This is a genomic window from Streptococcus sp. HMSC065C01, from assembly GCF_001813525.1.
GTDB lineage: Bacteria > Bacillota > Bacilli > Lactobacillales > Streptococcaceae > Streptococcus > Streptococcus parasanguinis_V.
This window is the reverse complement of sequence record NZ_KV812850.1, coordinates 4,943-47,379: the sequence shown is the minus strand read 5'-3', so window position 1 is coordinate 47,379 and position 42,437 is coordinate 4,943. Positions and strand designations below refer to the sequence as shown.

Annotated in this window: 42 protein-coding genes and 3 pseudogenes; 38 read left to right on the top strand and 7 right to left on the bottom strand. The window is 42.5% G+C overall.

Features of this window, described 5'->3' with window-relative positions; all coding sequences use genetic code 11:
- Nucleotides 1-392: 392 nt before the first annotated feature.
- The 3 genes from HMPREF2918_RS04295 to HMPREF2918_RS04285 all read right to left on the bottom strand — a co-directional run bounded on the left by HMPREF2918_RS04295 (nucleotide 393) and on the right by HMPREF2918_RS04285 (nucleotide 3,549).
- A complete protein-coding gene (locus HMPREF2918_RS04295; protein ID WP_070594678.1) occupies nucleotides 393-1,700 on the bottom strand; it encodes a hypothetical protein in 1,308 nt (435 codons plus the stop codon).
- Nucleotides 1,701-2,091: 391 nt separating this feature from the next.
- Complete coding sequence (locus tag HMPREF2918_RS04290; protein WP_070594677.1) at nucleotides 2,092-2,811, bottom strand: hypothetical protein; 720 nt, start codon at nucleotides 2,809-2,811, stop codon at nucleotides 2,092-2,094.
- A 15-nt stretch (nucleotides 2,812-2,826) separates the two neighbouring features.
- Entirely contained in the window at nucleotides 2,827-3,549 is a 723-nt protein-coding gene (locus tag HMPREF2918_RS04285) for a hypothetical protein (RefSeq protein ID WP_239665652.1), read from the bottom strand.
- Nucleotides 3,550-3,779: 230 nt separating this feature from the next.
- On the opposite strand from HMPREF2918_RS04285, the gene ruvB reads away from it, so the two are divergent.
- From ruvB to HMPREF2918_RS04190, 19 genes and pseudogenes are all read left to right on the top strand, one after another.
- On the top strand, nucleotides 3,780-4,778 hold the full coding sequence (gene ruvB, locus HMPREF2918_RS04280; RefSeq protein ID WP_070594676.1) for a Holliday junction branch migration DNA helicase RuvB: 999 nt from the start codon (nucleotides 3,780-3,782) through the stop codon (nucleotides 4,776-4,778).
- A gap of 6 nt (nucleotides 4,779-4,784) precedes the next feature.
- Nucleotides 4,785-5,351: a nucleotidyltransferase family protein gene (locus HMPREF2918_RS04275; protein ID WP_070594675.1), complete on the top strand. Its 567-nt coding sequence runs from the start codon at nucleotides 4,785-4,787 to the stop codon at nucleotides 5,349-5,351.
- 118 nt (nucleotides 5,352-5,469) lie between these two features.
- Nucleotides 5,470-5,895 carry a low molecular weight protein-tyrosine-phosphatase gene (locus HMPREF2918_RS04270; protein WP_070594674.1) on the top strand — a complete coding sequence of 142 codons (426 nt, stop codon included), beginning with the start codon at nucleotides 5,470-5,472 and terminating at the stop codon, nucleotides 5,893-5,895.
- Between the two features lie 28 nt (nucleotides 5,896-5,923).
- Nucleotides 5,924-6,328, top strand: coding sequence for an MORN repeat-containing protein (locus HMPREF2918_RS04265; protein ID WP_070586627.1), 405 nt, complete (start codon nucleotides 5,924-5,926; stop codon nucleotides 6,326-6,328).
- Nucleotides 6,318-8,120, top strand: coding sequence for an acyltransferase family protein (locus HMPREF2918_RS04260; RefSeq protein WP_070594673.1), 1,803 nt, complete (start codon nucleotides 6,318-6,320; stop codon nucleotides 8,118-8,120). Before HMPREF2918_RS04265 ends, HMPREF2918_RS04260 begins: the two co-directional genes overlap by 11 nt.
- 401 nt (nucleotides 8,121-8,521) lie before the next feature.
- Nucleotides 8,522-11,173, top strand: a complete 2,652-nt coding sequence (gene adhE / locus HMPREF2918_RS04255) for a bifunctional acetaldehyde-CoA/alcohol dehydrogenase (protein ID WP_070594672.1) — start codon at nucleotides 8,522-8,524, stop codon at nucleotides 11,171-11,173.
- Nucleotides 11,174-11,424: 251 nt separating this feature from the next.
- A complete protein-coding gene (locus HMPREF2918_RS04250; protein WP_070594671.1) occupies nucleotides 11,425-11,982 on the top strand; it encodes a hypothetical protein in 558 nt (185 codons plus the stop codon).
- Nucleotides 11,983-11,995: 13 nt separating this feature from the next.
- Nucleotides 11,996-12,301 (top strand): hypothetical protein, encoded by a 306-nt coding sequence (locus tag HMPREF2918_RS04245; RefSeq protein WP_049472664.1) that lies wholly within the window; start codon nucleotides 11,996-11,998, stop codon nucleotides 12,299-12,301.
- Nucleotides 12,301-12,624 (top strand): hypothetical protein, encoded by a 324-nt coding sequence (locus tag HMPREF2918_RS04240; RefSeq protein ID WP_003009394.1) that lies wholly within the window; start codon nucleotides 12,301-12,303, stop codon nucleotides 12,622-12,624. Before HMPREF2918_RS04245 ends, HMPREF2918_RS04240 begins: the two co-directional genes overlap by 1 nt.
- Nucleotides 12,625-12,834: 210 nt before the next feature.
- Nucleotides 12,835-12,951 (top strand): annotated as a pseudogene (locus HMPREF2918_RS04235) (alcohol dehydrogenase); the annotation flags it as partial.
- Between the two features lie 158 nt (nucleotides 12,952-13,109).
- Nucleotides 13,110-13,496 carry an ABC transporter permease gene (locus HMPREF2918_RS04230; protein ID WP_070594669.1) on the top strand — a complete coding sequence of 129 codons (387 nt, stop codon included), beginning with the start codon at nucleotides 13,110-13,112 and terminating at the stop codon, nucleotides 13,494-13,496.
- A gap of 170 nt (nucleotides 13,497-13,666) precedes the next feature.
- On the top strand, nucleotides 13,667-14,365 hold the full coding sequence (locus HMPREF2918_RS04225; RefSeq protein ID WP_070594668.1) for an N-acetylmannosamine-6-phosphate 2-epimerase: 699 nt from the start codon (nucleotides 13,667-13,669) through the stop codon (nucleotides 14,363-14,365).
- 138 nt (nucleotides 14,366-14,503) lie between these two features.
- Complete coding sequence (locus HMPREF2918_RS04220) at nucleotides 14,504-15,820, top strand: extracellular solute-binding protein (RefSeq protein WP_024056402.1); 1,317 nt, start codon at nucleotides 14,504-14,506, stop codon at nucleotides 15,818-15,820.
- 182 nt (nucleotides 15,821-16,002) lie between these two features.
- Nucleotides 16,003-16,890, top strand: a complete 888-nt coding sequence (locus tag HMPREF2918_RS04215) for a carbohydrate ABC transporter permease (RefSeq protein WP_003009412.1) — start codon at nucleotides 16,003-16,005, stop codon at nucleotides 16,888-16,890.
- A gap of 15 nt (nucleotides 16,891-16,905) precedes the next feature.
- Nucleotides 16,906-17,745 (top strand): carbohydrate ABC transporter permease, encoded by an 840-nt coding sequence (locus HMPREF2918_RS04210; RefSeq protein WP_070594667.1) that lies wholly within the window; start codon nucleotides 16,906-16,908, stop codon nucleotides 17,743-17,745.
- 74 nt (nucleotides 17,746-17,819) lie between these two features.
- The gene (locus tag HMPREF2918_RS04205) at nucleotides 17,820-18,272 is read left to right on the top strand and encodes a NanQ anomerase/TabA/YiaL family protein (protein ID WP_003015325.1); all 453 of its coding nucleotides are present in this window, start codon (nucleotides 17,820-17,822) and stop codon (nucleotides 18,270-18,272) included.
- Nucleotides 18,273-18,293: 21 nt separating this feature from the next.
- Nucleotides 18,294-18,941 (top strand): DUF624 domain-containing protein, encoded by a 648-nt coding sequence (locus tag HMPREF2918_RS04200; protein WP_070594666.1) that lies wholly within the window; start codon nucleotides 18,294-18,296, stop codon nucleotides 18,939-18,941.
- Between the two features lie 31 nt (nucleotides 18,942-18,972).
- Nucleotides 18,973-19,890: a dihydrodipicolinate synthase family protein gene (locus tag HMPREF2918_RS04195; RefSeq protein ID WP_070594665.1), complete on the top strand. Its 918-nt coding sequence runs from the start codon at nucleotides 18,973-18,975 to the stop codon at nucleotides 19,888-19,890.
- A 15-nt stretch (nucleotides 19,891-19,905) separates the two neighbouring features.
- Nucleotides 19,906-20,793, top strand: coding sequence for an ROK family protein (locus HMPREF2918_RS04190; RefSeq protein WP_070594664.1), 888 nt, complete (start codon nucleotides 19,906-19,908; stop codon nucleotides 20,791-20,793).
- Nucleotides 20,794-20,890: 97 nt separating this feature from the next.
- On the opposite strand, the gene HMPREF2918_RS04185 is transcribed toward HMPREF2918_RS04190, so the two are convergent.
- Entirely contained in the window at nucleotides 20,891-21,730 is an 840-nt protein-coding gene (locus tag HMPREF2918_RS04185; RefSeq protein WP_070586617.1) for a MurR/RpiR family transcriptional regulator, read from the bottom strand.
- A 293-nt stretch (nucleotides 21,731-22,023) separates the two neighbouring features.
- Between HMPREF2918_RS04185 and HMPREF2918_RS04180 the strand changes: the two genes are divergently transcribed.
- From HMPREF2918_RS04180 to HMPREF2918_RS04130, 11 genes are all read left to right on the top strand, one after another.
- A complete protein-coding gene (locus tag HMPREF2918_RS04180; protein ID WP_003015405.1) occupies nucleotides 22,024-22,347 on the top strand; it encodes a hypothetical protein in 324 nt (107 codons plus the stop codon).
- Nucleotides 22,337-24,298: a V-type ATP synthase subunit I gene (locus HMPREF2918_RS04175; protein WP_070594663.1), complete on the top strand. Its 1,962-nt coding sequence runs from the start codon at nucleotides 22,337-22,339 to the stop codon at nucleotides 24,296-24,298. Before HMPREF2918_RS04180 ends, HMPREF2918_RS04175 begins: the two co-directional genes overlap by 11 nt.
- Before the next feature lie 30 nt (nucleotides 24,299-24,328).
- Nucleotides 24,329-24,808: a V-type ATP synthase subunit K gene (locus tag HMPREF2918_RS04170; protein ID WP_003009435.1), complete on the top strand. Its 480-nt coding sequence runs from the start codon at nucleotides 24,329-24,331 to the stop codon at nucleotides 24,806-24,808.
- Nucleotides 24,809-24,878: 70 nt separating this feature from the next.
- A complete protein-coding gene (locus tag HMPREF2918_RS04165; protein ID WP_070594662.1) occupies nucleotides 24,879-25,469 on the top strand; it encodes a V-type ATP synthase subunit E family protein in 591 nt (196 codons plus the stop codon).
- Nucleotides 25,470-25,478: 9 nt separating this feature from the next.
- Nucleotides 25,479-26,498: a V-type ATPase subunit gene (locus HMPREF2918_RS04160; RefSeq protein WP_070594661.1), complete on the top strand. Its 1,020-nt coding sequence runs from the start codon at nucleotides 25,479-25,481 to the stop codon at nucleotides 26,496-26,498.
- A complete protein-coding gene (locus HMPREF2918_RS04155; protein WP_031572747.1) occupies nucleotides 26,479-26,799 on the top strand; it encodes a V-type ATP synthase subunit F in 321 nt (106 codons plus the stop codon). Before HMPREF2918_RS04160 ends, HMPREF2918_RS04155 begins: the two co-directional genes overlap by 20 nt.
- Nucleotides 26,796-27,500: a GNAT family N-acetyltransferase gene (locus HMPREF2918_RS04150; protein ID WP_070594660.1), complete on the top strand. Its 705-nt coding sequence runs from the start codon at nucleotides 26,796-26,798 to the stop codon at nucleotides 27,498-27,500. The genes HMPREF2918_RS04155 and HMPREF2918_RS04150 overlap by 4 nt, the downstream gene beginning before the upstream one ends.
- Nucleotides 27,501-27,533: 33 nt before the next feature.
- Nucleotides 27,534-29,324 (top strand): V-type ATP synthase subunit A, encoded by a 1,791-nt coding sequence (locus HMPREF2918_RS04145; protein ID WP_070594659.1) that lies wholly within the window; start codon nucleotides 27,534-27,536, stop codon nucleotides 29,322-29,324.
- The gene (locus HMPREF2918_RS04140) at nucleotides 29,311-30,696 is read left to right on the top strand and encodes a V-type ATP synthase subunit B (RefSeq protein ID WP_003002370.1); all 1,386 of its coding nucleotides are present in this window, start codon (nucleotides 29,311-29,313) and stop codon (nucleotides 30,694-30,696) included. The genes HMPREF2918_RS04145 and HMPREF2918_RS04140 overlap by 14 nt, the downstream gene beginning before the upstream one ends.
- Nucleotides 30,697-30,699: 3 nt before the next feature.
- On the top strand, nucleotides 30,700-31,323 hold the full coding sequence (locus tag HMPREF2918_RS04135) for a V-type ATP synthase subunit D (protein WP_003002380.1): 624 nt from the start codon (nucleotides 30,700-30,702) through the stop codon (nucleotides 31,321-31,323).
- Nucleotides 31,324-31,785: 462 nt separating this feature from the next.
- The gene (locus HMPREF2918_RS04130; RefSeq protein WP_070594658.1) at nucleotides 31,786-32,901 is read left to right on the top strand and encodes a M23 family metallopeptidase; all 1,116 of its coding nucleotides are present in this window, start codon (nucleotides 31,786-31,788) and stop codon (nucleotides 32,899-32,901) included.
- Between the two features lie 86 nt (nucleotides 32,902-32,987).
- Here the strand turns inward: HMPREF2918_RS04130 and HMPREF2918_RS04125 are convergent, their stop codons facing one another.
- A complete protein-coding gene (locus HMPREF2918_RS04125) occupies nucleotides 32,988-34,157 on the bottom strand; it encodes a CynX/NimT family MFS transporter (protein WP_070594657.1) in 1,170 nt (389 codons plus the stop codon).
- 697 nt (nucleotides 34,158-34,854) lie between these two features.
- Between HMPREF2918_RS04125 and HMPREF2918_RS04120 the strand changes: the two genes are divergently transcribed.
- The 3 genes and pseudogenes from HMPREF2918_RS04120 to HMPREF2918_RS04110 form a co-directional block, all read left to right on the top strand.
- The gene (locus HMPREF2918_RS04120; protein WP_061564603.1) at nucleotides 34,855-35,136 is read left to right on the top strand and encodes an autorepressor SdpR family transcription factor; all 282 of its coding nucleotides are present in this window, start codon (nucleotides 34,855-34,857) and stop codon (nucleotides 35,134-35,136) included.
- Nucleotides 35,123-35,758, top strand: a complete 636-nt coding sequence (locus HMPREF2918_RS04115) for an SdpI family protein (protein ID WP_070594656.1) — start codon at nucleotides 35,123-35,125, stop codon at nucleotides 35,756-35,758. Before HMPREF2918_RS04120 ends, HMPREF2918_RS04115 begins: the two co-directional genes overlap by 14 nt.
- Before the next feature lie 162 nt (nucleotides 35,759-35,920).
- Nucleotides 35,921-36,085: pseudogene (locus HMPREF2918_RS04110) on the top strand (IS3 family transposase); the annotation flags it as partial.
- A 106-nt stretch (nucleotides 36,086-36,191) separates the two neighbouring features.
- Here the strand turns inward: HMPREF2918_RS04110 and HMPREF2918_RS04105 are convergent.
- The gene (locus HMPREF2918_RS04105) at nucleotides 36,192-36,422 is read right to left on the bottom strand and encodes a hypothetical protein (RefSeq protein ID WP_070594655.1); all 231 of its coding nucleotides are present in this window, start codon (nucleotides 36,420-36,422) and stop codon (nucleotides 36,192-36,194) included.
- Nucleotides 36,423-36,957: 535 nt separating this feature from the next.
- Between HMPREF2918_RS04105 and HMPREF2918_RS04100 the strand changes: the two genes are divergently transcribed.
- The 5 genes from HMPREF2918_RS04100 (at nucleotide 36,958) to HMPREF2918_RS04080 (ending at nucleotide 41,823) form a co-directional block, all read left to right on the top strand.
- A complete protein-coding gene (locus HMPREF2918_RS04100) occupies nucleotides 36,958-37,806 on the top strand; it encodes a helix-turn-helix domain-containing protein (RefSeq protein ID WP_070594654.1) in 849 nt (282 codons plus the stop codon).
- A gap of 572 nt (nucleotides 37,807-38,378) precedes the next feature.
- The gene (locus HMPREF2918_RS04095; RefSeq protein ID WP_023919417.1) at nucleotides 38,379-39,083 is read left to right on the top strand and encodes a C39 family peptidase; all 705 of its coding nucleotides are present in this window, start codon (nucleotides 38,379-38,381) and stop codon (nucleotides 39,081-39,083) included.
- A gap of 25 nt (nucleotides 39,084-39,108) precedes the next feature.
- Nucleotides 39,109-40,242: a hypothetical protein gene (locus tag HMPREF2918_RS04090; RefSeq protein ID WP_070594653.1), complete on the top strand. Its 1,134-nt coding sequence runs from the start codon at nucleotides 39,109-39,111 to the stop codon at nucleotides 40,240-40,242.
- Between the two features lie 14 nt (nucleotides 40,243-40,256).
- Nucleotides 40,257-41,147: a C39 family peptidase gene (locus HMPREF2918_RS04085; protein ID WP_070594652.1), complete on the top strand. Its 891-nt coding sequence runs from the start codon at nucleotides 40,257-40,259 to the stop codon at nucleotides 41,145-41,147.
- 232 nt (nucleotides 41,148-41,379) lie between these two features.
- Nucleotides 41,380-41,823, top strand: coding sequence for a hypothetical protein (locus tag HMPREF2918_RS04080; RefSeq protein ID WP_241672903.1), 444 nt, complete (start codon nucleotides 41,380-41,382; stop codon nucleotides 41,821-41,823).
- Nucleotides 41,824-41,927: 104 nt separating this feature from the next.
- Here HMPREF2918_RS04080 and HMPREF2918_RS04075 read toward each other — a convergent pair.
- A pseudogene (locus tag HMPREF2918_RS04075) lies at nucleotides 41,928-42,161 on the bottom strand (ATP-binding cassette domain-containing protein); the annotation flags it as partial.
- Nucleotides 42,162-42,437: the final 276 nt, after the last annotated feature.

The window sequence follows — 42,437 nt, the reverse complement described above, 5'->3', positions numbered from 1 at the left end:
CTATAAGAGCCACCAAAACCGGTGGCTTTTTTTCTGGGAGTGAGACAGAACAATTTTTTAAAATTGTTCGTTGTCTCACCCCCGCACAGTTGATTAGGTAATCTTTGGAGCTATAAGAGCGAACAAAGATACCAATCAACCACTGCGTTATGTAATTATTACTAAACCTATTTCATCTAACCAAGCCTGATAGGGACGTAGACGAAATTAGGTACATTGACGCAGTTCGAACGCTAGTGAGAACTACGATCTTTAAAAATTTAATGAGGTGAACTCAGAGAGTTCAACCGAACCAAAGGTACCGAAGTATTTTAATAGAGCGTAAACTCTTGGATTAATTCTTTTGCACACAAAAAAGCCCCTTGAGAAATTCTCAAGGGGTAGTGGAATGACTAATCGCTCGTTGTGTCAGACACTTTTTTGAATTTTGCTGAAATAACCGTATTTAGATTATTCCGTCCATCGCGTTGCTCAATCGTCAACGTTAAAATATCTCCATCAATAGAGTATTTATACGTAGTTTCTTTAGCGACAGGTCCAATGGACATGGTTGCAAGTTGCACAATATTGATAGCTTCTGGGAAGATAATCGTTTGGTTTGCTGTATCTAATTTACCGTTCTTCAATACAGAATGAATTTTAGTATTACCTCTATCAAATTCATAAGTTGTATTGGGCAAGTCTTTAGCGCCATCCTGTAGATTGACTGATAATTTGGTAAATTGATTTTTAATATATTCGTCTTTCGTTTGAGTCACTTTAGATGAATCTTTTTGTTTTAAGTAATCGTAGAACCTTCCAAAACCATCTGCTAGAGATACAGTATAGTCGAATTCAACAGATGTATCTGTAATGTTCAACGTTGGTTTTAAATCTTTCCATGCCTCAGGATAGATCAGCTTGATAGCCGAATCATCATTGTCAAAATCTTTAAAGGCTAAGCTACGTTCAAGAGCTGGTCGGAAGTCGATGGCTTGCCATTTTCCTTCAATTGGAACGGGGTCTTTTTGAGTAGTGCTTCCTTTACGTTTGAAGTGTAGTTCATAGTGAACTGGAAGATTATTTTTCTTCGCTTTTCCGTCAATCGTGACATAAAGCATGTCGTCTTTTAATTTGTAGTGATATGTGTTTGGCGAAACGCGATTTTCACCGAATGAGAAGAAGAATGAGTTTGCTACGGAAAGTCCTTCATCAAAGGTCATTGTTTTGGCACCTTGATCAATAGAACCCGTTGCTTCGTAGCTAAACACGCCAGTATCTTTATTCATGCTGACTTTGTATTTCTTAAAGTCGCCTGCAAATCCTTCATGAGAGTCATACATGATTTTTTTGAATTCTTCTTCAGTCTTGCCTCTAGCTTCTGTTGTGACAGTGGAGAAAGCTTTAATAAAGTTATCAATGTTATAGTCGTATTTAATGGTTGCCGTGTTGTTTTCAATCTTCATGTCCATTTTGAAGTCTTTAACAGATTCAAGCAAGTGTGCAAAGTGGATTCCATGGAGGGTATAGGCTCCGATGGACTCCGTTAAAGCATCGAGAGTATCGACTAATTCCCATTCGCCATCAATCGTTTCGACTTTTGGTGTTTCTGTTTTAGCGGCATTTTTAGAGCCGCTTTGTTCTTGAGAACAAGAAGCTAGTGCGAAAACTGAGAGCAGAGCAACGAATGATAAAAATAATTTTTTATAACGTCTAATCATCGCTAGACCTCCTTAAAATAGATGATTGTATTACGCTTATATTATACGTTCAACACAATTGTTTTGCAAGGGCTTTCAAACGAATCACAATTTTGTTTTGTAACTTGACCAATTATTCAACATAAGAAACGGGAAAATTGTATGTAGCAGAGTCCCCAATAGATGAGATTCTCAAGGCTTCCTAAATTATTTTTTTGCACACAAAAGAGGCTGGGACAAAAGTCCTAGCCTCTCAATTATTTTTGGATTGTCGAGCAAGACGCAGTGGTTGAGTGGGCTCTACTACGCTGATTTCATCAGCTTTTACAGCCCTACTCAACTGTGCGGAGGTGGGACGACGAAATCGAATTCTAACGAATTACCGATTTCTGTCCCACTCTCAGTGAGTTATTTAATTAGTTTTAGGATCTGAAACTTTCTTGAATTTCATTGGATAAACGAGATGTGCTCCTGTTTCTTCGAATGTTTTTTCAGCGTAAATTGTAAGGATGTCACCATTCAATTCGTAGTGATAAGTAATTGGTACGTCTGTAGAATTAATATAAAGAGGTAGAACTCCAAAGATGTTTGGAACTTCAGGGAATACGATCGTTTTTGCATTCTCGTTTAAAACCCCATCATTTAACGTTGCAGTTAACACTTTTGTATTGTTATCAAACGTTCCAGTTTGATGTTTAAAACTTCCAAATTTCTTTTCTCTTACGCCTAGAAGGATGGCAGTAGCTTCTTCTTTTGTAGGATATTCATCTTTATTCTGTTCAGCATAAAAATCAATATACTTATTCATATCAGCACTATAAGAATAAGTTACATCTGTTCCTGTGATTTTTAGAGTCGGAACGATATCTTGGAAGGCTTCAGTAACCTTTAATCGACTATCAGCATCATCATAATAAATTAAGAAAGTACGTTCCACGGTATCTCTAAAATCTACAGCTCTCCAGTCTCCTTCGAGTGAGACTGGAGTCGGTGCTACTGTGGTAGTTTCTGCAACTGTTGTAGTCTCAGCGGTTGTTTGTTGTTGCTGTTGTTTCTGTTGCCCACATCCTGATACAAATAGAAGAGCAAGAAGGGAAAACATCCATAGGGAACTTTTTTTCATATTGTTCATGATTGATCACTCCTTCTAATGTTTGTCTCCTACGTAATTGAAACGAAGACGTATTACTCTAAAATGACTTTGTTCATCATTACCTTCAGCATAAAGTGTTAGTTGGTTACCTTCAACGGTGTAAGTATAAGTAATGGGTACAAGCGAGTTATACGTGGTTCCCATAACAATTCTACTTAAAAATGTAGGTGTTTCAGGGAACGTAATAGTGTGTTTCTGCGTATCGATTTCGCCAGTCAGAGAGTAATCATAGGCATCATTAGGTTCGTCAAGAGTAATCTTTGTATGTTTCAAATTTGGAATATAGTTCTTAAATTCAGCAGTTTTATTTTTTAAATACGATTCATAATTTGCTTTGTTCTCTCCTGTTGCAAATGCTTGATCCTCATACAGTTCTCTGTAATCAAAATGGTACTTCAATTCAACGGTTTTATCTTTAATAGTCATCGTCATCTTAACCTTATCGAAGTCATCAAGCATCAGTACAGCGGCAAGTTTTTTGATATTAGAAGCTAGGAATACTTTCTGAATGGTCATTTGTTGGTCAGTCCATTTCCAAGTTCCTTGTTGATCCTTTGTAAGATCTTGTGGTGCTTTTATTGTTTGAGGAGATTTATCTGTTTGAGAAGACTTATTTGTTTTAGAAGACTGCGATGGAGAAGACTGACATCCCGCAATGAGGAGCACTGCAAAGAATGCCAAGAAACCGAAAAGGATCTTCTTTGTTTTAGTAAACATAAATTTACCTCCTAAACCTTGTTGCTTTAATTTTATCATTAAAGGAAATAATTATAAAGTGAAATGGTGAGCGAGGTGTGAAGAAGAAGGGACCGTATAATAAAAAGAAAGGTTGGCAATGAGGGCAACTGTTCAACTTTTTCTAACGAACGACGGTGTGAACTAGGATCTTTAAAAAACACATTCTATTTATGGTACCGAAGGTATCATTTTTTGCTATAATAGACTGTATGAGTAGAATTTTAGACAATGAAATCATGGGCGATGAAGAGGCCGTTGAACGGACGCTACGCCCGCAATATTTACATGAATATATCGGTCAGGATAAGGTCAAGGACCAGCTGAAAATCTTTATTGAGGCAGCCAAGCTTCGGGATGAAGCGCTGGATCATGTCCTTCTTTTTGGCCCTCCGGGGCTGGGGAAAACCACCATGGCCTTTGTCATTGCCAATGAACTGGGCGTCAATCTCAAGCAGACTTCCGGTCCTGTCATTGAAAAGGCTGGTGACTTGGTAGCTATCCTCAATGATCTAGAGCCGGGGGATGTCCTCTTTATCGATGAGATCCATCGTCTTCCTATGTCAGTTGAAGAAGTGCTCTATAGCGCCATGGAAGATTTTTACATCGATATCATGATTGGCTCTGGTGAGAGCAGTCGGAGTGTCCATCTGGACCTTCCTCCTTTCACTTTGATTGGGGCGACAACGCGAGCAGGTATGCTGTCCAATCCCTTGCGCGCTCGCTTTGGGATTACCGGGCACATGGAATACTATGAGCAAGATGATTTGACAGAGATTGTCGAGCGGACCGCCGAGATCTTTGAGATGGAAATTACCCACGAGGCTGCCGAAGAGCTTTCTCTTCGTAGTCGTGGGACTCCTCGGATTGCCAATCGGTTGCTCAAACGGGTGCGCGATTTTGCTCAGATCATGGGCGATGGCTTGATTGACGATACCATTACCGACAAGGCCCTCTCTATGCTGGATGTGGACCATGAAGGACTGGACTATGTCGATCAAAAGATCCTGCGCACCATGATTGAGATGTACGGCGGTGGCCCGGTTGGCCTTGGAACTTTATCGGTCAATATTGCCGAAGAGCGAGAGACCGTAGAAGATATGTATGAGCCTTACTTGATTCAAAAAGGCTTTATCATGCGGACCCGGACAGGGCGCGTGGCGACCCGCAAGGCTTATGAACACCTGGGTTATCCCTATAATGGAGACTAGAAGAAGATGCTGACGGAAGAAGCAATAGTGGAACAAATCCAAGCCGATCCGGAGATGATGACTGTCTTGGCCATTATTCGAGATCTCAACTTGGCAGATGCCTGGTTAGCGGCGGGCGCGGTGCGAAATTTCATCTGGAACCGGCTCTCTGGAAAACCAGGGTTTGATGCGACGACAGATCTGGATCTGGTCTTTTATGACCCTACGATCAGTTATGAGGAGACTCTGCAGATCGAGCAGGAATTAAAGAAGACCTATCCCCAGTACGCTTGGGAAGTGAAAAATCAAGTCTATATGCACCAGCATAGTCCGGGGACGGCTCCTTATCGCAGTGCTTGTGACGCGGTTTCTAAATACCCCGAGCAGTGTACGGCACTTGCAGTTCGCTTAAGGAAAGAGGGTCAGCTAGAGCTCTTTCTCCCTTATGGGACAAAGGATATCGAAGACCTCATCGTTCAGCCAACTCCACATTTTTTAGCTAGTCCCGAGCGTTTGGCGGTTTATACAGAGCGGATGCGGAAGAAAGATTGGAAACGAAAATGGCCAGCCCTTCAGATCATCCTGCCTGAATAAAAAAAGAAAGTCAGCCCACCTCAACGGTGGACAGGCTTTTTTCATCTTGCCTCAAAATTATAATTTTAGCAGATTATATTTTTCTTACATTCTGTTATAATAGAAAGGAGGTGCTGTCATGAAAAAAATCGTATTTGTGTGTTTAGGAAATATTTGTCGGAGCCCCATGGCAGAGTTTGTCATGAAGGATTTGACCAACCAGTATGAGATTGAGAGCCGTGCCACTTCTAACTGGGAGCACGGGAACCCTATTCACCAAGGGACTCAAAAGATTTTTCGCAGTCATGGCGTACCCTATGATGTGTCTAAAACATCCCTTCAAATCAGTGACCAAGATTTTCATACCTTTGACCTGATCTTAGGGATGGATGAAAACAATGTGGCTGACCTCAAACGAATGGCACCGCCTGGAACAGAGCACAAGATTCATCTCTTTGCAGGAGAAAGTGTTCCAGATCCATGGTACACAGGAGATTTCGAAGAGACCTATTCCAGAGTCCTGAGCGGCTGTAAGGCTTGGTTAGATCAGTTAGCAACTTCCTAAGAGTTTGATATGTGAGAGAATACAGAATATGAAAGAATTTTATGAGACTTATAAGGTCTATCTGACAAGAAAAAATTTAGAAATAGCAGCATTAGTCGTGATTATTCTATCTGCTTTGCTGGTTTTCCTTTCAGCCATTCCAGGTCAGGGCGTTTTGACCTTGGATAAGGGGGCGATCCGTTACGACGGAAGTTTGGTCCGTGGCAAGATGAATGGCAAGGGGACCGTCACCTTTAAAAATGGGGATACCTATACAGGTAACCTCGTCAACGGCTCTTTTAGTGGCTATGGAAAGTTCAAGTCCAAGGATGGCTGGACCTATGAAGGGCAGTTTGTTAATGGCCAGCCGGAGGGCAAAGGCACCTTAACCACAGAAGCCAACGTCGTATACAAAGGAACATTCAAGCAGGGGATTTATCAAAATGCGCATTAAATGGTTTTCACTAGTCCGTGTTACAGGACTCTTATTGGTATTGCTTTACCATTTCTTCCAAAAAGCCTTTCCTGGAGGCTTCATTGGGGTAGATATTTTCTTCACCTTCTCAGGATTTTTGATTACAGCGCTCTTGATCGATGAATTTGCGCGCAAGCAAGGAATCGACTACCTGGCATTCTTGAAACGGCGCTTTTACCGGATCGTACCACCCCTTGTCTTTATGATCTTGGTCGTGATGCCCTTTACCTTTATGGTCCAACGGGACTACGTGGCTGGTATTGGGACTCAGATTGCGGCGGTCTTCGGTTTTGTGACCAATTTCTTTGAGATGGCAACGGGTGGTAGTTACGAAAGTAACTTCATTCCGCATCTCTTCCTTCATACCTGGAGTTTGGCTCTAGAAGTGCATTACTATGTGCTCTGGGCACTTTTGGCATGGTTCTTGGCTAAGCGGGCTAAGACAGTTGGAAAGTACCGAGGTATGCTCTTCCTGGCATCCAGCGGGCTCTTTCTCTTCACCTTCTTGTCCATGTTCATCCGCGCCTTTCTGACAGCTAATTTCTCTACTATCTATTTTTCTAGCTTCACTCACATCTTCCCCTTCTTTGCGGGATCATGCCTAGCAACGGTGACAGGGATTGCCAATGTCAGCCCGAACTTTACAAAGCTGGTGCAGTCTTGGAGTATGAAAAAGACCTTGTCAGTCTTGGGTGGAAGCTTTGCCTTCTTGTTTGTGCTCAGTCTTTTCTTACCATTTGATAGCTTGTGGACCTATCTGTTTGGCTTTTTAGCAGCGACAATCGCAGCTTGTGCCATGATTCTGTCGGCCCGCATTCTCCATGAGAAGACGCCAGATAAAAAAGAACCAGCCATCCTCAATTTCTTGGCAGATACTAGTTACGGTGTCTATCTTTTCCACTGGCCTTTCTTTATCATCTTCTCTCAACATTTGGGAAATATGATGGCAGCCCTTGTGACGACGATCGTTTCCTTGATTCTAACGGCTCTGTCCTTCTATATTTTGGAGCCAACCATTGCAGGCAAGGAGCCTCGTGTCTTTGGTATGAAGATGGATCTTAGCTTTTTGACCAAGCCGATCTTTTACCTCATGATTCCATTAGCTCTCTTGATGATCGGGATCTCTGCCTTTGCACCAACAGTCGGAGCTTTTGATGAGAGTTTGGTAGTGAGTGGTCTCAATCAAGCAGACAGCAAAATGCAGGTCACACGGACGCAGGTGGACAATGCGACGGCAACAGACTATAACGTCTCAAATGGTGTGACCATGATCGGTGATTCGGTTAACTTGAGAGCACAAGACTACCTAACCAAAGCGATCCCTGGCATCCAGATCGATGCAGTGGTAAGCCGTCAGTTGGAAAATGGAATGAAGGTCTTTGAGACTGATATTTCTAATAAGGTCTTATTGAAAAATGTCGTCATTGCCCTAGGAACTAATACTGTTAGCAATTACAAAGAGTTGCTGGATCAGTATGTTGAAAAACTTCCAAAAGGTCGTCGCTTGATTCTTGTGACACCATATGATGGTCGTTATGCCAACGACGAGTCTAGCGAATCGGTCCAAACTCGTCTCTATGAGTTGGAATTAGCCAAGAAGTATGATTTTATTACCATTGCAGATTGGTACCAAGTAGCTGTTGAAAATCCAAACATTTGGGTGGGAACAGACTCTGTTCACTTCAATATGGAAACCAATGGTGGCGAACTCTATGCCCAAACCGTCAAGGAAGCCCTTGATAAAGCGGAAAAAGGTCCAGTTAAGAAATAGAAAGACTTTTTTGAAATTGCAATAAAACAAATGCTAACAAAAGAGAACAAAAGCAACTTTTTACTTGTAAAGAGCTGCTTTTTTTAGTAAGATTAAGAAAACGCTTACAAAAACAGATTGAAAATTTTACTTTGTGAAGAAAAAATTTTTTTAATATTTTTTTCACAATATAATCAGAAAAGTCCTGCAATTGCGTTTAATTTGATAAAAATTTCACAAACTACAAAAAATTCTTTGTGAAAGTTGCCTGGAAGTGTTTACAAAAATCTTAAAATAGAGTACAATAATATTGTGAAATAATTAACAAATCGAAATTTCTTACACTATTCTTGAAAGTTTCTGAAAACAAGAAAAAGTTCCGGAAAAGGATAAGGGTTTCAAACATTGGAGGAAAGCATCAAATGGCTGATAAAAAAACTCTCTCACCTGAAGAAAAGAAACTCGCTGCTGAAAAACACGTAGACGAGTTGGTGCAAAAAGCACTCGTAGCGCTTGAAGAAATGCGCAAATTGGATCAGGAGCAAGTAGACTACATTGTGGCGAAAGCATCTGTAGCGGCTCTTGACGCACACGGTGAGCTTGCTCTTCATGCATATGAAGAAACTGGTCGTGGAGTCTTTGAAGACAAGGCGACTAAGAACTTGTTCGCTTGTGAGCACGTTGTAAACAACATGCGTCACACCAAGACAGTTGGTGTCATTCAAGAAGATGATGTCACTGGTTTGACCCTTATTGCTGAGCCAGTCGGAGTCGTTTGCGGGATCACTCCTACAACAAACCCAACTTCAACAGCCATCTTTAAAGCATTGATCTCCTTGAAGACACGGAACCCTATCGTCTTTGCCTTCCACCCATCCGCTCAAGAATCATCTGCGCATGCGGCACAAATCGTCCGCGATGCAGCGATTAAAGCAGGAGCTCCTGAAAACTGTGTGCAATGGATCACGCAACCATCTATGGAAGCAACCAGTGCTCTTATGAACCACGAAGGGATTGCGACTATCCTTGCGACCGGTGGGAATGCCATGGTGAAAGCGGCATACTCATGTGGGAAGCCAGCTCTTGGGGTAGGTGCAGGTAACGTTCCTGCTTATGTTGAAAAATCAGCTAACATCCGCCAAGCTGCACACGATATCGTCATGTCAAAATCATTTGACAACGGAATGGTCTGTGCGTCTGAACAAGCGGTCATCATCGATAAAGAAATCTACGATGAGTTTGTTGAAGAATTCAAATCTTACCACACTTACTTTGTTAACAAAAAAGAAAAAGCCCTTCTTGAAGAGTTCTGCTTCGGCGTAAAAGCTAACAGCAAAAACTGTGCGGGTGCGAAATTGAATGCGGACATCGTTGGGAAACCAGCAGCATGGATCGCTGAACAAGCTGGCTTCTCAGTCCCAGAAGGAACCAATATCCTTGCTGCAGAATGTAAAGAAGTTGGTGAAAAAGAGCCTTTGACTCGTGAAAAATTGTCACCAGTCATCGCTGTCTTGAAATCTGAAAGCCGTGAAGACGGAATTAACAAAGCACGCCAAATGGTTGAATTCAACGGTCTTGGTCACTCAGCAGCCATCCATACAGCAGATGAAGAATTGACCAAAGAATTTGGTAAAGCAGTTAAAGCTATTCGTGTGATCTGCAACTCTCCTTCGACTTTCGGTGGTATCGGGGATGTTTACAATGCCTTCTTGCCATCATTAACACTTGGATGTGGTTCTTACGGACGCAACTCTGTTGGGGACAACGTTAGTGCCATCAACCTCTTGAATATCAAAAAAGTCGGACGCCGGAGAAATAACATGCAATGGATGAAACTTCCTTCAAAAACATACTTTGAACGTGATTCAATTGAATACCTACAAAAATGTCGTGACGTTGAACGTGTCATGATCGTTACAGACCACGCTATGGTAGAGCTTGGTTTCCTTGATCGTATCATCGAACAGCTTGACCTTCGTCGCAACAAGGTGGTTTACCAAATCTTTGCAGACGTAGAACCAGATCCAGATATCACAACTGTTGAACGTGGTACAGAGATCATGCGTGCCTTCAAACCAGATACGATCATTGCTCTCGGTGGTGGATCACCAATGGATGCGGCCAAAGTTATGTGGCTCTTCTACGAACAACCAGAAGTGGACTTCCGTGACTTGGTACAAAAATTCATGGATATCCGTAAACGTGCCTTCAAGTTCCCATTGCTTGGTAAGAAGACTAAATTTATTGCGATCCCAACAACATCTGGTACAGGATCTGAAGTAACTCCATTTGCCGTTATCTCTGATAAAGCAAACAACCGTAAATACCCAATCGCAGACTACTCATTGACTCCAACAGTTGCCATCGTAGACCCTGCCTTGGTATTGACAGTTCCAGGATCTGTTGCAGCAGACACTGGTATGGACGTCTTGACGCACGCGACAGAAGCTTACGTATCACAAATGGCTAGCGACTTCACAGATGGTCTTGCTCTTCAAGCTATTAAACTTGTCTTTGAAAACTTGGAAAGCTCAGTCAAGAATGCGGACTTCCATTCACGCGAAAAGATGCACAATGCGTCAACCATCGCAGGTATGGCCTTCGCCAATGCCTTCCTCGGTATTTCTCACTCAATGGCCCACAAGATCGGTGCGCAATTCCACACCATCCACGGACGGACCAATGCCATCTTGCTTCCATACGTTATCCGCTACAACGGTACACGGCCAGCTAAGACAGCTACATGGCCTAAGTACAACTACTACCGTGCAGATGAAAAATACCAAGATATCGCTCGTATGCTAGGACTTCCATGCTCTACTCCAGAAGAAGCCGTTGAAGCTTACGCAAAAGCTGTATACGAACTCGGTGAACGCTGTGGTATCGAAATGAACTTCAAAGCACAAGGCATCGATGAAAAAGAATGGAAGAAACATTCTCGTGAATTGGCCTTCCTTGCTTATGAAGATCAATGTTCACCAGCTAACCCACGTCTTCCAATGGTAGACCATATGCAAGAAATCATCGAAGATGCTTACTATGGTTACAAGGAACGTCCAGGACGTCGTAAATAAGACGCCAAGGAACAACTGATGTTTATCAGCTACCCCCACTCGAAAGAGCGGGGGATTTTTGCTATTTGGATCCAAAACTCGTTTTTTCATAAAAAATTAGACTTTTTTTCAGAAATTGTGTTATTTTTATAGCATTCCGAGCTATTTTATGTTACCCTATAGTGTGTGAATCTGCCTGTAGCTGAAGGGTTATGGTCCTTTTTCAGTTATAGGAAACGAAAAAATAAATCCAAGAAAGGAGGCCATCTCAAATGGAGTTAGAAGGTGACGTGCAAGGAAGACAAGATCAGGCACAGAAAATTATTGAAATGCCCCAACGAGATCGGGAAACTTCCACTTCAGAAAATCAGCCATCATCTGCTTCAGTGGTCTCCATGTATGGGCAGGAAAAGCCAAGCATTTCTAGCCTCCATCAGCAACTAGCGAGCGCGTCTGGAACCCAGACCATTCAATTGCGGGAGGAATTGGTGCTGGCGGTAGCGCAGAATGCTTCAGCGCAAGCAACTGCCTTTGAGGCAGAGGTCAAGGATAAGCTGGAAGAGGCCAAGGAGACGGTTTCTCATAAGGTCGCTGAGGTGTCACAAATGGCCCACAGCATGGCCCAATTTTTAACAGACGCAGAAGTGGAGCAACTATTAGGAGAGTTCTCCATGGATGCTTGTTGGGACCAAGCGGTAGAGGCGGAGAACCTCGCCCAAGCAAAGGCCTATTCCACTCGCTTGTCAGATTTGGCAGGTCAGCTGGAGGCTGCATCAGCTCAATTGGTGGACTTGGACAAGGGACAAGCGACGGCCTTTGATTTTTCATAAGTAGGAGAAAAAGATGTTAGAGATCCTGGGAGAGGACAGAGAACGAATTGAGGAGCTCCATCGAGAGATTAAAAAGGAGCAAGAGCGGATTGCGATCAGAAGTTTGATTGCAACGCAGAAAGCCTTGATGATGTTGGAAGGGATGAGTTTGCAGGTAACCTTGGGCGGTCAATCCGAAAAGATGCGCTCTTTTGCTACAACGACCCTAGTTAGTGATTTGAAAGATGGATTTACAGGAGGAGCAGCGGACGCGGTAGAAACAGCACTGAAAGCAGTGAAGAAGCCGATTTTATTGAGTCCGATTAAAGGAGGTATGTGATGTACCATTCAGGAAATAGTGAATTAGAACAACTAGAAGATCGACATTACCGCTTCAATCAAAAGCTCAGTGAGTTGGAGTGGGATTATGCGGATATGCGTATGGATGTCCGCCAACATACAGAAAATTTAGTGGACTGGCTGAGTGCCCTTCATTTTCAAGCGCCAAGTGCGGAGGCCCAAAGTGGCTTGGAGCGTTTATTTGCCTTGCAAGAAGAGTTTGAGGCAGAACTCAAGCGCTATGAAGAGCGTTTAGAAGAAGAGCGTGAGCGCGAGCAGCAAGAGTACTATAAGCAGCGCCAACAATTAGAACAAGGTGATTGAAACATTCCTCTGGTATAGATAAGGGGAATGTTTTTGTTTGCTCAAAAAACTTTTAAAAATGTGCTCATAAATTCTTGCAAGCGATTACTTAGTATGTTATAATATTCACAAAGAAACGAAAATAAAATGGTTTTATCAAACCAACAAAAGAGGAGTCGCTTATGAAAGCTGCAACTTATGTATCTGCAGGCAATCTGCAACTGCTGGATCAAGCTCACCACCCACCACTTCAAACTCTCAGAAGTCGAAAAGGCCTATGATGTCTTTAAACATGCGGGTGAAAACCATGCACTCAAGGTCATTATCGAAAATGATATCAATGAATGAATTGGCAACTAATATTTGTTCATAGTTTTTTTAGACGGACCAGAGATATTCTGGTCCTATTTTCAGTCCCAAATAGCCGATAATTCCTTGCAAAAAAAATTCCTTGTCTTATAATATAAGTGTAGAAAACGAATACATTAAGAGAAAGGTGTAATCTTATGAAACGGTTTTGTTATCATCGTGAATTCTGGATGGACTTCCATTTCTGGATCTTGGTCTTGCTTATAGTAGCTGTGGTTATGACGATGCAGGCTTCGCTTTCGGTAGTGAGCCTAGCTTATCTTGCTTTTGTTGGGATTCTGATTCTTCTGCAGGTCTTTCAACCGTCTGTATCGACACGGCAGTACCCAGAAGGTAGCTACCATTTCAATTGGACCTTCTATCGCGATACTAGACTGTATATCGATCTCTTTTTATTAGCAGGTCTCTTGGCAGGCCCAATTACTTCATCGGATATGGTCTATTGGATCTTGCTTGGAGCCGTTGTCGGCTCTATCGGCTTTGTATTTGTTGTAAAGGAAAAAGCGACTCAAAAGATGGCTTAGGGAATCACCATGTCCTAGATCTCTGAAACTAGTTTCAGAGATCTTTTTATTTTTCCCTAAAATGTGAAACTATAATCCAATTGCACGATTAATATTGTAAGCGCTTTAAAAATAGATTATAATCAATTTACAAGTACTCGAGTTGCCTTATTATCAAAGGAGAAGGAGTTATGTCAAAGATTACAAAAGATGAACTGATTGAACAAATCAAAGACGGCATCATTGTTTCTTGTCAAGCTCTCCCTCATGAACCGCTCTATACAGAAGCAGGAGGAGTCATTCCTCTCTTGGTCAAAGCGGCTGAACAGGGTGGAGCTGTCGGAATCCGAGCCAATAGTGTCCGGGATATCAAGGAAATCAAGGAAGTGACCAAGTTACCAATTATTGGGATTATCAAACGTGATTACCCACCTGAAGAACCATTTATCACGGCTACTATGAAAGAAGTCGATGAGCTGGCAGCTTTGGATATCGCAGTCATTGCTCTTGATTGTACCAAACGTCCCCGTCATGATGGTCTTTCGATTAGTGATTTTATCCATCAAGTCAAAGAGAAATATCCAGACCAACTCTTGATGGCTGATACCTCTACTCTGGAAGAAGGATTGACAGCAGTCGAAGCGGGAGTAGACTTTGTCGGAACGACCCTTTCGGGCTATACGGACTACAGTCCGAAGGTTGATGGGCCAGATTTTGAACTGATCCATAGCCTCTGTCAAGCAGGAGTGGATGTCATCGCAGAAGGCAAGATCCACTATCCTGATCAGGCCAAGAAAATCCATGATTTTGGGGTTCGTGGGATCGTTGTAGGCGGCGCCATTACCCGACCAAAAGAGATCACCGAGCGCTTTGTCGCAGCCTTAAAATGAGAAAACAAAACAGTAGATTGAAGGAGGAGGAGACCCAATAGAGAGTAGTCGAATCTGAAACAAGAACAAGAATAGGCGTCCTCATTGAGGATAACCCCCTGTAAGAGTAATCTTACCGCAATTGTGAGGAGAAATCACATGAAAATGAAAAAAGTATTGTGCTCGTTGGTAGCTGGTGCAGCTCTTCTAGCACTCGCAGCTTGTGGCTCTGGCGGAGGATCAAAATCAGAATCTTCTGGTGGAAATTCTGGTAAAACAGAAATTACCTGGTGGGCTTTCCCAGTCTTTACTCAAGAAAAAGCAGAAGATGGTGTCGGAACCTACGAAAAATCAATTATTGCAGCTTTTGAAAAAGCGAATCCAGATATCCACGTGAATTTGGAAACGATTGACTTCAAGTCAGGTCCTGAAAAGATCACAACGGCTATTGAAGCAGGAACTGCTCCAGATGTGCTCTTTGATGCACCTGGACGGATCATTCAGTATGGTAAAAATGGAAAATTGGCTGATTTGAACGATCTCTTTACAGAAGATTTTGTCAAAGATGTCAATAATGAAAATATCATCCAAGCCAGCAAGGCAGGTGACACAGCTTACATGTATCCAATTAGTTCAGCACCATTCTACATGGCGATGAATAAGAAGATGCTCAAAGATGCAGGCGTGTTGGATCTTGTCAAAGAAGGCTGGACAACAGACGACTTTGAAAAAGTCTTGAAAGCTTTGAAAGACAAAGGCTACACACCAGGATCACTCTTCAGTAATGGTCAAGGTGGAGACCAAGGAACTCGTGCCTTCATTGCCAACCTTTATGGCGGTTCTGTTACTGATGAAAAAGTAACCAAGTATACAACCGATGATCCAAAATTTGTCAAAGGTTTGGAAAAAGCTTCTAAATGGATCGATGACGGCTTGATGATGAATGGTTCTCAATTCGATGGTGGAGCAGACATCCAAAACTTTGCGAATGGTCAAACTTCTTACACCATCTTGTGGGCGCCTTCACAAAACGGTATCCAAGCTAAATTGTTGGATGCAAGTAAGGTTGAAGTAGTAGAAGTGCCATTCCCATCTGACTCAGGCAAGCCAAAATTGGAATACCTTGTCAATGGATTTGCAGTCTTCAATAATAAAGATGAAAAGAAAATTGCTGCTGCTAAGAAATTTATACAGTTCATCGCAGACGACAAAGAATGGGGTCCAAAAGATGTTGTGCGTACAGGAGCCTTTCCAGTTCGTAGTTCATTTGGTAAGTTGTACGATGACAAACGGATGGAAACCATCAGCACTTGGACAAAATACTACTCACCATACTACAACACGATCAACGGTTTTGCAGAAATGCGGACCCTATGGTTCCCAATGTTGCAATCTGTTTCAAACGGGGATGAAAAAGCAGAACCAGCTTTGAAGACCTTTACTGAAAAAGCAAACGAAACCATTACGAAAAAATAATCAGTCTATGAAGCAGACCTAAGTCTTTCATAGAAACGAGAATTTGCAGGCCCCTTCGAATCCGTATCTCTCTATTTGGAATGGAACGAAGGGGTCTTCATTCTTTCTGGATCTTCTTTTCTTAAGTCGGAAGATATGTTTAGAAAAGAAAATAGAAAAAGAACACTAGGAGGTGCCTTACTGTGAAGGTAAACAAAATCCGAATGAGGGAGACGCTCGTTTCCTACGCATTCCTAGCACCCATTTTAATCTTCTTTACGGTCTTTGTCCTAGCCCCCATGATCATGGGCTTTGTGACAAGTTTCTTCAACTATTCTATGACATCCTTTAAGTTTGTCGGTTTAGAAAATTATTCCCGCATGTTTGCGGATAAGGTCTTTGTGAAGTCCTTGATCAATACCGTCATCATCGTTATCGGATCCGTTCCGATCGTCGTATTGTTCTCCTTGTTTGTGGCTTCTCAGACCTACCATCAAAATGCGATTGCGCGTTCCTTCTATCGTTTCGTCTTCTTCCTTCCAGTTGTTACAGGGAGTGTAGCGGTAACGGTTGTGTGGAAATGGATCTATGATCCACTATCAGGGATTTTGAACTTTGTATTGAAATCTGGACATGTCATCAACCAAAACATTTCTTGGTTGGGGGACAAACACTGGGCTTTGATGGCCATCATCATTATTTTGTTGACCACTTCAGTTGGTCAACCGATCATCCTCTACATCGCTGCTATGGGAAATATTGATAATTCTCTCGTAGAAGCCGCGCGTGTGGATGGTGCGACAGAATTTCAAGTTTTCTGGAAGATCAAATGGCCAAGCTTGTTGCCAACAACTTTGTACATTGCGATCATTACGACCATTAACTCTTTCCAATGTTTCGCCTTGATCCAATTATTGACATCCGGTGGTCCTAACTACTCAACGAGTACCCTTATGTACTACCTCTATGAAAAAGCCTTTAAACTATCTGAATATGGTTATGCCAACACCATGGGCGTCTTCCTTGCGGTGATGATTGCCATTATCAGTTTTGCGCAATTCAAGATCCTCGGAAACGACGTAGAATACTAAAGAAAGGAGCCTCAGATGAAACCAACACAAAGGAAACCCATCACTGCCTTTACAGTGATTTCAACGATCATTTTGCTCCTTTTGACAGTCTTGTTCATTTTCCCATTTTATTGGATTTTGACAGGGGCCTTTAAGTCTCAGCCAGATACCATTATGATCCCACCTCAATGGTGGCCAAAGACACCAACCATGGAGAACTTCCAACAGTTGATGGTACAAAACCCAGCCCTACAATGGTTGTGGAATAGTGTCTTCATCTCCCTTGCAACCATGCTTTTGGTGTGTATGACCTCTTCCTTGGCAGGTTATGTCTTGGCTAAGAAACGCTTCTATGGGCAACGAATTCTCTTTGCTATCTTCATTGCAGCCATGGCCCTTCCAAAACAAGTTGTCTTAGTTCCATTGGTACGGATTATCAACTTTATGGGGATTCATGATACCCTTGCAGCGGTTATTCTACCATTGGTTGGATGGCCATTCGGGGTCTTCTTGATGAAGCAATTTAGTGAAAACATCCCAACAGAACTCTTAGAATCTGCTAAGATCGATGGTTGTGGAGAGTTGCGGACTTTCTGGAGCGTTGCCTTCCCAATTGTCAAGCCGGGATTTGCAGCCCTTGCCATCTTTACCTTTATCAACACCTGGAACGACTACTTTATGCAATTGGTAATGCTGACTTCTCGTCAAAACTTGACTATTTCACTAGGGGTAGCAACCATGCAGGCTGAAATGGCCACCAACTATGGCTTGATCATGGCTGGGGCAGCCCTAGCTGCAGTGCCAATCGTTACGGTCTTCCTGGTTTTCCAAAAATCCTTCACACAAGGGATTACCATGGGAGCGGTCAAAGGATAAGTCGTCCGCTTGGACAAACGATCGTTGTGTACAGATCGGTTTTCTAGGCTGAGACGTATCGAAAGGATGAGAATATGATATTTGATGATTTAAAAAACATCACCTTTTACAAAGGAATCCACCCCAATCTGGATCAGGCCATTGACTTTCTATATGAGCATCGGAAGGATTCTTTTGAATTGGGGAGATACGATATTGATGGGGATAAGGTCTTTCTCGTCGTTCAAGAAAATACCCTCAACAAAGCAGAAAATGATCGCTTTGAACACCACAAAAGATATGCCGATTTGCATCTATTAGTAGAAGGGCATGAGTTTTCGAGTTATGGATCTCGTGTGACAGGTGAGGCTATCGCATTTGATGAAGCATCGGACATCGGTTTTGTCCATTGCCAGGAGTCTTATCCGCTTCATCTAGGCTATCATAATTTTGCGATTTTCTTTCCAGGGGAGCCTCACCAGCCCAATGGCTATGCAGGGCAAGAAGATATCGTGAAAAAATATCTATTTAAAATTGCGATCGATTGATCACGTTAGAAAGGAGTGCCTATGTCATCTAAGGGAGCAGGATTGATCAAAACCGTTTTTAACACGGACAATGTAGTGATGCGTATCAGTGAGAAGGTCCTCGACTTGGTAACTGTTAATCTTTTATTTGTGCTAAGTTGTTTACCAGTTCTCACGATTGGAATTGCGAAAATTAGTTTGTATCAGACCTTATTTGCCATTAAGCACCAGCGTCGAGTTCCGGTGATTCGTAGTTATGCGAAGGCTTTTCGGGACAATTGGAAAATAGGCTTGCAACTAGGAAGTTTAGAACTGATTGTTGCAGGTATTTGTCTCTTTGATTTATTCTTATTTTGGGGGCAAACTTCCCTAGCTTTCCAAGCTTTGAAAACCATTTGTTTAGGCCTCTTTCTCTTTCTTGTGTTGATCTTATTGGCTGCTTATCCGATTGCGGCTCGCTACCAGTTGGATTGGAAAGAGTGTTTGCAAAAAGCCATGATTGTGACAGGCTTGCATTTTCCTTGGTTCTTCGTCATGGGAAGTGCTCTCTTACTTCTATGTATGGCTCTTGCAAGCTCAGTCTTAGCTTTCCTATTGGGACTCATGATCTTTTTCTTGTTCGGTTTTTCAAGCTTAGCTTATGCACAAGTTGGATTAATGGAAAAGATTTTTGCCCACTACCAAGAATAAAATGAATTCAATAGTGACAAAAGGAGAAAATATGTCAGATTTAAAAAAATATGAAGGAGTCATCCCTGCTTTTTATGCCTGCTATGATGACCAAGGGGAAATTAGCCCGGAGCGGGTGCGTGCTCTCGTAGAATATTTTATCGCGAAAGGTGTGCAGGGCTTGTATGTCAACGGATCCTCTGGCGAATGTATCTACCAGAGCGTGGCCGATCGCAAGCTGATCTTGGAAGAAGTGATGGCAGTAGCTAAAGGAAAATTGACCATCATCGCTCACGTAGCCTGCAACAACACCAAGGATAGCGTGGAATTGGCACGACATGCAGAAGAACTAGGAGTGGATGCCATTGCGGCCATTCCGCCGATCTATTTCCGCTTGCCAGAATATGGTGTGGCCCACTACTGGAATGAAATCAGTGCAGCTGCACCTCATACAGACTTTGTCATCTACAATATCCCGCAATTGGCTGGGGTAGCTTTGACACCGAACCTTTACAAGGAAATGTTGAAAAATCCACGGGTGATTGGGGTGAAAAATTCTTCGATGCCTGTTCAGGACATTCAAACTTTTGCTTCTTTAGGAGGCGATAACCATATCGTCTTTAATGGTCCGGATGAACAATTCTTAGGTGGTCGTCTCATGGGGGCACATGCTGGTATCGGTGGCACCTATGGTGCTATGCCAGAGCTATTCTTGAAGCTCAATCAGCTAATTGCTGAGAAAGACTTAGAGACCGCGCGTGCCTTGCAGTTTGCCATCAATGATATTATCGGAGTCTTGACGTCTGCTCATGGCAATATGTATGCGGTCATTAAAGCGGTTTTGCGCATCAATGAAGGTTTGGACTTGGGATCTGTTCGCTCCCCTTTGACGCCAGTAGTAGAAGCGGATCAAGAAGTGATTCAACGTGCTGCTCAACTCATTCAGGACACAAAAGACAGATTCCTTTGATCAAAGGAGGTCTAGATGAATCCATATGTTGTAATTGATATCGGAGGGACCAGTATCAAGTATGGTCTAGCCGATGCAAAAGGGCAACTCCTAGAGACCCATGAAATGCCAACGGAGGCCCAAAAAGGAGGACCTCATATACTTAAAACAACAAAGGAAATAGTAGCCCGTTATTTGAAGAAGCATCCCTTGGCAGGGGTTGCGATTTCTTCGGCCGGGATGGTGGATCCTGATAAGGGAGAAATCTTTTATGCTGGGCCACAAATTCCCAACTATGCAGGAACCCAATTCAAAAAGGAAATCGAAGAGACTTTTCAGATCCCTTGCGAGATTGAAAATGATGTTAACTGTGCCGGTCTTGCAGAAGTTACAACAGGTCATGCAAAAGGCTCGAACAATGCTGTTTGCTTGACGATTGGAACAGGGATCGGTGGTTGTCTCTTGCTTGATGGTCAGGTTTTTCATGGCTTTAGCAATTCAGCCTGTGAGGTTGGCTATCTTCATTTGCCAGACGGTGCCTTTCAGGATCTAGCTTCAACGACGGCTTTGGTCGAGTACGTGGCAGAACATCATGGTGATCCTGTGGAACAGTGGAATGGTCGCCGGATCTTCAAGCAGGCAACTGAAGGAGATAAAATCTGCATGGCTGGAATTGATCGGATGGTGACCTATCTTGGAAAAGGATTGGCTAATATCGTTTATGTGGTCAATCCGGAAGTCATCGTTCTTGGAGGGGGAATTATGGCTCAGGAAGCGATCCTGAAACCTAAAATCTATCAAGTTCTGTGTGCGGAACTGGTTCCTAGCCTAGCAGATAAGATCCGTTTGGAATTTGCTCACCATCAAAACGCCGCAGGTATGTTGGGGGCCTACTACCACTTTAGACAAAAACATGGAACATAAAACAAGTCGCACTGACGACTTGTTTTTGCTTCATCACAAAAAGCATGAAAGACGAAGAAAACCTTATCTTTCATGCTTTTTAAATAGGGAGACTATATTATGATTTTCGAGAACGTTGACTAGAAAGCTTTTTGTTTTCCCAGTAGCTATTAAAGACAATTTCCTTTTGTTCTCGGCTTTTATTAAGGAAATGAGCATAGATCAAATCGACCACAATGAGGAGTGGTAAAATAGCAGAGATTCGATCGATATAGGTACTACTAGGAAGAGGTGCGGCCGGTAACACTTCTGTGAATCCTTGGTGGATGGCAGCCGGGTTAGCGGTCACAAGAACCGTCTTAGCCCCCTTTTCTTTGGCGTCCAGGAGACTGTCTGTAATGGAGTTGGTGCCTCCTGACAATGAGAAACCGATGACTAAACAAGAGGAATCGAGAATACTGGTCGTCCAAGCAAAGCCATCTTGATCAGTCAGGGCTTCACAAACGACGCCTAGTCGCATAAAGCGCAATTTCATTTCTCGAGCAACTAAACCGGAACTACCGATCCCGAAGAAATAGACTCGGTCTACTTGATCGATTAGTTCAGCTACCCGATCTAATTGGGAATCTTTTACCAGACTTTCAGTGACGTTACTGATATGGTGGTAGCGTTGCAAGACGCTCAGCGTCAGCTCGTCATGCTCTTGCACCTGTTTTTGATTTTTGGTTTCTTCGTTAAAATGATAGACAAACTCCCGATAGCCGGAAAAACCACATTTTTGAGAGAAACGCGTTAAAGCTGCCTTTGAAACATGGAGTAACTCCGTTACACGAGAAGAGGACAGGGAGTGCTGTCGTGCTTCGGATGATAAAAAATATTGGGCAATGTCGCGTTCCATATCTGTTAACTCAGCTTCATGGCTGGCGATAATGGCGCGTAAATCTTGATCTTGTTTCACAGCAATCCTCCTTTCTCACGAGATGAAATAACAGGATGCTCCTATAATATATTACACATTATAACATGGGTAACCGCTTTATTCAAGTAAAAGAAATCAAGAAATACTGAAACTAGGAACAGGATATGCGAAAAGAAGAGAACGCTACCAATCCTGGCAGTAGTGGCTTGTTGGTTATCCACAATTTTCTGAAAATTTCCGGTTGGGCCTGAACAAACGATATGAATTGTGGTATAATTTAAGATAATTGTACTGTTGTTGGAAGAACAATGGTTGAATAAGGAGGTGTGACGATGTCGAATGCAACACTCGAGATGATGCAAGAGATCGAGCAAGCTGCTCAGGGCGTGATCGTAGGCTATGAAGCTCAAGTTGAACAAATCCGAACGGATTCGCGCGATCGCCTTGCAACAGTGGCACAGCATTACGATGAGGAAACCAAGCAATTGGTCACAGAGGCAGAAAAAAACGCCCAGGAAAGACTCGTCCGTTTAACGAAAGATCTGGAAGAAACGGTTGCGCGCAATGATGCCAAGGTACAAGAGGCGATGACCGATAAGCGAGCTGGGTTAGTTGAAGCCATTGTAGAAAAGGTGGTAGCAAGCTATGGCCGTTAGTCAGATGCAAAAACTGTCCCTCATCTTACCCAAAGATGACTTGGACGGTCTCCTACTAGCGCTGCAGTCTGAGGCAAAAATCCAGATTTATGACCTCAGTGAGCATGAAGAATGGCAGGCTGCCTTTGAGGCAAATACCTTGTCTCAACCCTTGACAGAGAACAATCGTCAAGCTTTGGTAGAGCTGCAAAAACGTCAAGAACAAGTTGAAAAAATGATTCAGACTCTGGAGCCTTATATGCCTGAGAAAAAGGCCCTGCAAGCTCTGAAGGAAGAACCCTTAAGCTTGTCTTTTGATGACTTGCAGGCCCACGGGATGATTCGAGATGAGGATCTTCTATTGACCAAGTTGAAACGCCAATTGCGCGTGTTAGACAAGGCTCGTCAGAAGATTGCGGATGCAAAGGGAGAGATAGAGCGCTTAGAAAAATGGCGACCGTTAGAAGTGACGCCAGCTGCTCTCGCTACTTTTCACTATGTGCATGGCTTGATCGGGACGATCCCAAATAGCGATACAGACGCTGTTCGCTCTTCCTTAAAAGCTCATCCTGAGCTGGAGTTAGAAGAAGTCTTTACGTCTGAAACCGAACACGGCTATGTCATCTTGTATCGTTCGGGAGATCGTGTAGCTGTTCAGGAGCTTTTAGAAGACCATGGGTTCAAAGAATTGGACTATGAAGAAGAGCAGGTCCCGGCCGCCTACTTGGATCGCCTAGAAGGGGAAATCAAAGAGCAAGAAGCTGTAGTTGCAGCAACCCTAGCCGAGTTACAAAACTCCCAGAAGGAACTGGACCAGCTCAAGTACCAGATGGATTACTTGCTGAGTTTGGGAGCTCGTGAGGAAGCTAAGTCGCTTCTTGCTAGTACGCAAAGCTTGGTAGCCCTAGAGGGTTGGATTGAAACCTCCCAAGTGGCCTCATTGCGAGACTTCTTGCAAGAAGGTTTTGGTTCTCGAGTCTTACTAGAGACACGCGATGTGACGGAAAAAGATTGGGATGACGTTCCGATCCAGTTGCGAAATAATGCCTTGGTAGAACCTTTTGAATTAGTCACAGAGATGTACGCCCTGCCTAAGTATTACGAGAAAGATCCGACACCGATCGTTTCTCTCTTCTACTTTGTTTTCTTTGGCATGATGGTCGCAGATATCGGTTATGGACTGTTGCTAACGGTAGCGACAGGGTTTGCCCTTAAAGCCTTTAAGCTCAAGCCTAGTACAGCCAAGAACCTTCGTTTCTTCAGCCTCCTTGGAATTTCAGTTGCCCTTTGGGGTGTGGTCTATGGCTCTTTCTTTGGATTTGAGATGCCTTTTGCCCTGATCAGTACGACCAGCAACGCCATGACCATCCTGATCCTCTCAGTGGTCTTTGGTTTTATCACCGTCTTAGTGGGCCTCTTCCTAGGAGGAATGAAAAATGTTCGCCTCAAAGACTACACGGAAGCCTATAATGCGGGCTTTGCTTGGGTCTTGATCCTACTTGGTTTAATGCTTCTAGCAGTAGGCAATATCTTGCCAGGGATGAGCCTGCTAGTTCCGATCGGCAAGTGGCTGGCTATTTTGAATGCCATTGGGATCTTGATTGTTTCCATTGTCAGTGCCAAGAAGCTATCCGGTTTAGCGTCTGGTCTCTTTAACCTCTACAATGTTAGTGGCTATGTCGGAGACTTGGTCAGCTTCACCCGTTTGATGGCCTTGGGCTTGTCTGGAGCTAGTATCGGTTCGGCCTTCAACCTCATTGTCAATCTCTTCCCACCGCTTGGACGGTTTACGGTAGGGCTTGTGCTCTTTATCGTCCTACATGCCATTAATATGTTCCTGTCCTTCTTGTCAGGATATGTGCATGGAGCCCGTTTGATCTTTGTGGAGTTCTTCGGTAAGTTCTACGAAGGAGGAGGCAAGCCATTTCGTCCTCTCAAACCTTCTGAACGCTATATTAAAACAAAAAAATAAGTATTATCTTAAAAAAATAGGAGTATATTCATGGAATCTTTAGCATCATATTTTTCAGCCCATGGGGGCGCCTTCTTTGCAGCATTTGGTGTCGCGATCGCAGTCGCACTTAGTGGGATGGGATCTGCTCTTGGTGTTGGTAAGACCGGTCAAGCAGCAGCAGCCCTCTTGAAAGAACAACCAGAAAAATTTGCCCAAGCCTTGATCTTGCAATTGTTACCAGGTACACAAGGTTTGTATGGTTTCGTTATTGGGATCTTGATCTGGTTGCAAATTAAGCCAGATATGCCACTGGAAACAGGGGTTGCTTACTTCTTTACAGCTCTTCCAGTTGCGATCGTTGGTTATTTCTCAGCCAAACACCAAGGAAATGTTGCGACAGCAGGGATGCAAATCTTGGCAAAACGCCCAGAAGACATGATGAAAGGGGTTATCCTTGCGGCCATGGTTGAAACCTATGCCATCTTGGCCTTCGTTGTGTCCTTCCTATTGACTCTACGCGTCGGCTAAGAGCTAGCTTTGATGAATTTGCCTCGCGAGGCGAAAAACACAAGACGCATGCAATAGGAGAAAAAACGATATGGATGAACAAACCCAATTAAAGGATTCGATCTTGGCCCAAGCCCACGAAAAAGGGCGTAAACTCTTAGAAGAGGCCAAGGAAACCATCCTAAAAGAAGAGACTGCGCAAGAAGAGCGGTTGATCCAAGATAGACTCAATCAACGCTCCGAGCAGCTCAAGCGGATTCAACGTCAATTGCAACGTGAAACCCAACAAATCGAAAATAAAAAACGCCAATCAACCCTTGTCACCAAGCAACGAGTCTTAAAGGATCTCTTTGCAGATGCTTATGAAGCAATGGCGGCTTGGCCCCTTGAAAAGGAATTGCAGTTTGTAGATGCGATTTTAGACCGCTATCAAGGGCAAGTTGTGACTCTGACCTTTGGGGCGGTGAGTGCTAGCAAATTTGATCTAGCAGCTCTTGAGAAATTAAAGCAAACTCATCAGAATGTGACAGTTGCGGATGCGACGATTCCAGCTCAGGCAGGCTTTGTCTTGTCGGTTGGGAAGATTGATGACAACTATCTCTACCGTGATTTGGTGGATTCCATTTGGGAGCAAGAAAGCTACCAGATGGCAGCCAGCATTTTCACCGATGAAGAGAACTAGGAGGTTGCAATGAGCGAACGGACCTATTCTCAAGTTAATACAGGAATCAGCGTACGTGAGGCTAGTTTTGTCAGTCCCAGTCAGTTCGAGCAGTTGCTTGCAAGTCCCTCTAGTGAGAGCCGAGAAGCCTTGCTACAAGGGACACCTTATGCTTTAGACAGCCACGAGATCAAGGATTTATCAGCCCTTGAAGAGCGCCTGATGGCAGCCTTGTTGGCGGAATACCAATGGGCTTTTGAGGTAACCCCTCAGTCGGATTTAGTTAGCCTCTTCACCTTGAAATACACTTATCACAATCTCAAGGTATATCTGAAAAACAAGGTGACAGAGCGCAAGTTGGGGCATTTATTGATCCCTATCGGACCTTATTCTCTCGATGTGCTCGAGCATTTGGTGGCGACCTTTTCTGCAGAGCATTGTCCGGCCTTTATGGCGGAAGAAGTGGCTGCAACTTGGCAGGAATTCCAAGACTATCAGGACTTGCGGGTCCTCGAAATCGGGATGGACTTAGCTTATTTTAAACACCTGAGATACTTAGGAGACAGCCTAGATCATCCGATTTTGAAGCAGTTGGTAGACGTGACCATTGACTTTTACAATGCGATTACGGTCAAACGGGCCTTGGATCAGCAAAAACCGCATAGTTTTATGCACCAATTGCTCTCGGATGAAGGAAGCCTCAGTGCCCATCAGGTGATCGACCTGCTAGAATCGGGTCAGTGGTTGACCTGGTTTTATCAAGTCAATCCGCTGGACTACGATCTCGCCTTAGAGACTTATGAAGAAAAGATGCGCACCGGTCAACTCAAGACCGTAGAGTTGGAGTATTTAGAAAGTTTGGTGAAATTCAGTCTTCTAGACGCTGGCCGTTTTGAAGTTGATGGACCACTCCCTCTTGTTCGTTATCTTTACGGAAAAGAGTTAGAGGTGACCAACCTTCGTTTGGTCCTCTCTGGTTTGGACAATGGTTTTCCGCTAGCAGAAATCAAAGAAAGGATGAGACCGATTTATGGACAAACAGACCTATAAGATCGCCGTTGTGGGCAATCGGGACGCCATCCTTCCTTTTCGCCTGATTGGCTTTCAAACCTATCCGGTCACAGAGCCGCAAGAAGCGATCAACACCTTGCGAAAACTCAGTCGGGAAAACTTCGGGATTATCTACCTGACAGAGGATATTGCTCAAGCTATTCCAGAAACAGTGGCTTTTTACGACCAGCAGCTGACACCGGCCTTGATTCTTATCCCGACCCATAGAGGGACTACAGGACTGGGCCAACAGCGGATTCGTGATAATGTCGAAAAAGCAGTAGGACAGGATATTTTATGAGAACAAATGAATTTGGCCAAGCGATTGGGGATGCACTGCCGGAGTTTACACCGGGGCGCTTGCCAGCTATTGAGCGGATCGAAGGTCGCTATACCGTGATCGAGCGCCTCTCAAAAGAAAAACATGGAGCAGATCTTTATCAGGTCTACGGGCCGGACTCTCCAGCAGCTATGTGGACCTTTCTGTTCAAAGGTCCTGCCCGCAATGAAGAGGAGTGGGACCGCTTATTAGATGATCTCATGACAGCTCAAGGTCGCTTTTACTATGCGATAGTAGACAAAGATTCAGGCAAGGCTTTGGGGACATTCTCTCTCATGCGGATCGATCAAGCCAACCGAGTGATCGAGGTCGGAGCAGTGACCTACTCACCAGCGCTCCAACAGACTCGCATGGCTACAGAAGCCCAGTATCTATTAGCGCGCTACGTGTTTGAAGATTTAGGCTACCGCCGCTATGAGTGGAAATGCGATGCCTTAAACCAAGCATCTCGCAAAGCAGCTGAGCGCTTAGGGTTCACCTATGAAGGCTGTTTCCGTCAGGCTGTTGTTTATAAAGGTCGTACCCGTGATACAGACTGGTTGTCTATCATTGACCAAGAATGGCCAGCTATCAAACAGCGCTTCGAAGCTTGGTTGGATCCAAGCAATTTCGATGCCAATGGCCAACAAAAGCAATCTCTAAGAGAGATAGCACAAAAGTAAAACAAAGAAACAAAGGATTCCCAGGAGGAATACATGACTCAAGGAAAAATTATCAAAGTTTCCGGTCCCTTGGTGGTTGCATCAGGGATGCAGGAGGCCAATATCCAAGACATTTGCCGGGTCGGCGATCTTGGTTTGATTGGCGAAATTATTGAGATGCGGCGTGACGAAGCCTCTATCCAAGTATATGAAGAAACGTCTGGAGTCGGTCCAGGAGAACCAGTGGTCACAACCGGAGCTCCCCTTTCTGTTGAATTGGGACCAGGTTTGATCTCTCAGATGTTTGACGGGATCCAACGCCCCTTGGAACGCTTCCAAGAAGTGACTGCCAGTGACTTTTTGGTTCGTGGGGTGCAAGTTCCAAATCTAGATCGGGACACCAAATGGGCCTTCGAACCAAGTGTGACAGAAGGGACAGAAGTGGTCGCTGGAGACATCGTCGGTACCGTTCAAGAGACCAATATGGTGGAACACCGCATCATGGTACCCTTTGGTGTCAGTGGACGTGTGACCAAGATCGCAGCAGGTTCTTACACAGTGGAAGAGCCGGTCTATGAGATCGAGCAGGCAGATGGTAGCCTCTTTACTGGGACCCTGATGCAAAAATGGCCCGTTCGTCGAGGCCGTCCCTTTGCACAAAAACTGATTCCAGTAGAGCCTTTGGTCACCGGTCAACGGGTTATCGATACCTTCTTCCCTGTGACTAAGGGTGGAGCTGCAGCTGTTCCGGGTCCTTTCGGAGCTGGGAAAACAGTTGTGCAACACCAGGTGGCCAAGTTTGCCAATGTAGACATCGTAATTTACGTTGGTTGTGGGGAACGTGGAAACGAAATGACGGACGTTCTGAATGAATTTCCAGAATTGATCGATCCGACGACCGGTCAATCCATCATGCAACGGACCGTTTTGATCGCTAATACTTCGAACATGCCGGTGGCGGCGCGGGAAGCTTCCATTTACACAGGGATTACTATTGCCGAATACTTCCGTGATATGGGCTATTCCGTTGCCATCATGGCGGACTCTACTTCGCGTTGGGCAGAAGCTCTCCGTGAAATGTCTGGTCGTCTAGAAGAAATGCCCGGAGATGAAGGTTACCCAGCCTATCTTGGTAGCCGGATCGCCGAATACTACGAGCGTGCAGGTCGGGTCAAGACACTCGGAACCACTGCGCGCGAAGGTTCAATTACCGCTATCGGTGCCGTTTCCCCTCCGGGTGGAGATATTTCAGAGCCGGTGACCCAAAATACCTTGCGGATTGTCAAGGTCTTCTGGGGACTAGATGCTCAATTGGCCCAACGTCGTCACTTCCCAGCCATCAACTGGTTGAGTTCTTATTCGCTTTACCAAGATGAAGTCGGTCGCTATATCGATCTACATGAACAAATCAGCTGGTCTGAAAAAGTGACCCGCGCTATGAACTTGCTTCAAAAGGAAAGTGAATTGCAAGAAATCGTCCGCTTGGTTGGTCTAGATTCCTTGTCTGAAAAAGACCGCTTGACCATGAATGCGGCCAAGATGATCCGTGAAGACTACCTGCAACAAAATGCCTTTGATGAGGTCGATACCTATACCTCTTTCAGCAAGCAGGTGGCCTTGTTGACCAACATTTTGACCTTTGACCAAGAAAGTCAAAAAGCACTAGAATTAGGGGCTTACTTCACAGAAATCATGGAAGGAACCGTGGCTCTTCGAGACCGCATTGCCCGGAGCAAGTTCATCCATGAGGACCAGTTGACCACTATCCAGGCCTTGAAAGAAGAAATCGTAGAAACCCTACACCAAATCGTCGCAAAAGGAGGAGTAGACAATGAGCGTGATTAAAGAATACCGTACTGTCAGCGAAGTTGTTGGCCCCTTGATGATTGTCGATCAGGTCGAAGGGGTTCACTACAATGAACTGGTAGAAATCAAGCTCCATGACGGAACAACCCGTCAGGGACAAGTCCTCGAAGTCCAAGAAGACAAGGCCATGGTCCAGCTCTTTGAAGGGTCTAGCGGGATCAACTTGGAAAAAGCCAAGGTTCGCTTTACCGGACGTCCCTTAGAACTCCCTGTGTCTGAAGACATGGTGGGCCGCATCTTTAACGGGATGGGCAAACCCATCGACGGTGGTCCAGAAATTATCCCAGAGAAATACTTGGACATTGATGGTCAAGCCATCAATCCTGTTTCGCGGGACTATCCAGATGAATTTATCCAGACAGGGATCTCAGCCATTGACCATTTGAATACCTTGGTTCGGGGCCAAAAACTCCCCGTGTTCTCAGGTTCTGGTCTCCCTCACAAGGAGTTGGCAGCTCAGATTGCTCGTCAAGCGACGGTTCTTAATTCCGAAGAAAACTTCGCCGTGGTCTTTGCGGCTATGGGGATTACCTTTGAAGAAGCCGAGTTCTTTATGAACGACCTTCGGGAAACAGGAGCTATTGACCGCTCTGTCCTCTTTATCAACCTAGCTAATGACCCAGCTATCGAGCGGATTGCGACTCCTCGGATCGCCTTGACCGCTGCAGAATATTTGGCCTATGAAAAAGACATGCACGTCTTGGTTATTATGACCGATATGACCAACTACTGTGAAGCTCTTCGGGAAGTATCCGCTGCCCGCCGGGAGGTTCCAGGACGTCGGGGCTATCCAGGTTATCTTTATACTAACCTCTCAACCCTCTACGAACGTGCAGGACGCTTGGTTGGGAAAAAGGGATCGGTGACTCAAATTCCGATCCTCTCCATGCCAGAAGATGACATCACCCACCCTATCCCTGACTTGACAGGCTACATCACAGAAGGACAAATTATCTTATCCCGCGATCTCTACAATAGTGGTTACCGCCCACCGATCAATGTTCTTCCATCCCTTTCTCGTTTGAAGGATAAGGGTTCTGGTGAAGGTAAGACTCGGGAAGACCATGCGGCGACCATGAACCAGCTCTTTGCGGCCTATGCCCAAGGAAAACAAGCCAAAGAACTGGCTGTAGTGCTTGGGGAGTCTGCCTTGTCAGATACCGACAAGCTTTATGTCAAATTTACCGACCGCTTTGAGCAAGAATACATCAACCAAGGCTTCACCACCAATCGGACGATTGAGGAAAGTTTGGATCTCGGTTGGGAACTCTTATCCATCCTTCCACGAACAGAGCTTAAACGGATCAAGGATGAGATGATTGACAAGTATCTGCCAAACAAAGAGGACTAGCCTATGGCACGATTAAATGTAAAACCAACTCGGATGGAGCTTAATATTCTCAAAGAGCGCCTCAAGACAGCAACCCGGGGGCACAAGTTGCTTAAGGATAAGCGGGATGAACTCATGCGCCGCTTTATTGAAGCTGTGCGTGAGAATAATCGTCTGCGCCAAAAGGTGGAGGCAGCGCTGGTGGGCAATATGCAAGATTTCGTGATGGCCAAGTCCTTAGAGAGTGACCTCATGGTGGAAGAAATCTTTGCCGTTCCTACGCGAGAAGTGATGCTCCACATCGAGGAAGAAAATGTCATGAGTGTGCGCGTGCCCAAGCTCCATGCCCGTATCGATAATCCATACGGAGATGATGAAGGGGACGTGGTTTATAGCTACCTCGCCTCCAACAGTCAAATGGATAGCACCATCCAAGAAATGGGGGATCTACTCCCAGATTTGCTCAAGTTAGCGGAAATTGAAAAAAGCTGCCAACTCATGGCAGATGAAATCGAGAAAACCCGCCGTCGAGTGAACGGACTTGAGTATGCGACCATCCCAGACCTCAAAGAGACCATCTACTATATCGAAATGAAACTCGAAGAAGCCGAACGCGCCAACCTCGTCAGAATCATGAAGGTGAAGTGAGATACATCAAGATACAAAGCCGTTAAGCAACTCAAAGGAAAATAGGGAGCAGGACAGAAGCACTGTTGTATAGAATGCTTCGTTGTCCAATCAGCTACTGTGTCTTTGAAGTTAGTACTATTACAGTTTGCGTTTTTCACCCAGCATTTAGGGCGTGTTCAATGCATAAGATACAAAGAGTTGTAGGCGTGTTCAATTGCTTTAAAAATACAAGAACCTCATCGAGGAACCGCTCCTTGATGAGGCTTTTTATGCGCCCTCGCACTCTTTTCTAGCACCTTATTTTCATGTTACTAGTTTGTAACAATGTGACAAGAAAGACGAAATGTTACAAGAAAAATACAGTTTTGTTAAATAGCCAAAAAGGCCTTTTATTATTTTTAAATTGTGATAAGATAGTATAGTAGTTAATTTGTCCAAGAAAATCTTGAGCAAAAAAACAAAGAAAAAAGAGGATAAAAGATGAAATTAAAAGTTAATACGAAAGCCTTGATCGCTTCAACAGTAGCTCTTGCAGTGATTCCATTTACAAAAGCCACTGCAGAAACACTTGAAGATTGGGTAGCTCGCTCAGTAGATGAAATCAAACATGATATCCAACAAAGCGGTGACAACCAACAAACTTATACCATCAAATATGGTGATACATTGAGTTCGATCGCAGAAGCGCTTGGAATCGATGTTCATGTGTTGGCAAACTTGAACAACATCAGCAACATGGATTTGATCTACCCAGGTACTGTTTTGAAAACAACAGTAAATGATCAAAAAGAAGTAACTTCAGTTGAAATCCAAACTCCTCAAGCAGGTGCGACAGATGCAACCGTTGCAAGTGCTGACTTGACAACAAACCAAGTGACAGTTGATGACCAAACAGTCGCTGTCAACGATTTGTCTAAACCAGTAAACGAAGATAACAAAGCTGTTCCAGTAGCTCCAGCAGCGGAAACTCAAGCAGCCCCAGCGGAAGCTCCTGTAGTTGAAGTACCAGCAGCAGAAACACCAGCACAACCAGCTGTTCCAGAAACACCAAACTACGGTGCTCCAGCTGTCAATGTTGAAGTACAAAATCAAGAAGTAGCGCCAGCTGCTGCTCCTGAAGCTCCAGCTGCTCCTCAATCTGCTCCAGTAGCAGAAGAAGCTCCAGCAGCACAACCAGCAGCAGAAACGACTGCAGCACCTGAAGTGCAACCAGTAGCATCAACTCCAACAACTGGTAATGCTATTCCAACTGATCCAAATCTTCAACCTCAAGCGGAAGCTTTCCGTCAAGAAATTGCAGCGAAATTCGGTATCACAAACATCGGTGGTTACCGTGAAGGGGATCCAGAAGACCATGGTAAAGGACTTGCAGTAGACGTGATGGTTCCAACAAATTCAGAGCTTGGAGATCAAGTTGCACAGTATGCGATTGACAACATGGACCGTGCAGGTATCTCATATATTATCTGGAAACAACAATTCTACATGCCAGTAAATAACATTTACGGACCAGCTAATACATGGAACCAAATGCCAGACCGTGGTGGAGATACAGCAAACCACAACGACCACGTACATATCTCATTTAACGGATAATAAAACTTTGAACTAGGACAAGTGCCTAGTTCTTTTTTTGTATGCACAAAAAAGGCCGGAAGACGAATCTTCCAGCCAGACGATGGTTATAAGATATGATCAACTTTTTCCACCTGATAAAGGGCAATGGCCATGATAATGGTTAAGACCAGTAGCATAAGAATGGCAGGTGTCCAAGAGTGGAAGAGAGATTTACTGTAGCCGAAGAGGATGGGACCAAAAGCAGCAAAGACGTAGCCTCCTGTTTGGGCAAGTCCAGAAAGTTGAGCTGTTTTTTCAGGTGTGCTGGATTTCATGGAGAAAGCAACCATGAGGTAAGGGAAGAGCGAACTAACGGAACTTCCAATTAGGGCATTTAATACCAACCAGTAGAAGAAGTTGCTAGTCGGGATTAAGAGCATGGCTACCCCCAGAATCCCTGCTCCGACAACAATCGTCAGCATCAAGCGTCGATTACGATCGGATAACCGTGTCGTTAAACTTGGGATCGTCAAGGAGAATGGGAGACTGATCAGGGTGAACACGGAGGCCAGTAGTCCAGATTCAACCTTTGAAAGGCCAGCTTGAACAGCCATGGTCGGAAGCCAGGTCATACTTGTGTAGAAAAGCAGTGACTGCAAGCCTCCAAAAATCATGATAGCCCAGACATATTTATTGGTATACCACTTGCTACTAGATTCTGTAGTAGCCGTCTTTTTTAGATGGTGGTTGTAGCGAAGGTTAGGAATCCAGATGACCAAGGCAAGAGCACACAAGGCTGTCAAGATGTTGACCAAACCTTGCCAAGAAGTGGCTTTGGTGATCGGAACAGCGACAGAAGAGGCGATCGCTGTGGACATCCCCATAGAAGTGATGTACAAAGTGGTCAGAATGCCTAGTTGGCGGGGTCTGTTCGCCTGAATCAGGCTTGGAAGCAACACATTGAGAAAGGCGATGCCAGCTCCAATCAAGATGGTTCCCAGATAGAGGAAGGGGAGGTTGATAATCCGAATGGCAGATCCGATCGTAATCGCGATCAAAACTAGGAAAAAGAGGCGCTCAATCCCCAACTTTTTAGCAAATTGAATCGCAAAAGGTGAGAAAATGGCAAACGTGAGAAGTGGTAAGCTAGTCAATAGTCCCAGAGAGCTCACATCTACCCCCAAACCAGCAGCGATGTCAGACAAGACCGTCGGAAGCGTAGTAAATGGTGTTCGTAAAACAATCCCAAGCATAATGATGCCCGGGATGAATAGCGTAGAATGTGTTTTTTTCATAAATCCTCCTCAGACAAAAATTCCCTTCATTATAACATAGATCGAGCATAAATTGGAGTATTTGTACAAATGAAGGAGAAGGACCGTAGTTCTCACTCCCATAGAAAAAGCCACCGGTTTTGGTGGCTCTTATAGGGAGATTATTATGAAAAAGTTTAGGATTTTCTATCAAACAAAGTTAGGAGGTCTTTATTTGATGGTTTTATTATAAGGCGGTTTGCTTAAAGAAATCTTAAGAAAAGGCGCTGTGTATGAGAATCGGTCTTAAGTCCGATAAAATGTATTAGCTAGCATCACAAATAAGCTGTGTTTTTATTTATAATAACTTTTTCTTTTTAAAGTACGTAGTTTCCGCTCTGCTTAAACTGCATCAATGTACCTAAACTCGCTGATGCTCGTAACGGTACGTAGAAAAAAGCCACCGGTTTTGGTGGCTCTTATAGGGAGATTATTATGAAAAAGTTTAGGATTTTCTATCAAACAAAGTTAGGAGGTCTTCATTTGATGGTTTTATTATAAGGCTTATTTCTTAAAGAAAACTTAAGAAAAGACGCTGTTTATAAGAATCGGTCTTAGGTCTGATATTTTTTTACAACAGAAACTATTTAGATTTTTTTCTAAATAGAGTTGACAAACCCATCCGAAAGTACTAGAATCTATTTAGAAAGATATCTAAATAGATTAGAGGAGATAGAGAATGAATTTTGCGCAAACATTTAAAGCTTTATCGAATCCGATAAGAAGAAGTATCTTAGAACTGCTAAAGGCGGGGAAGTTATCCGCTGGCGATATCGCTGGCCACTTTGATGTAGCAGGAGCGACCATTTCCCATCATTTAAGCATACTCAAGCAGGCAGATTTAATTCGAGAGGAAAAAGAGAAGAATTTTATCTACTATGAACTCAATACTTCAGTCTTGGAGGATTTAATGGTCTGGCTCGTTGATTTGAAAGGAGACTCTACTGATGAAAACGAATAAAAAACTATTGCTATTAACTTCTATGGTGATCCTTTTCCCCATGCTTTGGGGGCTGATGATTTGGTCGCAATTGCCTAACCAAATCCCGATTCACTTCAATTTTGCTGGCCAGGACAATAACTTCCAATCGAAACCCCTGGTTGTGTTTGGTCTTCCTATTTTCGATCTCATGGTGCATCTGTTTATGATCTTTATGATCGGTCGCGATTCTAAGAATAGCGCTATGAATGAAAAAATGATCAGAGCGATTTACTGGTTGACCCCAATCGTTTCCTTAAGTACCTCCTATCTCATCTATAGCAAGGCGTTAGGATCTACTACCAATCCATCAGTTTTTGTTTCAGTTTTGCTGGGTCTTATCTTTGTGATCATGGGCAATTACATGCCTAAGTTGAAAGTGAACCACACGGTTGGGATCCGCCTTCCTTGGACCTTACAGAGCGAAGATAACTGGCACAAAACCCATCGCTTGGCAGGGAAATTGTGGGTCCTCGGAGGTTTGATCCTCCTACTTGAAGCAGGCCTTCAATTCGCGCTGTCTTATGTACTGGTGCTGGTCATCCTCACCATTGTCCTTATCCCTGTGATGTACTCTTATCAGTTAAGTCGGAGAAATCGTTAGTATGAAAAATGTAAAAACCAGTGGGAATCCGTGTTAGGGTAACTTCTACTGGTTTTTATAGTGCTTGATTTCATCGCTTTCTTAGCCAAAACAAATTGAAAAAAGAGCGTACCAAATTCCTTCATCTGAAAAGCGTATCAGATGAAGTTTCGCTATGAAAGACGTAGTCCAGATAACAGCATGATGGAATCCTTTTTTGGCATTTTGAAATCAGAAATGTTTTATGGTTATGAGAATACGTTTCAGTCACTTGAGCACTTGGAACAAGCTATTGTAGACTATATTGATTATTAGAACAACAAACGAATTAAGGAAAAACTAAAATGATTTAGTCCTGTGAAATACGGAACTAAATCATTTGGATAGCCTATTTGCCTAACTTTTTTGGGGTCAGTACAATCTGGTTGCTAGGGCTTTATTATGCTATATCTTACTAGGGATGATGATCTTTTTCAGGATTGCTCATAATCTTTGTAAATATTTCTTTATATTTATATTTCAGATATTTTTCGTGTAGAATGAACAAAGCTACGTAAACAATCATAAAAACAATAGATAAATACAGTATATCAAATGTACTATGTCCAAAATAAGTTGCGGACTCATAAGATCCAATAGCTCCTAAAACCAACCAAGGAATATACTTGTAATACTTAGTTACCATAACACAGTCCCTCCTTTAATTAAACTAATGAGAATATCTAAAACTAAAAGTCATACCTGTACGTGTAGGATTATAAGGATCTAAGGTCATCAAAGTGCTAAATTCTCAAACCAACTTCTACCGCCAATAAACGTGGAAGTTAATTTGTCAAAACAATGCTATTAAAAAATAAAAGGGAAAACTTTTTTTGTTAAATAAGGTTATCGTTACTATTAACCAAATATAGTTTTTAGCCAATCAACTATAAGTGGTCTAAGTAATGGGATTATGAATAGACCTACAATGATACCTAAAATAAATATTAGAAACATTTTTTTGAAGCTTCTTTTGTTCATCTTATCTCTTTTCAATTAATGGAATCCCCACCATCGCCAAATATCTAACAAGTTGAAGAGTGGGAGCGATGCTACAAAAAATAAATAAATAGTGATTTTTTTCACGTTTTTCACCTCTTTCTTTAATATATATGATATACTAAACATATATCGAAATGTAAAAATGTCACATATATACACATAATTAGAGGTGAGTTGTTATGCGTTGGGATTACGGTACGATCTATAAAAAAATACGGAAATCAAAACATATTAGCCAGGAGGAAGTTTGTCAGGGTTACATTTCAAGAGCGCACTTATCGCGTATTGAATCGAACCAAGTGTTACCGAGTTTTGAGTCGATGGAGCATCTTCTAAAGCAAGTTGGCTTAGATTTCGAAGAATTTCGATATATATGCCATTCCTACCACCACTCCGATAGGGAAGAAATTATCTTATTAGCAGAAGATAACAATGCCTACCAATCAAATGATAAATTATTGGAACTGAAGAATAAGAGTGTAGCTTATTTAAAAAAACATCCTAATGATATTCCTGTGTTAAATATACTAAAGAGAGTAGAGGTCATTCTTTGTTTAAGAGAATCTGGTCCAGATGAGAAGGTAAGAACGATGGCCACGGAAGCTTGGAACGAAATCAAAAATCAGGATGTCTGGTATCATAGTGACCTTAAATTAATTGTCGTTATTTTATTTACACTTCCACTAGAAACAGTGATTTCTATCTGTGATGAAGTGATAGATAGACTCAATGATTACTCTGATTATACAGAGATTCTTCCCACCAAGTATAAATTACTCTCTAATTTAGCTAGTATTTTTCTGTGGAATGGTTTGATGGAGAAGTGTACGAGTATCAGTTATCTATTGTTAGATACGGCCAAAAAAAGTAAGCGATATGATTTTCTAGGAAATGCTAAAGTGACACTTGGAATTTGTTTAACGGATAAAAAGTTGGTCGATGAAGGATTGCAACTACTCGAATTAACAGATGAACAAACACTATTGGAAGCATGTCAATCCGATGTGAATCGTTTTTTCAAGGAATGAGTTTCTAAATGGATTAAGTCATAAAACGGTTTGAAGATATAATCGACATATTGTTGTATCTATGCTCAATGGTTATTGGGTAAGGGATGGCAACCTACACATTATCCCGTTAGATCAGCTAGTTAAGCAATATTTGAAAAAATGATCATTTAATTTAACAAATAATAATTTTGAATTGCACCTCAAATGTTAGAGTTCATCTAATATTTGAGGTGTTTTTAATATGAAATACAATTATTTTCAATTATCAAATAAAGAGATTTCCGTTCAGAAGACTTTGATAGCATAGTTTGAACCACTAAATACTGAGGAAAATATTTTGAGTTCATTTATCTAAGTATAAAATGTGTATATAAGAGACAATTTGACATTTGCTTTTTTATTTTGTGTATTATTATTCTAGAAAGAAAAAATAGATTTCAATTTTAAAATCGTTCGTTATCTTTTTATTGTAGATAAATAGGTAATGAAGTAATGCTATAGAAAGGAAAAGTGATTCCATTGAGCTATATAATAAATATGATGGTTTTAAAAAGAAAAAGCTTGATCTAGTTTGGAAAGGATAATGAAAAATGTTCAAATGTTCTAAAATATTAGGTACATTCACAACTGTACTAAGTTGCATTTTATTAGCAGGTAATGTAGTCGCATCAACAAAAACCGAGTCTATTGCATCAGATACAGGTATTATTGATGGAGGAGTCGATTTAAATACTCAGCCAAATGAGGCACCAAAATATTCTGAACGAGCTCCAAGACCGCGACAAAAAGAATTGCCTATAAAATTTCAAACTCAAATTAATGACTATTATTGTGGACCTGCTTCAGCCTCTATGATTGTGACGTCTTTAGGACGGCCACGTTCACAACAACAAATGGCGACACTACTGGGTACTACCGCAAATGGGACAAACGCGGGGAATAATGTATCAAATGCATTAAATACCGTCATGAAAGGAAGTCGATATAAATTCAACTGGGTTTGGCATAAGTATTCAGATATAAATACAATAAAAGATCATATTACTCATGCTATTAGCTATGGAAACCCTGTCATGGTTAATACCATGGAAAGCCCTGGTGATTGCTACTTAGCAGGTCATAATATTGGTACAACACTTTATCATTATGGTATTGTTGCGGATTACTTTGATTATGGAAATACTGTGACATATGTTGATCCAGGATATGGAAGATATAATGGTTTTCGTATGAATCAGCGTGTTTCTATTAAAGATATGAGTTATGCTACGGGTGGTCGTGGATATGCTTGGTAGATTATAAGTCAGGAGGTATAGGCTGATGAAGACAAAAGATCATGACAAACAAAAATTTTTAAGTTTTATCATCGTTGGTATTATCATTCTCTTATCAGCCTGCACTCTTGTAGGACCACAAAAAAAATCTCCTTCCGGTAGTACCAATGTGTCTAGGAAAATAGGATTCGAGGAAAGAAAGGCAGAAGATTTATTAAAAAATTCTATTTCTATCCCTTATCCAGATGGGAAAATCTTTACACCTACCGTACTGTCAAATGATAGGATTGCTTATGGCGAGGCTGTTGACCAAGGACATGAAGATCAGAATTATCTTGCCAGTATGAATTTACATACCCAGGAATTTCAAAAGATAAAAGATGTTGAAAAGACATCTAATCTGACTCATGTAGCTGTTAGCTATGTAGATCATGATATTGTTGTTTTTGAAGAGTATGATCAACTCAATCAGACAGGGATTTACTATCTTTGGAAGATAAAAGACAAATCTTTAACGACACTGATCGATAGGAGACCTATTGGAACAGTTCCAGTTACTCAAGTAGCTCGATCCAACCAGAAACTCTTTATAAATTATGAAGTAGGCGATAGCCTATATCAAATTGAAGAATTTGACCTTGAAACAGGGGCTCATCAGACGATTGAATCAGAAAATAGCGGTTTTCCGACTGTCTTTAAAGATCACTTGTATTATGTACAAATTGATAACACAGCTTTAACCACAAAAATTGTAGCCTACTCCTTAAGTGATGGGCAGAAAAAGGTTATAGATCAAACAAAGGATGATCAACGCTATTATGTCGATTTATTGACGAATGGGCACAATCTCCTTTACTTGGTTGCAAATAATAAGGATGCTTCATTTACCTTTGAAAATAAAAACCACAAGAAGATATTTTCTACTTCACAGGCAGAAACCTCCATATATCGCAATATTTATCTCACATATATGGGAGAAAGAAGAAGTGAAGAGCGCGTTAAATCTCAATATTATTTGTGGGATTTAAAGAATCGGATTCATTATTTATATGATCATGGCCCCATTTTACTATCGGATAAAGGGATTCTATGGATTCAATTCAAAAAGAAAGATAGTGAGATTCCAAAAGGTGAAATCTATCGAAATGAAAACTCCGTAATGCGCTATCAAGAATGGTAGAAAGGAGAAAAATCATGAGAAAAGTTCATTTATTCCTTGTACTTCTGACTTTGCTTGGTTTATCTGGCTGTACAGCGACACAAAAAGAAAGCCAAACAAGTCCTTCCAGCTCTCGTAAGGTCACATCCTCTTCATCAACAACAGTTAGTGTAAAAACAAAGGAGCGTACAGAACCTAATCCTCCAATGCCAGCAGAGGTAGCAGAGCGATTAAAAATCAAGGAAGACGTCGCAGAAGTTGGAACTCAGCAAACTTTGCCATCTTCAAAACAGGAACAAGCTTCAATGAAAGAGAATACGCAACCTTCTCAATCGCCCGAGCAAGAATCATCTAGTAAAGTGAATCAAGGGATCCGAAAACTATTGCCTATTCCTCTAAAGCTTCAAGAAGAATGGTATTTCTGTGCACCGGCGACAGTCCATATGATGCTGGCTAGTCGAGGGGTTAGCGTCTCTCAACATCAATTGGCTAAGGAAATGGGGACTTATAATCCCTATGGGACTCATAATCGAGATGCCATTCGCGTCTTGAATCAGAATCTATTTGGCTATCCGGAACCAAGTGGAAATCAAGCAGGCTATCGATTGGTTACTGTAACAGATGCTCGTCCAGATTCGGAAGATATCCGTCTCTTTAAAGAACGCGTACGCAAAGATATTGATGATGGGTATCCTCTCTATTACACCTTTAATGTAGCTCAAATCTATCCTGGAAAAAGTGGGGAACATAATGTGATCGGAGTTGGCTATGAATTGACAGCAGATGGTAAGGACATCTCAGCAATCTATTATCTAGACCCCGATACACATGTACAGGATCCAACCTATGGAGGCTTGAAGAAACTGACACCAGAGGAGTTATTAGCAGCCATGGTTACATGCGGTGAGAAAAATTATGCTTGGTGAGAAAGTGAGTCGTGAAATGGATAGGAGGGATAACCTATGAAACGCTCTTATCTTTTTGGGATTTTATTTCTATTCTTCCTTTTGCTTTCTTGTTCTAAGGTCCAAACACCAATGTTTCAAGTTGATCCAGAATCGAATCTTTACTTGGTCACCTCAAAAAGTATTCAATCATATACTAAGAAAGAGAATAAGCTCGAGTTACATCGAGTAGAAAAAATTGATGTAGCAACGTATGTTAATCTCTGGAATTCGTGATACAGATACTTTTGAGAAGGTGGCAGGAAACCAATTGTTGTCAATCGATTTGCACACTGGAGAAAGGAAATTATTTACCTTACCCAATCCTTATCCTAATATGCTTTATCCAAGTCCAGATAATCATTACCTTGTCGTCAAGCACGAGGTAGAAGGAAAGAATATTCTATCTGTTCTTGATTTACAAAATGAAACTATAAAAGCCATTGTGTTGGATGACAATTCAGGTGAAACACCAGAAGAAATAAATTCTCTTACAATTTCAAATGAAAATATGTTGTATCTAGCTACTGGTCGACATTTATTACAATATAGTCTCAAGGATGCTAAGTTGATTGAGAAACAGAAATTAAAATTGGGAAAAGATGATTTTCCAATCGGATTAAGAATCGTAGAAAAAGACTTAGGGTCAAATAAATAATAAACAGCACCCCAAATGATAGATTATAACATCTATCTTTTGGGGTGTTTTGTTATGAAAATGAATATGTAGTAGAATGAAAATCTGTGCTATTACCCTATTCTTCATTGACTAATTTTTAGGCTTACCACTTGATCAGCTTGTATCCAAATGGTTGGATTATGTGTTGCAATAATGATCAGACGTTCCTTATTTTTTAATGTTAGGAGCAAGTCCATAATCTCCTGTGAGGTCTCAGGATCAAGAGTGGCAGTTAATTCATCTGCCAAAATTAGAGGAGGATCTTTTAAAATGATCTTTGCCAAGGCTACACGTTGTGCTTCTCCCCCAGATAGCTCTTCTAATATTTTCTTCTTTTAAATTATTCATGGATCAATTATAGAATAAAGTACTATATAACTTTTTGGTAAGAAATATAAACCATTTGGTACAAATAGATAAGTCCAAAATAGAAAAATCATCTATAATACTCTAAAATACACCTATTCGGTAAAATAGGTGTATATGATGTCATTTGTAACCAAATTCTTTGAGAGCTTTCTTATAGGCACTGCTACCCTTTAAGTAGTAGTCGTGTTTCATTCCACTAATATCAACAGAAAAGACCCCATCTT

Coding starts and splice junctions, on each gene's coding strand:
- HMPREF2918_RS04295 (WP_070594678.1), bottom strand. CDS start 1,700: ATGATTAGACGTTATAAAAAATTATTTTTATCATTCGTTGCTCTGCTC.
- HMPREF2918_RS04290 (WP_070594677.1), bottom strand. CDS start 2,811: ATGAACAATATGAAAAAAAGTTCCCTATGGATGTTTTCCCTTCTTGCT.
- HMPREF2918_RS04285 (WP_239665652.1), bottom strand. CDS start 3,549: ATGTTTACTAAAACAAAGAAGATCCTTTTCGGTTTCTTGGCATTCTTT.
- ruvB (WP_070594676.1), top strand. CDS start 3,780: ATGAGTAGAATTTTAGACAATGAAATCATGGGCGATGAAGAGGCCGTT.
- HMPREF2918_RS04275 (WP_070594675.1), top strand. CDS start 4,785: ATGCTGACGGAAGAAGCAATAGTGGAACAAATCCAAGCCGATCCGGAG.
- HMPREF2918_RS04270 (WP_070594674.1), top strand. CDS start 5,470: ATGAAAAAAATCGTATTTGTGTGTTTAGGAAATATTTGTCGGAGCCCC.
- HMPREF2918_RS04265 (WP_070586627.1), top strand. CDS start 5,924: ATGAAAGAATTTTATGAGACTTATAAGGTCTATCTGACAAGAAAAAAT.
- HMPREF2918_RS04260 (WP_070594673.1), top strand. CDS start 6,318: ATGCGCATTAAATGGTTTTCACTAGTCCGTGTTACAGGACTCTTATTG.
- adhE (WP_070594672.1), top strand. CDS start 8,522: ATGGCTGATAAAAAAACTCTCTCACCTGAAGAAAAGAAACTCGCTGCT.
- HMPREF2918_RS04250 (WP_070594671.1), top strand. CDS start 11,425: ATGGAGTTAGAAGGTGACGTGCAAGGAAGACAAGATCAGGCACAGAAA.
- HMPREF2918_RS04245 (WP_049472664.1), top strand. CDS start 11,996: ATGTTAGAGATCCTGGGAGAGGACAGAGAACGAATTGAGGAGCTCCAT.
- HMPREF2918_RS04240 (WP_003009394.1), top strand. CDS start 12,301: ATGTACCATTCAGGAAATAGTGAATTAGAACAACTAGAAGATCGACAT.
- HMPREF2918_RS04230 (WP_070594669.1), top strand. CDS start 13,110: ATGAAACGGTTTTGTTATCATCGTGAATTCTGGATGGACTTCCATTTC.
- HMPREF2918_RS04225 (WP_070594668.1), top strand. CDS start 13,667: ATGTCAAAGATTACAAAAGATGAACTGATTGAACAAATCAAAGACGGC.
- HMPREF2918_RS04220 (WP_024056402.1), top strand. CDS start 14,504: ATGAAAATGAAAAAAGTATTGTGCTCGTTGGTAGCTGGTGCAGCTCTT.
- HMPREF2918_RS04210 (WP_070594667.1), top strand. CDS start 16,906: ATGAAACCAACACAAAGGAAACCCATCACTGCCTTTACAGTGATTTCA.
- HMPREF2918_RS04205 (WP_003015325.1), top strand. CDS start 17,820: ATGATATTTGATGATTTAAAAAACATCACCTTTTACAAAGGAATCCAC.
- HMPREF2918_RS04200 (WP_070594666.1), top strand. CDS start 18,294: ATGTCATCTAAGGGAGCAGGATTGATCAAAACCGTTTTTAACACGGAC.
- HMPREF2918_RS04195 (WP_070594665.1), top strand. CDS start 18,973: ATGTCAGATTTAAAAAAATATGAAGGAGTCATCCCTGCTTTTTATGCC.
- HMPREF2918_RS04190 (WP_070594664.1), top strand. CDS start 19,906: ATGAATCCATATGTTGTAATTGATATCGGAGGGACCAGTATCAAGTAT.
- HMPREF2918_RS04180 (WP_003015405.1), top strand. CDS start 22,024: ATGTCGAATGCAACACTCGAGATGATGCAAGAGATCGAGCAAGCTGCT.
- HMPREF2918_RS04175 (WP_070594663.1), top strand. CDS start 22,337: ATGGCCGTTAGTCAGATGCAAAAACTGTCCCTCATCTTACCCAAAGAT.
- HMPREF2918_RS04170 (WP_003009435.1), top strand. CDS start 24,329: ATGGAATCTTTAGCATCATATTTTTCAGCCCATGGGGGCGCCTTCTTT.
- HMPREF2918_RS04165 (WP_070594662.1), top strand. CDS start 24,879: ATGGATGAACAAACCCAATTAAAGGATTCGATCTTGGCCCAAGCCCAC.
- HMPREF2918_RS04160 (WP_070594661.1), top strand. CDS start 25,479: ATGAGCGAACGGACCTATTCTCAAGTTAATACAGGAATCAGCGTACGT.
- HMPREF2918_RS04155 (WP_031572747.1), top strand. CDS start 26,479: ATGGACAAACAGACCTATAAGATCGCCGTTGTGGGCAATCGGGACGCC.
- HMPREF2918_RS04150 (WP_070594660.1), top strand. CDS start 26,796: ATGAGAACAAATGAATTTGGCCAAGCGATTGGGGATGCACTGCCGGAG.
- HMPREF2918_RS04145 (WP_070594659.1), top strand. CDS start 27,534: ATGACTCAAGGAAAAATTATCAAAGTTTCCGGTCCCTTGGTGGTTGCA.
- HMPREF2918_RS04140 (WP_003002370.1), top strand. CDS start 29,311: ATGAGCGTGATTAAAGAATACCGTACTGTCAGCGAAGTTGTTGGCCCC.
- HMPREF2918_RS04135 (WP_003002380.1), top strand. CDS start 30,700: ATGGCACGATTAAATGTAAAACCAACTCGGATGGAGCTTAATATTCTC.
- HMPREF2918_RS04130 (WP_070594658.1), top strand. CDS start 31,786: ATGAAATTAAAAGTTAATACGAAAGCCTTGATCGCTTCAACAGTAGCT.
- HMPREF2918_RS04125 (WP_070594657.1), bottom strand. CDS start 34,157: ATGAAAAAAACACATTCTACGCTATTCATCCCGGGCATCATTATGCTT.
- HMPREF2918_RS04120 (WP_061564603.1), top strand. CDS start 34,855: ATGAATTTTGCGCAAACATTTAAAGCTTTATCGAATCCGATAAGAAGA.
- HMPREF2918_RS04115 (WP_070594656.1), top strand. CDS start 35,123: ATGAAAACGAATAAAAAACTATTGCTATTAACTTCTATGGTGATCCTT.
- HMPREF2918_RS04105 (WP_070594655.1), bottom strand. CDS start 36,422: ATGGTAACTAAGTATTACAAGTATATTCCTTGGTTGGTTTTAGGAGCT.
- HMPREF2918_RS04100 (WP_070594654.1), top strand. CDS start 36,958: ATGCGTTGGGATTACGGTACGATCTATAAAAAAATACGGAAATCAAAA.
- HMPREF2918_RS04095 (WP_023919417.1), top strand. CDS start 38,379: ATGTTCAAATGTTCTAAAATATTAGGTACATTCACAACTGTACTAAGT.
- HMPREF2918_RS04090 (WP_070594653.1), top strand. CDS start 39,109: ATGAAGACAAAAGATCATGACAAACAAAAATTTTTAAGTTTTATCATC.
- HMPREF2918_RS04085 (WP_070594652.1), top strand. CDS start 40,257: ATGAGAAAAGTTCATTTATTCCTTGTACTTCTGACTTTGCTTGGTTTA.
- HMPREF2918_RS04080 (WP_241672903.1), top strand. CDS start 41,380: ATGTTAATCTCTGGAATTCGTGATACAGATACTTTTGAGAAGGTGGCA.